Genomic DNA, 57,671 nt, shown 5'->3' with positions numbered 1-57,671 from the left:
CGAGCTGGCTGACGATGTAGCTGTGGCGGCGGGTCTGCGTCTGCACGCCGCGGCGGGCGTCGATCAGGATCACAGCCAGGTCCGAGGTGGAGGCGCCGGTGGCCATGTTGCGGGTGTACTGCTCGTGGCCCGGGCAGTCGGCGATGATGAACTTGCGCTTCTCGGTGGAGAAGTAGCGGTAGGCCACGTCGATGGTGATGCCCTGCTCGCGCTCGGCCTGCAGGCCGTCGACCAGCAAGGCCAGATCGATGTCCTCGTCGGTGGTGTTGTACTTCTTGCTGTCCTTCTGGATCGCGGCCAGCTGGTCTTCGAAGATCAGCTTGGAATCGTGCAGCAGCCGGCCGATCAGCGTGGACTTGCCGTCGTCGACGTTGCCGCAGGTGATGAAGCGCAGCAGATCCTTGTTTTCGTGCTGTTTCAGGTAGGCCAGGATATCGCTGGCAATCAGTTCGGATTGGTGAGACATGGTGGTATTCCGTCATCTTCGGCCAACGTGAGGCCGGGGGCATTCACGTCGGCACGCGGTATTCGCGACAAGCTCGTCAGGACAGGCTTAGAAATAGCCTTCCATCTTCTTCTTCTCCATCGAGCCGGCCTGGTCGTGGTCGATCAGACGGCCCTGGCGCTCGGAGGTGGTGGTGAGCAGCATTTCCTGGATGATCTCCGGCAGCGTGGCCGCTTCCGACTCGACCGCGCCGGTCAGCGGGTAACAGCCCAAGGTGCGGAAACGCACGCTGCGCATTTCCGGCACTTCGCCTTCCTTGAGCGGCAGGCGTTCGTCGTCGACCATCACCAGCATGCCGTCGCGGTTGACCACCGGGCGCGGCTTGGCGAAATAGAGCGGCACGATCTCGATGTTTTCGAGGTAGATGTACTGCCAGATGTCGAGCTCGGTCCAGTTGGACAGCGGGAACACGCGGATGCTCTCGCCCTTGTTGATCTTGCTGTTGTAGATGTTCCAGAGTTCCGGACGCTGGTTTTTCGGGTCCCAGCGATGGTTCTTGTCGCGGAAGGAATAAACACGCTCCTTGGCGCGCGACTTTTCCTCGTCGCGGCGCGCCCCGCCGAAGGCGGCGTCGAACTGGTACTTGTTCAGCGCCTGCTTGAGGGCGTCGGTCTTCATCACGTCGGTGTACTTGGCGCTGCCGTGGTCGAACGGATTGATGTTGGCCGCCCGCCCTTCTTCGTTGGTGTGCACCAGCAGTTCCATGCCGACCTTGGCCGCCATACGATCGCGGAACGCGATCATGTCGCGGAACTTCCAGGTGGTATCGACATGCAGCAGGGGGAACGGCGGCTTGCCCGGGTAGAACGCCTTGAGCGCGAGGTGCAGCATCACCGCCGAGTCCTTGCCGATGGAGTACAGCATCACCGGGTTCTCGAATTCCGCCGCCACTTCGCGAATGATATGGATCGACTCTGCTTCCAGTTGTTTGAGGTGAGTCAGTCTTGCTTCACTGATAGTCATCTTGCTCCGCCCGCTATTGGCACGTGGCCAGTTCTGTTCCTGCCAGCAGGCGGCACACCCGCCTGCCATTTGACGCCAATCTACCGGAAGCCCCCTAGCCAGGCAAAACCGAATGGATATATCAATATGCGCTATTGGAAACAAAAAACTGTTTAACCGGAAATATAGCGCCGCCCCCCCCCCCCGATGGCGGCCCGGCTCCCACGGCGAGGAAAAGTTGTCCGGAGTCGGGAGATTGCTTATATAGTCAGCGGGGGAGAAAAAGAATGACAACACACGCCGCACCGATCCTGAGCCACGACGCCGCCCAGCAACCGGCCGGCTTGCCGGTTTCCGCCCCCGGCGGCACGCTCCGCCATACCCTGTCGTTGCCGCAGAAACTGACCGTCGCCACCTTTCCCGCCGCCCGGCTGAAACATCCCGGCATCGTCCCGCCCAGCGAGCAGGAACTGCGCGACGGGCTCTGCCTTTGGCATTACGACCTACCGGCCTGGCATCCGCTGGCCAGCCTGCTGGCGCTCTCGGGGGTGCTCCCGGCCAAGGAGGCGGTGGGGCTGTGCTGCGACCTGCTGGGCGCGCTGATGTACGCCCACGCCCAGGGCGTGGCGCACGGCTGGCTGAGCCTGGACCATATCCTGCTCGACGACGAGCGCACGCCGCACCTGCTCGGGCTCGGGCTGTTGCCGGCACCGCCGGCGAATGCCCTGTCCCGCATGCGCCAGCGCGACCTCGCCGCGCTGGCCGGCATCCTGCACCAGTTGCTGACCGGCCAGCCGCCCGGCAGCACGCCGCTGCGGCAATTGAACCCGCTGATCGATGACGAACTGGACGCCATCATGGCGAGCGCGCTCGACACGACGCCGGGACAGGGTTTTGCCGACGCCGCCTCGCTGCTGGCGGCGCTGCAGGCCTGGCTCACCGCCCAGCACCGCTTCATCAAGGGCAGCGCCAGCCCGACCGCCTGGGACAGCCTGCTGGAGCGCATGCGCTATTCGGCCGACTTTCCCGCCCTGTCGCAGGCGATCCAGGCCATCAACCAGGTGAGCGAGGACCACACCGGCCGGGTGCAAGAGCTGGCGGAAATCATCCTGCAGGACTTCTCCCTCACCAACAAGCTGCTGCGGGTGGTGAACTCGGTGCATTACAGCCACTTCGGCGGCGCGGTGAGCACGGTGTCGCGCGCCATTGTCATCCTCGGTTTCGACACCATCCGCAACCTGGCGATCACGCTGCTGCTGTTCGAACACATGCACAACAAGGCGCACGCGGCCACCTTGAAGGACACCGCGCTGCGCACCTTCTTCTGCGGCCTGCTGACGCGCGAACTGGCGCAGCACGGTGCCGTCGGGGACAGCGAGGAAGCGCTGATCTGCGGCATGTTCCACCACCTGGGCGAACTCCTGTGCCGCTTCTATTTCCGCGAAGAAAGCCGGCTGATCGACCTCAAGGTCGAGAACGGGCTCACCCTCACCCAGGCCACCATCCATACCCTGGGGCTGGATTTCGCCGCGCTGGGCATGAGCGTGGCCGAGCACTGGAGCTTCCCGGCACGCATCGTGCAGAGCATGGAGCTGCTGCCGGCCGGGCCGATCCGCCCGCCAGCCAGTGCCGCGGCGCGGCTGTGCATCCTGGCCAACCTGGCCGCCGAGCTGACGCAACTGACACAAGACCCCGGCAGCACCCCGCGCCAGCCGCTGGAGACGCTACTGGAACGCTATCAACGCGTGTTGCCGCTGAACGCGGAGCAGGCGATAGAGCACGTGCGTGCCGCGCTGCGGGCGTTCGACGAGCACGTCGAGCCGATCGGGGTCAGCGCCCGTCCCGACAGCTTCCTGGCGCGGCTGCGCGGCTCAGCGCTGCTCGCCGGCTCGACGCGTCCGGGCGTTCGCCCTCCGCCGCTCGCCCAAGCCATCCCGGCAGCCCGGCCGCAAGAGCTGGAGCTCGACCTGATGCTGGATTTCGCCGCCATGCCAGAGCCCTGCGAAGACAGCAGCGCGCGCCGCTTGAGCGCCGGCATGCAGGAGCTCACCCACGCCCTGCTCGGCCCGTTCAACCTGAACGAGCTGCTGCAGACCGTGCTGGAAACGCTGTTTCGCGCCACCCCGTTTGAGCACGTGCTGCTGTGCACGCGCGACCCGCGGCTGGGACAGATGGTAGCGCGTTCCGGTTTTGGCGAGCGGATCGGCGCGATGATCCCGGCATTCCGCTTCAGCCTGCAGGAGCCCGCCAACGTGTTCTGCGTGGCGCTGGAGCACAACGCCGACATCCTGATCGAGGACGTCAACGCGCCGAATATCGCCAGCCGCATCCCCAACTGGCTGCGCCGAGCCACGCCGGCGGAGACCTTCCTGATCCTGCCGCTGGTGCTGGAGAACAAGCCGATCGGCTGTCTGTACGGCGAACGCAGGCATGCCCATAGCCTGAAGCCCGACGCGGAAACGCTGAACCTGCTGAAGGCGCTGCGCAATCAGGCGCTGCTGGCGATCCGCCAGAAACAGTCCGCCGGCGGAGCCTGATGGCGGAACGCCGCGACGCCCCCTACCCGGCCCGTCTTGCCGGGGAACCGCGCCGGGTTTCGCGGTGTGCCGGACTATAATTGACGGGAATGACAGGGAAGGATTCGAATGTTTTGCGGCGTCGCATATTGACGTTTACGTAAACGTTATCTTATGTTCACGGAATCAGTGCACAAGGAGACATCATGGCAATCACCCGCATCGGCGTTATCGGCGCCGGCACCATGGGCAACGGCATCGCCCAGACCTTCGCCCGCCACGGCTTTCAGGTCACTCTGGTCGACACCTCGGCCGCGGCGCTGGAAAAGGGGCTCGCCACCATCCAGACGAGCCTCGCCAAGCTGGAAAAGAAGGCGCTGCTGAGCCCCGCCGACGTCGAGCTGACCCTCTCCAACATCACCACCGCCGACACGCTGGCCGCCCTGACCGGCTGCCAGCTGGTGGTGGAGGCCGCCACCGAGAACCCCGCGATCAAGGAAAAAATCTTCCGCGAGCTGGCGCGCACCCTGCCCGCCGACGCCATCCTGGCGTCCAACACCTCGTCGATCTCGCTGACCCGCATCGCGGCCTGGGTGGAGTGCCCGGAGCGGGTGATCGGCATGCACTTCATGAACCCGGTGCCGCTGATGCCGCTGGTGGAGATCATCCGCGCGCTGCAGACCGACGATGCCACCCACCAGGCGGTGCACACGCTGGCGGTGGAAATCGGCAAGACCCCGGTAACGGTGAAGGACGGCCCGGGTTTCGTCTCCAACCGCGTGCTGATGCCGATGATCAACGAGGCGGCGTTCGCGCTGTACGAGAACCTGGCCAGCGCCGAGGACATCGACACCGTGATGAAGCTCGGCATGAACCACCCGATCGGCCCGCTGGCGTTGGCCGACCTGATCGGCCTGGACACCTGCCTCGCCATCATGGACATCCTTCACGACGAATTCCGCGACAGCAAGTACCGCGCCTGCCCGCTGTTGGCGCAGCTGGTGGCGGCCGGCCGGCTCGGGCGCAAGAGCGGGCACGGCTTCTACCGCTACGACTGACGACACGGGGAGCACACGCACCCGGTGCATGGTCTAAACAGAACATCATAAAGGTTGGCCGAAGCCCCTGTTCATACCCGTCGCGGGAGCCATACCGGATCGCGGGCCCGGCGCAGAGGGTTTCCATGCGCTGCCGGCCTGCGCCGGGCAGCATCGAACACCGGCTCCTGTCCGACCACGCGGAGGAGAAACCACGATGAGCACTGCCGTCCCCACCATCAAACTGCTAATCAACGGCGAATTCGTCGAGTCCAACACCAGCGACTGGCGCGACGTGGTCAACCCGGCCACGCAGCACGTGCTGGCGCGGGTACCGATGGCGACGCCGGAGGAAGTCGACGCCGCCGTAGCGGCGGCCAAGGAAGCCTTCAAGAGCTGGAAGAAGACGCCGATCGGCGCCCGCGCCCGCCTCTTCCTCAAGTATCAGCAACTGATCCGCGACAACATGAAGGAGCTGGCGGCGATCCTCACCGCCGAGCAAGGCAAGACCCTGGCCGATGCCGAGGGCGACGTGTTCCGCGGCCTGGAAGTGGTCGAACACGCCGCCAACATCGGCAACCTGCAGCTGGGCGAGCACGCCGAGAACGTCGCCAGCGGCGTCGACACCTACACCGTGCAGCAGCCTCTGGGCGTGTGCGCTGGCATCACCCCGTTCAACTTCCCGGCCATGATTCCGCTGTGGATGTTCCCGATGGCCATCGCCTGCGGCAACACCTTCGTGCTCAAGCCGTCCGAACAGGACCCGATGGTGACCATGCGCCTGGTGGAACTGGCGATCGAGGCCGGCATTCCGCCCGGCGTGCTCAACGTGGTGCACGGCGGGCCCGAGGTGGTCAACGCGCTGTGCGACCACCCCGACATCAAGGCCTTGTCCTTCGTCGGCTCCACACCGGTCGGCACCCACGTCTACCAGCGCGCGAGCCAGGCCGGCAAGCGCGTGCAGTGCATGATGGGCGCCAAGAACCACGCCATCGTGCTGCCCGACGCCAACAAGGAACAGGCGCTCAACCAGCTGGTCGGCGCCGGTTTCGGCGCCGCCGGCCAGCGTTGCATGGCGATCTCGGTGGCGGTACTGGTGGGCGAGGCGCAGGGCTGGATTCCCGAGCTGGTGGCCAAGGCCAAGGGGCTCAAGGTGGGCCCCGGCCGGGACAACCCTGACCTCGGGCCGCTGATTTCCCCCCGGGCGCGGGCGCGCGTCGCGGGACTGATCGCCAAGGGCATCGAACAGGGCGCCAAGCTGGAGCTGGACGGCCGCGGCGTGCAGGTGCCCGGCCACGAGCACGGCAACTTCGTCGGCCCGACCCTCTTCAGCGGCGTGAAGCCCGGCATGGCGATCTACGACCAGGAGATCTTCGGGCCGGTGCTGTGCCTGGTGGGGGTGGATAGCCTCGACGAGGCCATCGAACTCATCAACGCCAATCCGCACGGCAACGGCACCGCCATCTTCACCCAGAGCGGCGCCGCGGCGCGCAAGTTCCAGGAGGAGATCGACGTCGGCCAGGTCGGCATCAACGTGCCGATCCCGGTGCCGGTGCCCTTGTTCTCGTTCACCGGCTCGCGCGGTTCCAAACTGGGCGACCTGGGACCGTACGGCAAGCAGGTGATCCTGTTCTACACCCAGACCAAGACCGTCACCAGCCGCTGGTTCGACGACGCCTCCTCGAGCGGCAAGGTCAACACCACCATTGCGCTGCACTGACGCATCATCAGGCGCGGCGCGCCCATCCAACCCGGACGCGCCGCATATCGACATCCTCCCGCCGACCCGGCGGGGCTGACAAGATTGGCTGAAAACATGGACTTTGCCCTGACTGAACAACAGATCGCCTTCCAGGACGCCGCGCGCGCCTTCGCCACGCACGAACTGGCGCCGCATGCCGCGGAATGGGACGAACGCGAGGAGTTTCCGCTCGACGTCATCCGCCGCGCCGGCGAGATGGGCTTTCTCAGCCTGTACACGCCGGAAGCCTACGGCGGGCTGGGACTCAGCCGCCTCGACGCCGCCATCGTGTTCGAGGAACTGGCCGCCGGCTGCACCTCCACCGCCGCCTACCTCACCATCCACAACATGGTGAGCTGGATGATCGCCAGCTTCGCCAAGCCCGAGGTGGCCGAGCACTGGGTGCCGCAGATGGTGACGGGCGCCAAGCTCGGCAGCTACTGCCTGACCGAACCGGGCGCCGGCTCCGACGCCGCCTCGCTCAAGACCCACGCCGAGAAGAAGGGGGACGTTTACCTGCTCAACGGCTCCAAGATGTTCATCTCCGGCGCCGGCAGCACCGAGGTGCTGGTCGTGATGGCGCGCACCGGTGGCCCCGGCCCCAAAGGCGTGTCGGCCTTCGTGGTGCCGGCCGACGCACCGGGCGTGCAGTACGGCAAGAAGGAAAAGAAGATGGGCTGGAACAGCCAGCCCACGCGCGCCGTCACCTTCGACAACGTCGAGATTCCGGCCGCCAACCTGCTCGGCGAGGAAGGCCAGGGCTTCACCTTCGCCATGAAGGGGCTGGACGGCGGACGCATCAACATCGCCACCTGCGCCGTCGGCACCGCCCAGGCCGCGCTCGCTGCCGCGCAGCGCTACGTGCAGGAGCGCCAGCAGTTCGGCCACGCGCTGGCGGACTTCCAGACCGTGCAGTTCAAGCTCGCCGACATGCTGACCGAGCTGGTCGCCGCCCGCCAGATGGTGCGCCCGGCAGCGTGGAAACTCGACAGCGGCAGCCCGGACGCCACCACCTACTGCGCCATGGCCAAGCGCCTCGCCACCGATCTCGCCTTCAACGTCGCCAACCAGGCGCTGCAGCTCTTTGGCGGCTACGGCTACCTGAAGGATTTCCCGCTCGAGCGCCACGTGCGCGACCTGCGCGTGCACCAGATTCTGGAAGGCACCAACGAGGTGATGCGCATGATCGTGGCGCGCCACCTGCTGAAGGATGGCGCGCTCGATACGCTGCGCTGAGCTCTTGTGAATAAATCTGCTGCGCGCCCCGGTCCCGGGCCTGTGATGCTCGCCGTACCATTTGTACGGCTGAGCCTTTCGATTTTCTCTGGGTCGAACCAGCCTGGAGGCGCGGCGATGACCGCAGGGAATCCCCGTGGGACGATTTCTTTCACAAGAGCCAAGCAAGGATTGCCATATAACTAAGGAGAACATTTTGCCGAGCTACGCCCATCTCAACGTCGAAAAACACGGCCACACCGCGCTGGTAACCATCGCCAACCCGCCCGCCAACACCTGGAACCGGGAGAGCCTCTCCGCCCTCAAGGCGCTGGTGGCCGACCTCAACGCCGAGCGCGACATCTACGCCCTGGTCATCACCGGCGACGGCGAGAAGTTCTTCTCGGCCGGCGCCGACCTGACGCTGTTCGCCGACGGCAACAAGACCGTCGCCACCGAGATGACCATGCTGTTCGGCGAGGCCTTCGAGGCGCTCTCGGCGTTCCGTGGCGTCAGCATCGCCGCCGTCAACGGCTACGCCATGGGCGGCGGGCTGGAATGCGCCCTGGCCTGCGACATCCGCATCGCCGAGGAACAAGCTCAGATGGCGCTGCCGGAAGCCGCCGTCGGCCTGCTGCCCTGCGCCGGCGGCACCCAGCTGTTGCCCTGGCTGGTGGGCGAAGGCTGGGCCAAGCGCATGATCCTGTGCGGCGAGCGCGTGGACGCCGCCACCGCGCTGCGCATCGGGCTGGTGGAAGAAGTGGTCGGCAAGGGGCAGGCGCGCGCCGCCGCGCTGGCGCTGGCGGAGAAGGTGGCACGCCAGTCGCCGTCGTCGGTGGCGGCGTGCAAGACGCTAGTGCAGCGCGCCCGTGTCGAGCCGCCGTCGTACAACCTGATCCACGAGCGCGAGCGCTTCATCAAGCTGTTCGACACCGAGGATCAGAAGGAAGGCGTCGGCGCCTTCCTGGAAAAGCGTCCGCCGCAGTGGAAGAATGCCTGAGAGCCGGCTCACGGTCCGTCGCGAGCGCATCGCTGCGTGCCGATCTTCCGCGGAAACCCGCGAAAGATTCGCACGCGGCACACCTGAACCCCGATCGGGAACGCGCCGCAAGACCGTAAATCGGTTCTGACTAGTTGGCCGAAAGGAACACCATGAACGACGAAGTCCTGTTTGAAGAACTGGCCAGCAGCAACGGCCGGCGCATCGGCGTGGCCACGCTCAACGCCGAGAAATCGCTCAACGCGCTGACGCTGGGCATGATCCGCCTGCTCGACGCGCAATTGCAGCGCTGGGCCGCCGACGACACCATCGCCTGCGTGCTGTTGCGCGGGGCCGGCGAACGGGCGTTCTGCGCCGGCGGCGACGTGCGCGCGGTGCGCGACGCCATCCTGGCCCACCACGGCGACGGTCCGATTCCCGAGGTGGTGACGTTCTTCCGCGAGGAATACACCCTCGACCACCGCCTGCACACCTACCCCAAACCGGTCATCGTCTGGGGTCACGGCATCGTCATGGGCGGCGGGCTCGGCCTGATGGTCGGCGCCAGCCACCGTGTCGCCACGCCGGCCACGCGCATCGCCATGCCCGAAATCACCATCGGCCTGTACCCGGACGTGGCCGGCAGCTGGTTCCTGCAGCGCATGCCGGCCAAGCTCGGGCTGTTCCTCGGCCTGACCGGCGCGCCGCTCAACGCCCACGACGCGCTGATCGTCAATCTGGCCGACCACGTCGTCGCGCTGGACGGCTATCCCGAGCTGCTGGCACGTCTGACCGACACCGCCTGGTCCGATACCGCTTCGGCCAACCACGCCGCCGTCACCGCCCTGCTTAACGACATGGAATGCGCTACCCACGCCTCCTTGCCGATGTCCAACGTCGAGCGCCAGCTGGTAGCCATCCACCGTCTGATGAACCGCGGCAGCCTCGCCGCCGTGGCGCAGGCGCTGACCGACGGCCATTTCGACGACCCCTGGCTGCAGGCGGCGGCGCACAGCTTCGCCCACGGCAGCCCGAGCTCGGCCGCGGTCACCTGGGAAATCTACCGCCGCGCCAAGCACCTGTCGCTGGCCGAGGCGTTGCGCATGGAGCTGATCCTGTCGGTCAACTTCTGTAGCAAGCCGGACTTCCGCGAAGGCGTGCGCGCGCTGCTGGTGGACAAGGACCGCCAGCCGCAGTGGAGCCGCAAGACGTTGGCCGAAGTCGACCAGGCCTGGGTCGACAGCCACTTCACCACGCCGTGGGGGGATGGCGAACACCCGCTGGCGGCACTGGGCTGAGTTACCCACTTAAAGCGGAGAACCCGTTTCAGTAGGCGAGCGAGCCAACGCCGATTGGGGGCCGCCAGCGCACACGATCCGGAATGGACACGCAGCCCATGAGGATTCCGTATCGCTGAGCGGATGACTGCGTGCACATCTCTCGCTAAGCCGATCGAAGTTTGGCACGCAGGGATTTGCCCAGCGAAAATTCGCACGCAGTCTGCCTACACTCAAATGAAATGGGCACCTCAGGAGACAACCATGACTCACACCGCTTTCATCGGCCTCGGCAACATGGGCGGGCCGATGGCCCTCAATCTCCTCCGCAAGGGCTTTGCCATCAAGGTCTTCGACCTCTCCGCCGAGGCCATGCAAAGGTTGGCCGAAGCCGGCGCCACTGTCGCCACCAGCGCCGTCGATTGCGTCGCCGGCGCCGACATCGTGCTGTCGATGCTGCCCGCCAGCCACCACGTCGAGGGCCTGTACCTGGGTGAAAACGGCCTGCTCGCCCAACTGCCCAAGGGCACGCTGGTGATCGACTGCAGCACCATCGCCGCCGCCAGCGCCATCAAGGTGGCCGAGGCCGCGCTCGCCGCCGGCCTGCGCATGCTCGACGCGCCGGTATCGGGCGGCACCGCCGGCGCCGCCGCCGGCACCCTGACCTTCATCGTCGGCGGCGAGGCGGCTGACCTGGAACAGGCACGCCCGCTGTTCGAGGCCATGGGTAAGAACGTGTTCCTCGCCGGTGGCCACGGCGCCGGCCAGAGCGCCAAGATCTGCAACAACATGATGCTCGGCATCCTGATGGCCGGCACCGCCGAGGCGCTGGCGCTGGGGGTCAAGAGCGGGCTCGACCCCAAGGTGCTGTCTGAGATCATGGCCAAGAGCTCCGGCCGCAACTGGGCGCTGGAGCTGTACAACCCCTGGCCAGGGGTGATGGAAAACGTGCCGGCCAGCCGCGGCTACAGCGGCGGCTTCATGGCGGAACTGATGCTGAAGGACCTGGGCCTGGCCGAACAGGCGGCGCTGGCCTGCCACGCCGCCAACCCGCTCGGTGCCTTGGCGCGCAACCTGTACGAGGAGCACGTCGCCGACGGCCACGGCAAGCTCGACTTCTCCAGCATCCTCAAGCACTTCTACCGCGGCTGAGCAGCAGGCCGCCCGGCCGCTTTCGGCCCCCGTCTCTGCGTACATCCAGGGAGACGGTCGGGCTGCCGCTCCGGCACACGAGAGTCACGCCCTGCCCGGTCTCCTGTCAGATCGTACCTCGCAAGCGCTCAGCCGCAGCGTTTCGCCAGCTGCTGCGGGTCGCTCACGTAAGGATTGCCGCTGCCCTGCAACGCCACAATGCGCGCTTCGCGCTGGCGCTCCCATTCGTCCACCGGGTAGGTCTTGGCCCAGGCGCACATCAGTTGGCGATCCTGGCTGCTCATGCGCAGGCCGTACTGGTCGTGCATGTAGAGGGTGATGCGCGCGGCGCGTCCGCGCACCTCTTCGCGCGGCTGCACGCGCCGGTTCTTGAAGTCGACGATGGTCCGGCACTGGCCGTACATCGGGGTCGGAGTGCGCGTCCAGGCGCCGTACGACAGGTTGCCACGGTCGCCGTTGACCTCGCCTACCGCCGGCACCAGGTTGTTCAGATCGCCCTCGGCCATGCGGAACGCCGCGTCGGTGGCCACGCAGTTCTTGCGCCCGCCCTGCTGCCAGCATTGCCGCTGATGCCCCAGCACCCACGCCGGCACCACGTGCTCCCACTCGATGCGACTGGCACGCGCGGCATTCTTGCGCGGCTGATACCCACAGGAAGCGAAATCGACGTCCTTGCCGCTGTACTTGCAGCCGCAGTAGAAGTCTTCCTCCATGCCGGCAAAGACCTCCGGCAACACTTTCTTGGCGTTATTGAAGTCGCGGTGACCCACGCTGTGCTTGCCGGACACCAACGTGACTGCTTCGGCGGGGGGCGGAGTGTACGAGGAAACGTCCCGGGCGACGGGGGATGGACGGTCATGGCCGAGGCAGGCGCTCAGCAGCAGGGGCAACAGCAAAAACAGCAAGCGTTTCATGGCGGGTGGCAGGCAAAAACCGCCACCCTAGCCCGCCCGCTCAGGACAACTCAAGCGCAGGAAACAAATATAAACAATTTAAAATAATGCCAAATAGATGGTTTATTTCAAAACAAATACTTGCAAATCATGCGGTGCTTCGCACCTCGTAGCCGCGCTTGACTAATTCCTTCTCCAGCTCGGACAAAGCGATGTCGACCAGCGCCGGCTGGCCGCTGAAACCGAACTCGATGTGCATCTGCGGGATGGCGTCGTTGCCGAAGTTGGGCAGGCTGGACAGCTTCAGCGCCGGGTAGCGCGCACTGAACGCCTCCATCAGCCCGATCAGGTCACCCTCGCGGGCGTTGATGGCGATCACGCTACGCTCGACATCCGGCACATCGTTCCGGAGGTGCGGGTAGTGCGTATCGAGCACCCACTCGATCATCGGCCACGCCATGGCCGGAAAGCCCGGCACGAAATGCACGTCCTGCACCGAGAAACCGGCGATGCGGTTGACCGGGTTCGGGATCAGGCACGCGCCGAGCGGGAACGCCCCCATGTTGATGCGGTGCGGATAGGCCTCGTCGCCGAAACGCTCCTCGATAATGGCGCGCGCCTCCGGGTGCACCGCCAGCTCCACCCCCAGCGCGCGGGCAGCACAGCCACGGGTATGGTCGTCCGGGGTGGCACCGATGCCACCGAAGCTGAACACCAGGTCGCCACTGGCGAAGGCACGCTTCAGCGCCGCCTCGATCCGACGCGGATCGTCTCCGAGGTACTCGGCCGCCGCAAGCGGCATGCCGCGAGCGGCCAGGATACGGATCAGCGCCTGCAAATGCTTGTCCTGGCGCTTTCCAGACAACAATTCGTCGCCGATGATGATGGCTGCTACCTGCATGACTGGCTCCTATCAGAGTGTTCGTGAATCAATCTGCTGCGCGCCCCATCCGGCCCGGCGAGGCACGCCGCCCACCGGCACGACGGTGCTTCGGCACTGGCGGCAATGCCGTTCTCCCGCGGTCAGGATTTGAGATGCGAGACCGAGCGGAGCAACGCGGTACCCCGCTCGCGTACGGCATAATACAGCCGCCCCACCCATTCGCGCAGCGCGGCGTGCGTCTCCTGCATCGCCCGCCCGGAGGGCAGGTACCACATCACGCCGCCACCATCGTAGCGCACGAGTCCGGTCGGTGCCGGCAGCACCTTCAGACCCTGCTCTTCGAACAGCGGCACGGCCCGTGCCAGGTGCCAGCCCTGGCTGACCAGCGTGATGGAACGCACGCCGTCGGCCTTGAGTAGCTGCGCCGACAGGCGTGCGTTGTCGAACGTGGTATCCGAGCCCTGCTCGACCCAACGCGGCTGAACGCCGTAATCGCTCACCAAAGTGCGGGCCATCACCGGCGCTTCCGCCTCGCCCCCCAGCGGCGCACCGCCGCTGACCAGCACGGGACGGCCACTGTGCCGCGCCAGGTAGGCGGCATAACGCAGTCGCACCAGGGTATCGGCCGACGGCTCGTTGCGGCCGTATTCCGGCGCCGGCTTCTTGCCGCCCCCCAATACCACGATGGCTCCGGTCTCCCGCACCTGGGACAGCGCCACCAGCGGAAAACGCTCGAGCGAACGGTTCAGCCACATCGCCATCTGCGGGGTCGCCAGGGCATACGACAAGCCCAGCGCGAGCGCAACGACCACACTCCCCGCCCTCGGATGGCGCCGCCTCAGCCACAGCCCCAGCAGGACAAGCAGGATGACGTTGAGCGGGGGCAATAAAAAAGCCCCGAGGAGCTGGTGAACCAGCACGCCGGGGCCAAGAGTCGCATTCATTGTCAGCTCGGGTCAGCCGCCCAGATAGGCATTGCGCACCCGCTCGTCATCCAGCAGCTCGCGCGCCGGGCCGCTCATGGTGATGCGGCCGCTCTCCATCACGTAGCCGCGCTGGCTGATCTCCAGCGCCAGCTTGGCGTTCTGCTCCACCAGCAGCATCGTCACGCCCTGCGCCGAGATCATCTGGATGATCTCGAAGATCTTCTGCACGATGATCGGCGCCAGGCCCATCGACGGTTCGTCCAGCAGCAACAGTTTGGGCTTGGACAGGATCGCCCGCCCCATCGCCACCATCTGCTGTTCACCGCCCGACAGCGTGCCGGCCAGCTGCTTGAAGCGTTCCTTCAGACGCGGGAACAGCTCGTAGACGTGTTCCAGCTCGTTCTGGATCGCCGCCTTGTCGTCGCGGTAGAACGCGCCCATCAGCAGGTTCTCTTCCACCGTCAGCTTGGCGAAGATGCCGCGCCCTTCCGGCACCATGGCCAGGCCCTGGCGCACAAAGTTGTGCGCCGGAATCCCGGCGGTTTCCTTGCCGTCGTAGACGATGCTGCCGCCGGACTTCTTCTCCATCCCCACCAGCGTGCGCAGCGTCGAGGTCTTGCCGGCGCCGTTGGCACCGATCAGCGTCACCAGTTCGCCCTGCTCGATGTGCAGGTCGATCCCCTTCACCGCATGGATGCCGCCGTACGACACCTGCAGGTTCTTCACGTCCAAGAGACTCATGCGTGGGCCGCTCCCAGGTAGGCTTCAATCACTTTCGGGTCCTTGCGCACCACTTCCGGCACGCCTTCGGCGATCTTCTTGCCGTAGTCGAGTACGGCGATGCGGTCGCACAGGCCCATCATCAGCTTCACGTCGTGTTCGATCAGCAGCACGGTCACGCCGTCCTTGCGGATCTTTTCCATCAGCACCTTGAGGTCTTCGGTTTCGCTCGGGTTCATGCCGGCGGCCGGTTCGTCGAGCGCCAACAGCTTGGGCTCGGTGGCCAGCGCACGGGCGATCTCCAGGCGGCGCTGGTGGCCGTACGACAGGTTGCGGGCGCGTTCAAAGGCGACGTCGGTGATGCCGACGTAGGCCAACAGCTCCCACGCCTTGGCTTCGATTGCCTTCTCTTCGGCCATGGTCTTCTTGTCGCGCAGGATCGCACCCAGGGCGTTGGCCTTGGAGCGGATGTGGCGACCCACCATGACGTTCTCCAGCGCGGTCATCTCACCGAACAGGCGGATGTTCTGGAAGGTCCGGGCGATGCCGGTGCCGACCACCACGTGCGGCTTGGCGCGGAACAGGTCCTGGCCGTCGAAGGTGAAGGTACCTTCGTCGGGCTGATAGAGACCGGTCAACACGTTGAACAGCGTGGTCTTGCCGGCGCCGTTCGGGCCGATCAGGCCGTAGATCTCACCCTTGTTGATGGTCAGACCGACATTGTTCAGGGCATGCAGGCCGCCAAAGCGCTTGTTGATGCCTTCGATTTTCAGCAGAGCGTGTGCCATGGCTTAACCTTTCTTCGCGTCGTCGAACTCGGCCTTGCGGCGCTTGGACGGCCACATGCCTTCCGGACGCAGCAGCATCATGATGACCAAGGCGAGGCCGAAGATCAGCATGCGGGCGTTTTCCGGGTCGATCAGCATGCGACCGAAGGTGTGCATCTGCAGCGGGCCGATGACGTCGCGCAGCACTTCCGGCGCCACGGTCAGCACCACCGCCCCCAGGATCACGCCCGGGATGTGGCCCATGCCGCCCAGCACGATCATCGCCAGGATCATTACCGACTCCAACAGACCGAACGATTCCGGCGAGATGAAGCCCTGGAACGAGGCGAACAGGCCACCAGCCACACCACCCGACAGCGCGCCCAACGAGAACGCCAAGAGCTTGATGTTGCGGATGTTGAGCCCCATCGCGGCGGCGGCGATCGAGTCTTCGCGCATCGCCACCCAGGCACGGCCGATGCGCGAGTGCTGCAGGCGCCAGGCCATGATCACCACCAGCACGGTCAGCGCCAGGAAGAAGTAGTAGTAAAGATAAACGCTGTTGAAGCTGTGGCCGGCGATCTCCAGCGGCTTGCCGAACGACAGCCCGCCGATCTTGACCGGATCGATCAGGTTGATCCCCTGCGGGCCGTTGGTGATGTTGATCGGCGCGTTCAGGTTGTTCATGAAGATACGCACGATCTCACCGAAGCCCAGCGTCACGATCGCTAGGTAGTCGCCCTTCAGGCGCAGCACCGGGGTGCCGAGCAGGATGCCGAAGAACGCTGCCACCAGCGCCCCGAGGGGGATGGTGATGTAGAACGGCAGGTGGATGTCGAAGTGCGGCGAACCCAACAGCGCAAAGGTGTAGGCGCCGACGGCGTAGAAGGCGATGAAGCCCAGGTCCAGCAGGCCGGCGAAGCCGACCACGATGTTGAGCCCCAGCGCCAGCATCACGTACAGAAGCGCGAAGTCGATGATACGCAGCCACGAGTTGCCCAGCAGGCCGCCGACGACGAACGGCAGCACCGCGAGCACGATAGCCGACACGAGGAACAGGCCGACCTTCTTGTTGGTGTCGAGCTTGTTCATTTCTAGTGCCATGGTCATGTTTGTTTCTCCCCTTCGATCAGGCACGGTCGGCCATTTTTTCGCCCAGCAGGCCGGACGGACGGAAGATCAGCACCAGGATCAGCACCATGAAGGCGAAGATGTCCTGGTAGTGGCTGCCGAGGAAGCCGCCGGTCAGGGTGCCGATGTAGCCGGCGCCCAGGCTCTCGATGATGCCGAGCAGGATACCGCCCGCCACGGCGCCGCCGAGGTTGCCGATGCCGCCCAGGACCGCCGCGGTGAACGCCTTCAGGCCGATCAGGAAGCCCATGTAGTAGTGGGCCTGGTCGTAGTTGGTGGCGACCATCACGCCGGCGATGGCGCCGAGCGCGGAGCCCAGCATGAAGGTGGAGGAGATGATGGTGTTGACGTTGACGCCCATCAGCGAGGCCACGCCCGGGTTCTGGCTGGTGGCGCGCATGGCGCGGCCGAGCTTGGTCTTCTCGACCATGATCAACAGACCAGCCATGATCACCAGGCACAGCACGATGATCATGATCTGCAGCACGGTGATGCTGGCGCCGAAGATCTCGACGGTGTCATGACTCAGGATCGACGGGAACGGGATGTAGTTGCGGCCCCAGATCAGGATCGCCACCTGCTGCAGCACGATCGACAGGCCGATCGCGGTGATCAGCGGCGCCAGGCGCGGCGCGTTGCGCAGCGGACGGTAGGCGACGCGTTCGATGGTGTAGCCCAACAGCGCGCAGGCCGGAATGGCGATAACGAGACCAATCAGAACCAGTATCGGCCCCGGAAGGTTGACTCCGGCCCCCATCAGCGAGGTCACGACGGTGATGGTGACCATGGCCCCCATCATGACGACTTCGCCATGGGCGAAGTTGATCAGCCCCATGATCCCGTACACCATGGTGTAGCCCAGCGCGATCAGCGCGTAGATGCTACCCAGCACGAGGCCATTGAGTATCTGTTGCAAAAAAATGTCCACGGTGGGAATTCTCCTTTGATTGAAGACCCGACGACACGACGGGGGTGGCCCTCTTTTCGTTATCGTCCATCTAGCGTCCGGTTGATGACTTTTGCTGTCACTATCCGGAAACTTCGGCGGATTATGCGTGTGTCTACAATCGACTGTCAATCTTAACAAGAGCCCCAAAAACCCCTAAAGAATAGACTCCCAAACACGTCACAAGTCATTGTTTTTTATGTATTTTTTTATTAATCTCGAAACACAACCGAAACGCGCTGCACTGCACCAGAACAAAACATCGCACGCCCCGGATTGAACCGACGATTTTCCTGCAGATTTTCGATCAAATAGCGATTTTCCGTCATGAGCTCTGATGGGCTGGCAAGAAAACGCCGTGAAAACAAGCTCTTTCCGTTGCTACTCGCGTCGAGCAACGGCAATTTTTGTTGTATACAAAATACAAAAGGCAACCCGCATCGGGCTGCCTTTTTTGCACCAGAACCGGACTCAAACCAGCTGGAACGGGTACACCGCGCCAAGTCCCATGATTTGGGTCAATTCATCGAGCGCGGTGCGGCATTCCAGCAACAGTTGCGGGTCACCGAGGTCTTCCGGGGACAGGCGATCGCGATAATGCTTGTCCACCCAGGCGTTCAGCGTGCCGAACAATTGCTCGGACATCATCACGCGCGGGTTGACCGCGGCGATTTCCGACTCGGACAAGGCCACGCGCAGACGCAGGCAGGCCGGCCCGCCGCCGTTCTGCATGCTTTGCTTGAGATCGAACACGCGCACCTCGTCGATCGGGCCGCCCAAGGCCTTGAGCTTCTCCAGGTAGGCCCAGACACGTTCGATATTGCGGCACTCTTCCGGCACCACGATGATCATGCCGCCGCCCGGCTTGGACAGCAGCTGACTATTGAAGAGGTAGCTCTTCACCGCCTCCTCCACCGACACTTCGGCCTGCGGCACCTCAATGGCGATGAAGTTGCCGCCTGCCGCCGCCAGCTTGCGGTCCAGCTCGGCCAGCACCTCGGCCTGATGCAGGAAGGACTTCTCGTGGTGGAACAGCACGTTGCGGTTACCGACCGAGATCACGTCGTTGTGGAATACGCCGGCATCGATGGTGTCCGGGTCCTGCTGGGCGTAGACCACGCCCTCCTCCTTCAGGCCGTGCAGCCGGGCCACCGCCCGGCACGCTTCCAGCGTCTGGCGTGCCGGGAACCGGGCCGGTTTCGGATAGCGGCTGTCGAAAGCAGCGGCACCGAACACGAAGAACTCCACACCGGCTCCGTCGTAACGGTCGCAGAAACGGGTATGGTTGGCTGCGCCTTCGTCGCCGAAGTGCATCTGCGCCGGCAGCGCCTCGTGCACCATGAAGCGCTCGCGGTCTGCAAACATCGCCTGCAGGATGCGGCGAGTGGTCGGGTGCTCGATCGAACGATGGAACTTGTTGTTCAGGTTGGCCGGGGTAAAGTGCACGCGGCCGTCGGCGGTGTCGCCGGACGGGCTGACGGTGGCCGCGTTGGCGGTCCACATGCAGGAGGCGGACGAGGCGGCCGCCAGGATGGCCGGTGCCTCCTTGGCCGCGCGCTCGATCACTTGCGCATCGCTGCCGCCAAAGCCGAGGAGACGCAGGCTCGCCACATCCGGGCGCTCGTGCGGCGCCAGCACGCCTTGCTTGAAGCCCAGGTCGTGAAGCGCCTTCATCTTGGCCAGCCCCTGCTTGGCGGCCAGCCTCGGGTTGGACACGGCGTTCTGGTTGCCGGTGGAAGCGACGTTGCCGTAGGACAGGCCGCTGTAGTTGTGCGTCGGGCCAACCAGGCCGTCGAAGTTCACTTCAAAAGCGTTGCTCACAGTACGATCCCCGGAGAAAGTTGAGTCGGAACGGTCAGGCTGTCGCACTCCAGCGAAGCGACCGGCCAGGCACAGTAATCGGCTGCATAGTAGGCGCTGGGGCGATGATTGCCCGAGGCGCCGATGCCACCGAACGGAGCGGCGCTGGAGGCACCCGTCAGCGGCTTGTTCCAGTTCACCACGCCGGCACGGCTTTCCAGCAGATAGCGCTCGTATTCGGCGCGGTCGTCCGACAGCACGCCGCCAGCCAGGCCGAAGCGGGTGTCGTTGGCGATCTCGATGGCCTGGTCGAACGAGGTGTAGCGGATCACCTGCAGCAGCGGGCCGAAGAATTCGTCGTCCGGACGCTGTGCCGAGGTGGTGTCGATGATGCCCGGCGACAGAATGGCGCCGGTCTCGGACAGGCGGCGCATTTCCAGCAGCACCTTGCCGCCGTTCTCACGCAACGTGGCCTGCGCCTTGAGCAGCGCGTCGGCCGCGGTGTTGGAAATCACCGAGCCCATGAACGGAGCCGGTTCTTCGTTGTAAAGCCCCACCTTGAGCTTGGCGGCGACCTCGACCAAACGTTCGACGAAGGCATCGCCCCACTCCCCGGCCGGGACCAGCAGACGCCGTGCGCAGGTACAGCGCTGGCCGGCGGAGATGAAGGCAGACTGGATCACGTGGTGCACGGCGGCATCGACCTCGGCCACCTTACCCACGATCAGCGGATTGTTGCCGCCCATCTCCAGCGCCAGGATCTTCTCCGGCTGGCCGCCGAAGGTCTTGTGCAGCAGGTTGCCGGTGGCGGAACTACCGGTGAAGAACAAACCGTCGATGCCGGCATGGTTGGCCAAGGCGATGCCGGTTTCCTTGGCGCCCTGGGCCGGGTTGATCACGCCCGCCGGCAAGCCGGCTTGCTGCCACAGCTTGACGGTTTCCTCGGCGGTCCACGGCGTCAGTTCGGACGGCTTGAAGATCACGGTGTTGCCGGCCAAGAGTGCCGGCACGATATGGCCGTTGGGCAGGTGGCCCGGGAAGTTGTACGGACCGAACACCGCCACCACGCCGTGGGGCTTGTGGCGCAATACCGCCTGAGCGTCGCCCATGGGGGCGGCGCGCTCGCCGGTGCGCTCGTTGTACGATTTGACCGAGATGTCGACCTTGTTGACCATGGTGGTCACCTCGGTCAGCGCTTCCCACATCGGCTTGCCGGTTTCCTTCGCGATCACCTCGGCCAAGGCATTCTTGTTGGCGGCCAGAAGCTCGCCGAAACGACGGGCAATGGCTACCCGCTCGTCGAAAGAAGTGCGCGACCAACTCTTGAAGGCGGCGCGAGCGGCGGCGACGGCGGCGTCGACTTGAGCCGGCGAGGCGCCCTTGCCTTCCCAGATCAGCTCGGTCGTGGCCGGGTTGGTCTTTTTCAACGGCTCGCCGTCACCGGCCAGCCAGGTTCCATTGATGCACAGCGTTGTCATTTAGATAGTCTCCTTGGGCGAGAGCGTGACACAGCGCACCGGGTCACCTTCGCCCACTTGCAGGGCGTGCGCCTCTTCGGGCGTCAGCAGAATCTCGTTATCGACGACGGTGGTTTCCGCCAGAATCACGCGGAAGCCTTCAAACTGGGTGTTCGACACCAGCAGGTTCTTGCGCTCGCCCTCGACCGGAGCGGTCACGACGCGGACGCTGGCCATGACGCTCTGCTTCACGGCGCGAATTTCGCTGGTATAGGCCTGCACCGTCGGACCGGCGTCGAAGATGTCGACGTAGCCCTCGTAACGGAAGCCCTCGGACTCCAGCATGGCGACCGCCGGCCGGGTGTTCTCGTGAGTCTTCCCGATCACGGCCCGGGCTTCGGGCGACAGGAAATCGATGTACACCGGGTGCTTGGGCATCAGTTCGGCGACGAAAGCCTTCTGCCCGACCCCGGTCAGGTAATCGGCTTCGGCGAACTCCATGGAGAAGAAGTGCCGGCCGAGCGCCTCCCAGAACGGCGACTTGCCGTCGCTGTCCGAGACCCCGCGCATTTCGGCCACCACCATCTTGCCGAACAGGTCGGCGAACTGAGCCAGGAACAGGAAGCGGCTCTTCGACAGCAAGCCACCGTTGCGGTTGACCCGGTAATCCGGGTGCAGGAACAGCGTGCACAATTCCGAATAGCCGGTATGGTCGTTGGACAGGAACAGGGTGTCGTGGCGCGAATAGACGTTCAACTCTTCCGAGGCGTGCACAATGGTGCCGACACGGTAGTTGTACCAAGGCTCGTGCAGGCCGACCGCCGCCTCCAGGGCGCAGATGCCGGCGACGGTGCCGTTGCTGCCGTCTTCCAGCACAAACACGTAGCCTTGTTCGGCCAACTCGGCCTCACCGCTGAACGAGCGCACCGAGCGCAGGATGCGCTTGGCCAGACGTTCCTCGTTGATCGGCAGCGACGTCAGGCCCACGCCGGCACTGGCCGCCAACTTCATCAGCCCCGGCAGGTCATCGCGGGTAATGGGACGGATCACCATCATGATTGTTTCTCCTTGGCCTCGTGCAGCGGCACCACACGCACCGGCTGGCCGTTCGACAGCGCCAGCGCCTGGGCGACATCCTGGGTCATCAGCGCCATCCCGTTGACCAAGGCCACGCGGGCCGCCACCGCGGCAAAGCGGTCGGTGCCGCCATTGCTGAGCAACATGGTGGTGGCGGACGGCGGCAGGCTGGCCGACACTTCCACCGGATAGGTACCGCTGCATTCGACGGTCCACAGCCGGTCGACGTCGGCGGTCAGCACCGCGCCGCCATCGAAGATGTCGAGGTAGTTGTCGGCCTCAAAGCCCTCGCTAGTCAGCAGCATGAACGGCCGCTCGAAATCCGGGTGGACCTGGCCGATGGCGTTCTGCGCCTCGTCCGGCAGCAAGGGCACGTAGATCGGGTAGGCCGGCATCAGTTCGGCGATGAAGGTCTTGCTGTGCGAGACGAAGGCCTGCTCCACCTGGATGAAATCCATATTGAAGAAGCGCCGGCCGATGGCGTTCCAGAACGGCGACTGCCCCTGCTCGTCGTGGATGCCCTGCATCTCGGCCAGGATGCGCTTGCCGAAGCGCTCACGCTGCCCGGCGATGAACAACAGACGGGCACGAGACAACAATTCACTGCCCAACTCCCCGTAGGCCGGGTCGGAATAGAAACCGCACAACTGCACCATCCCGGTCAGGTCGTGGCAGATATTCAGCACATGGATGCGGTTGTTGACCTTGAGCGGACGCGAGGCGTGCACGAAGGTCTCGCTGCGATAGCTGTAGAACGGTTCATCGAAACCGGCGGAAGCGCTGATCGAGGCGGTCCCCACCACCTCGCCGTGCTCTTCCAGCACGAACATATAGAATTCGCGGCCGGTATCCGGCACCGCCTCGTGCTCGAAAGCGCTGGCCGATTGCTGGATACGCTCGAACAGCTTGTCCCGGTCATTGGGCAAACTGGTCACGCCGATGCCGCTGGCCACTGCCATGCGCTCGATTGCAGGCAGATCGGAGGTCCGGACTGGACGGACGACTAACATGGGCAAGCCCTCCCAAGCATGTCAAATCATTGTCACGACGTTTTTCAGGCGCAGCCGTCCCCTACGACCTGCTCAGCTGGGCAGGTCGCGGGTGAAAAACGTCAATTGTTAAGAAAAGGGGGCGGGTTTAGCGGACGCTAACCAGGCTGGCGATGGCGGCATCGAGGCGGGCGAGGCCCTCGTCGATGTCCTTGTCCTCAACCACCAGGGACGGCGCCAGGCGCACCACGTTCAGCCCTGCGACCAATACCATCAGGCGTTCTTTCTCGGCGGCCTTGAGGAAGTCCTTGGCACGGCCGGCGTACTCGTCGGCCAGCACGCAGCCGATCAACAGGCCCATGCCGCGCACGGTCTTGAACACGTGGTACTTGGCGTTGATGGCGTTCAGGCCGGCCACGAAACGATCATGCTTGGCGCGCACACCCTCCAGCACTTCCGGACGGCTGATGATCTCGACTACCTTGCCGGCGATGGCGGATGCCAGCGGGTTACCGCCGTAGGTAGTGCCGTGGGTGCCGACGCCGAGACTCTTGGCGATGGCAGCGGTCGTCAGGATGGCACCAACCGGGAAGCCGCCGCCCAGGCCCTTGGCCGAGGACAGGATGTCCGGGGTCACACCGTAAGACTGGTAGGCATAGAGCGTGCCGCAACGGCCGACGCCGGTCTGCACTTCGTCGAAGATCAGCAGCGCGTTGTGCTGGTTACACAGCTCGCGGGCCGCTTCCAGGTAGGCCTTGTCGGCCGGCAGCACGCCGCCCTCGCCTTGCACCGGCTCGATCACCACGGCGCAGGTCTTGTCGGAGATGGCGGCCTTGAGGGACTCGATACTGTTGAACTCGACGTGGGTGATACCAGCCGGATTGGGGCCGAAACCCTCGCTATACTTGGGCTGGCCGCCGACGTTGACGGTGAACACGGTACGACCGTGGAACGAGTTCTTGCAGGAAATGATTTCGTACTTGTCGGCACCGAAGTGATCGGTGGCGTACTTGCGGGCCAGTTTGAAGGCCGCTTCGTTGGCTTCGGCACCGGAGTTGCACAGGAACACACGCTCGGCAAAGGTCAGCTCGGTCAGACGGGTCGCCAGTTGCAGCGCCGGTTCGTTGGTGAAGACGTTGGACAGGTGCCACAGCTTGTTGCCCTGCTCGGTCAGCGCGGCCACCAGCTCCGGGTGGCAGTGACCGAGCGAGTTGACGGCGATGCCGCCAGCGAAATCGATGTACTCATTGCCCTGCTGATCCCATACACGGGAACCCAGCCCTTTCACCGGAATGAACTCGACGGGAGAGTAGTTGGGGACCATGACCTGGTCGAAGGTAGCGCGGGTAACAGCGTTGCTCATCTTGATAGTTCCTTCGTGCAGTAACGGGTACTTTTGGGTAATTGTCCGAATCATTCTAATCGAATCCGCAAACAGCCCCATATCCGGTTTGCGACATGCGATTACAAAAACCTCGGAGCCCGAAAGAGCGTGAATTCAGCGCAAATCAGGCCAGATTGCGCATTTCGGATAGCTTATTACGGTCAGGAACGCGGATTTCCCGGCCTTCCACCACGATCCCGGCTTGCTCGGCGAGTTTTTGCAGAACCCGGGAGAACGTTTCCGGGGTCAGGTTGAGGCGTGAGGCCAGCGTCTGTTTGTTGACCGGCAGGTTGACCACATTGTCGTCGCTGTCCTCCAGGCTGTTGAGCAGGTAGCCCACCACGCGCTCCACGGCCGACTCCAGCGTGTAGGTCTCGACATCCTTGAGCAGCGTACGCAGCCGCATCGACAAGCCCGCCAGCATGCGCCGTGCCAGGCGGCTGTCGTCATCCAGCGCGGTAAACAGGGTTTCGGCTGGGATGAACAGCACCAGCGAATCTTCCACCGCCTGCGCCATCACCGGGTAGGGCTGCTCGAGAAACATCACGGCTTCGCCGAAGCTTTGCGAAGGGTGAATGATTTCGATCACTTTCTCGGTTCCCTGGCGCGCGACGATGGCGATCTTGATACGGCCGTACACCAGCACGTACATGCCCTGGCACGGGTCGCCACGCTGGAACAGCATCTGCCCCTTTTCGTAGCGCTGCTCGATCGCCCTTTCGGCCAACCTGGACAGTTCATCCTCATGGCAAACGCTGAACAATGGAATGTGCTTGAGAAAGGCGTGCGTTGACGGCCCGGACATGATTTTCTCCCTCGATTCTTGACTCTGATCATTCAGCTCGGACGGCGTGCGTCCGATACTCCCTAATACCCCATCCGGAGTTGTATGAAGATGCGACCGCTATCCCCCACCCCCACCCCCACTCCCAGCCCCGGCCTGGCTCCAAAACCATCGCCGGCAGTCACGCTACCGGCCTTCTTGCAGGCACCGCACCGCGTGGCCTTCCTGCCCGGCATGGTGTTCGCCATCACGCTCTTGGCAGGCTGGTCACTGGAAATGAGCCGCCGTCTGACAGGCTTTGCCCTGCCGCTATCCATCCCCGCCACGCTGGCGCACGGTTTCCTGATGCTGTACGGCATTTTTCCGTTCTTTATGACCGGCTTCATCCTGACCGCCGGACCACGCTGGCTCAACGTCGATGCACCGTCTCGCGCCCGCTACCTGGCCATTCCGGCACTGATGGCGGCCGGCCTGGTGTTGTGGCTCGCCGCCCTGGCGCTGGGCCCGGGCCTGGCCGTGACCGGCCTGTTGAGTTATGCGCTGGGCTTTTCCGGACTGGTGCTGGTCTTCGGCCAGATCATCCTGGCCAGTCCACAACCTGACCGGCGCCACGCCATCGCGGTGGAACTGGCCTTCATCGTCGGCCTCGCCGGGCTGATGGCCGCCCTCTACTGGCTGCTCAGCGGCGACACCCTCGGCTGGGCGGTGATGCGTGACCTGGCGCTATGGGGCTTTTTGCTGCCGGTCTTCCTGACCGTCAGCCATCGCATGGTACCGTTCTTTTCCTCGAGCGTGCTTGCCGGCTATACCGTATGGCGACCGAACTGGCTGCTCTATGCCTTGCTGGCCGGCTCGTTCGGCCACGGCCTGCTGCACATCGCCGGCGTCACCACCCTGCCCGCCGACCTGCCATTCGCCCTGCTGCTGGCCTACACCTCGTGGCGCTGGCAGTTGCGTGCCAGCCTGTCGGTGCGCTTGCTGGGCATGCTGCACCTGGCCTTTGCCTGGCTGGCGATCGGTTTCACCCTGTACGTCCTGCAAGAAGGGGCCGCCCTCTTCGGCCAACCCCTGCTGGGGCTCGCGCCGCTGCACGCCATCACCACCGGCTTCTTCCTGACCATGATGATCGCCTTCGTGACACGGGTCAGTCTCGGCCATTCAGGGAGGCCGCTGGAAGCCAGTTCTGGGATATGGCGGCTTTACCTCGCCGCCCACTGGATGGCGCTGGCGCGGGTGCTCGCCGACCTCCTCCCCGCTGGGCTGACCAGCGTGCTGTATGTGGTCGCCGCCGGCGGCTGGCTGCTCACGCTGCTATGCTGGGGTAGGCTGTTCATCCCGGCCTACTTGAAGCGGCGCGAGGACGGCAAGCCCGGCTAAGTATCGATTTTCTCCGTAGCGCACCTACCGACCCGACCACCCGACCAAGAGACCCATCATGCCAGCCCAAGACCTGAGAAACATGGCCCCGCCCGGGCCGATCGAAATCATCCTCAATGCGGCCGATGAGCTTCAAGCAGGAGGCGAAGCCTCCTTCATCCTACCGCACTTTCCCGGCCCGCTGATCCCGATGCTGGACGAGTATGCCGCACTCGAGTACCGCTTCGAAACCGGCAGCGAAGGCGGTGTGCTGCTGCACCTGCGCCGTCCGGCGGAGGACTGAGCGCGATACGGCGGCGCCCTCACACCCAAGGCAACAAAAAAGCCCGCGCATGCGCGGGCTTTTCACTGGCAGCGATCAGACTCAGCTGCCGGCCTTCAGACCGAAGGAGTCGGCGGTTTCGCGCGCCGTCTTGGCTTCGTCTTCCAGCAGGGCCTTGATCGACAGGCGGATACGGCCGCGGTCGTCCATCTCGATCGCCTTGACCTTCACCACCTGGCCTTCTTTCAGGTAGTCGGACACGTTCTTGATACGCTCGTTGGCGATCTGCGAGATGTGTACCAGACCATCCTTGCCCGGCAGGATCGATACGATGGCGCCGACGTTGTTGTCGAGAATCTTCACCACGGTGCCTTCGTAGATCTTGCCCACTTCGACTTCGACGGTGATTTCCTCGATGCGCTTCTTGGCGGCATCGGCACCTTCCTGGGTCACCGAAGCGATGGTGATGGTACCGTCTTCCTCGATGTTGATCTCGGTACCGGTATCCTTGGTGATCGAGCGGATGGTCTCGCCACCCTTGCCGATCACTTCACGGATCTTGTCCGGGTTGATCTTCATCACGAACAGGCGCGGAGCGTGGGTGGACAGCTGCTGCGGACCCTCCACGGCTTCCTTCATCAGGCCGAGGATGTGCAGGCGGCCTTCCTTGGCCTGGTCGAGTGCGACCTGCATGATTTCCTTGGTGATGCCCTGGATCTTGATATCCATCTGCAGCGCGGTCACGCCTTCGGCAGTACCGGCCACCTTGAAGTCCATGTCGCCCAGGTGATCTTCGTCACCCAGGATGTCGGTCAGCACGGCGAAACGGTTGCCCTCCAGGATCAGGCCCATGGCGATACCCGCCACGTGCGCCTTCAGCGGCACGCCGGCGTTCAACAGCGCCAAGCAGCCACCGCATACCGACGCCATCGACGAGGAGCCGTTGGACTCGGTGATTTCCGACACCACGCGCATCGAGTAACCGAACTCGTCGGCGGACGGCAGCACCTGCGCCAGGGCACGCTTGGCCAGACGGCCATGGCCGATTTCGCGGCGCTTCGGCGGGCCCATGCGACCGGCTTCACCGGTCGAGTACGGCGGGAAGTTGTAGTGCAGCATGAAGCGGTCGGTGTACTCGCCGGCCAGCGCGTCGATGATCTGCTCGTCGCGCTGGGTGCCCAGCGTGGTTACCACCATGGCCTGGGTTTCACCACGAGTGAACAGCGCCGAACCATGGGTACGCGGCAGCACGCCGGTGCGGATAGCGATCGGACGCACGGTGCGGGTGTCGCGGCCGTCGATGCGCGGCTCGCCGGCCAGGATCTGGCCGCGCACGATCTCGGCTTCCAGGCTCTTGAAGATGCCCTTGATCTCGTTGGCGGTCAGGGTATCGGTTTCTTCAGTGATCAGCGCGGCCTTGACGTCGGCCCAGGCTTCAGCCAGCACCTGCGTACGCGCCTGCTTCTGGCGGATACGGAAGGCGTTAGCGATTTTCTCGCCCGACACTTCACGCACCTTGGCGATCAGCTCGTCGTTCTGGGCCGGGGCGGACCAGTCCCACATTACCGGGTTGACTTCGTCGGCCAGCTCGTTGATGGCCTTGATCGCGGCCTGCATCTGGTCATGGCCGAACACCACGGCGCCCAGCATCACGGCTTCAGGCAGTTCCTTGGCTTCGGATTCGACCATCAGCACGGCACGATGGGTACCGGCAACAACCAGGTCGAGCTGGGAGGTTTCCAATTCGGTCTTGGTCGGGTTGAGGATGTAGTCACCGCTGGCATAGCCGACGCGGGCGGCGCCGATCGGGCCGTTGAACGGCAGACCGGAGATCGCCAGCGCAGCGGAAGCGCCGATCATCGCGGGGATGTCGGAATCGATTTCCGGGTTCAGCGACATCACCGTGGCGACGATCTGCACGTCGTGGTAGAAGCCTTCCGGGAACAGCGGGCGGATCGGGCGGTCGATCAGGCGGCTGGTCAGGATTTCCTTCTCGGACTGTTTGCCCTCGCGCTTGAAAAAGCCCCCCGGAATCTTGCCGGCGGCGTAGGTACGCTCGAGATAGTCTACGGTCAGCGGGAAGAAATCCTGGCCCGGCTTGACGTTTTGCGAGCCGACCACGGACACCAGTACCACGGTGTCTTCCATGGTGACGAGAACGGCGCCGGAGGCCTGACGGGCCACTTCACCGGTTTCCAGGGTCACGGTGTGGCGGCCGTACTGGAAGGTTTTGCTAATCTTGTTGAACACAGGGCATCCCTTTTGCTATTGGTTTGAGGCAAGTGGACTCACAACGGGAACCCCTAGAAATACCGACTGGCTGCGGCAACCGGCATGTCTAGAGGCTCCTCCCGTCGTGTCATTCAGTTAGTGGGCCGGGAAACGAAAAAGTCGCAGACTGGCTGCGACTTTTTCGAACCTGAACCGATTACTTGCGCAGACCCAGGCGGGTGATCAGGGCACGGTAGCTGTCGGCATCGGTGCGCTTGAGGTAGTCAAGCAGACGGCGACGACGGCTCACCAGTTTCAGCAGGCCGCGACGGCTGTGATGATCCTTGGTGTTGGCCTTGAAGTGCGGGGTCAGATCGTTGATACGGGCGGTCAGCAGGGCAACTTGCACTTCCGACGAACCGGTATCGCCTTCCTTCTGCTGGAAGTTTTTAACGATTTCTGCTTTTTGAGCGGCGGTCATAGCCATTTTGATGTACTCCACAATTCAGGTAAGGGCAATCAAGCCCGACAAGTGCAGCGAGCCGAGACCCATCCACACTTCACACTTCGGCTGCCGAGGCAGCCACGAGCCGGAGGGGGAAAGAACACCCGGTTCCCTGGCCTCCCCCAGCCCGACAAATTCCCGCGTTTCGGTAAGGTAAACCCGGAAGCGCAGCATTGTCTCACATTTTTCCGCGATGCGCACCGCCTGCCCCTGGCGAAAACGACCGGCCTGTTCCGGCGCCAGGACGATCTCGGGCAGATGCGCCACCAGCACGTCCATCGGCAGCAACAGAGCGTCACGCTCGGCCTCCGGCACAGCCTCCAGGGCCTCCAGGGTGATCGACTGTTCCAGCGTAAAACCACCGGTGGTGGTGCGGCGCAAACCGGTGAGGAAAGCGCCGCAATCGAGCGCCTCGCCGATGTCTTCGGCCAAGGTACGCACGTAGGTGCCCTTGCTGCACAGCACGTCGACCACGGCCTCGCCGCCGTCGAACGAAACCAGCTCCAGGCCATGGATGACGACATCACGCGCCTGACGTTCGATGTCGACCCCGGCGCGGGCGTATTCGTACAGCGGCTTGCCCTGGAACTTGAGCGCCGAGTACATCGGCGGCACCTGGCTGATCGGCCCGACAAACTGCGCCAACACCCGTCGCAGCGCGGTCTCGTCGAAGGTCACCGGGCGCTCGCGCAGCACCTCGCCCTCGAGGTCGCCGGTGGTGGTCACCTTGCCGAAGCAGATCGTCGCACGATAGCCCTTGTCGGCATCGAGCAGGTAGGACGAGAACTTGGTAGCCTCGCCCAGGCATACCGGCAACAGGCCGGTCGCCAGCGGGTCAAGCACACCGGTATGCCCCGCCTTGGCCGCCGTGAACAGCCAGCGCGCCTTGAGCAGGGCCGAATTGCTGGTCACGTTGTAAGGCTTGTCCAGCAACAGCACACCACTCACGGCGCGCTTCTTGCGCCGCATCTGCGTCATGCCTCGTCGCCCTCTTCCGGCTCGGTCTTGGGCTCGGCGTACTCTTCGGATACCTGGTTGATCAGGCGCGTCATGTGCATGCCGCGCTCGATCGACTCGTCGTAGACGAAATGCAGCTGCGGCGTGGTGAAGATCTGCAGGGCGCGGCCCAGCTCGCTGCGCAGGTAGCCGGCGGCGTGCTCCAGCGCCTCCTGTGTTACCTCGCGAGTCTTGTCGTCCATCACGGTGTAGTAGATCTTGGCGTGCGAGTAATCGCGCGTCACCTCTACCGAGGTAATGGTAATCCAGCCGGCGCGCGGGTCCTTCAGACCCTTGCGCAAGAGTTCAGCCAATTCGCGCTGGATCTGCTCGGAGATACGATCCGCACGGGAAAAACCTTTTTGGCTCTGGCCATGGTGTTGATCCTGATTCACTGAAAACACAAAAGCGAGCGCCGTCCGGCCGCAGCCGGAGGGACGCTCGCCCGAACAACGCGCTTAGAGGGTACGCGCCACTTCGACGATTTCGAACGCTTCCAGCTGGTCGCCTTCCTGGATATCGTTGAAGTTCTTCAGCATCAGACCACACTCGTAGCCCTGCCTCACTTCCTTCACGTCGTCCTTGAAGCGCTTGAGCGATTCGAGTTCGCCGGTGTGAACCACCACGTTGTGGCGGATCAGACGGACCATGGAACCGCGCTTCACCACACCGTCGGTTACCATACAACCGGCAATATTGCCGACCTTGGACACCGAAATCACCTGACGGATTTCCACGGTACCGGTGATCTGTTCCTTCTTCTCCGGCGACAGCATGCCGGACATGGCCGCCTTCACCTCGTCCACGGCATCGTAAATGATGCTGTAGTAACGGATGTCGACACCTTCGCTTTCGGCCAACTTGCGGGCCGCAGCATCGGAACGGGTGTTGAAGCCGATCACGATGGCCTTGGAAGCGATCGCCAGGTTGATGTCGGATTCGGAGATGCCACCCACGCCGGAGTGCAGGATATTGACGCGCACTTCGTCGGTAGACAGCTTCTGCAGGCTCTGCGACAGCGCCTCGTAGGAACCCTGCACGTCGGCCTTGATGATGATGGAGAGGTTCTGCACCTCGCCTTCGGCCATCTGGGCAAACATGTTCTCCAGCTTGGCAGCCTGCTGCTTGGCCAGACGCACGTCGCGGAACTTGCCCTGACGGAACAGCGCGATTTCGCGCGCCTTCTTCTCGTCGATCAGCACCATGGCGTCTTCGCCTGCGGCCGGCACGTCGGACAAGCCGAGAATTTCCACCGGAATCGACGGACCGGCTTCATCGATCGCCTTGCCGTTTTCATCGATCATGGCGCGTACGCGACCAAAAGCGGTGCCGGCCAGTACCACGTCACCCTTCTTCAGGGTGCCAGACTGCACTAGCAACGTTGCCACCGGGCCACGGCCTTTGTCCAGACGGGCCTCGACGATCACGCCCTTGGCCGGGGATTCGATCGGTGCGGTCAACTCCAGCACCTCGGCTTGCAGCAGCACGCCTTCCAGCAGGTTGTCGATGCCCTGGCCAGTCTTGGCGGAAACCTCGACGAACATCGCGTCACCGCCCCAGTCTTCCGGCACCACTTCCTGCGCGACCAGTTCCTGGCGGATACGCTCGGGGTTGGCGCCCTGCTTGTCGATCTTGTTCACCGCCACCACGATCGGCACACCAGCGGCCTTGGCATGGTGGATGGCTTCGATGGTCTGCGGCATCACGCCGTCATCGGCGGCCACCACCAGGATCACGATATCGGTAGCCTTGGCACCACGGGCACGCATGGCGGTAAACGCCTCGTGACCCGGGGTGTCGAGGAAGGTCACCACGCCGCGCGGGGTTTCCACATGGTAGGCACCGATGTGCTGGGTAATGCCGCCGGCTTCGCCCGCGGCGACCTTGGCACGGCGGATGTAGTCCAGCAGCGAGGTCTTGCCGTGGTCGACGTGACCCATTACGGTCACCACCGGCGGACGCGGCAGGCGCTCCACCTCGGCGCCGCCCTCGACGTTCTCGAGGAAGGCATCCGGATCGTCCATCTGTGCCGCCTTGCCGATGTGGCCCATCTCGCCAACCACGATCAGCGCGGTTTCCTGATCCAGCACCTGGTTGATGGTCACCATCATGCCCATCTTCATCAGGGTCTTGATGACTTCGACGGCCTTGACCGCCATGCGGTGCGCCAGGTCGGCCACGGTAATGGTTTCAGGCACCAGCACTTCGTGCACGATCGGCTCGGTCGGTGCGGTGAAAGCGTGCTGACTGTTGCCGCGCGACTTGCCGCCGCGCTTGCTCTTCCAGTCGCCGCCGGCATCGCCACCCTTGACGCGCAGGCCACGGCCTTTCTTGCCGTCGTCCCAACTGCGCTCGGAGCCGCCCTTCTTGCCCTTCTTCGGTGCAGCAGAACCCGGTGCCGGCGCGGCAGGCGCTGCGGCGCCGGCCCCAGCCGGAGCAGGACGGCCACCGGCCGGAGCCGGACGCTGCCCCCCGCGGCCGGACGCACCCCGGCCGAGCCAGGACGCTGACCGGCACCCGGCTGTCCGCTGCGCGGACCGCGTGCATCCTGCGGACGGCCATCGGCGGAGCGCCCGGCAGCCGGGCGTGCTTCGGCCGGTTTGGCCTCGACCGGCTTCGGCGCCGGAGGCGGAGGCGGATTTTCCGCCGCCAGCTTGGCGGCCTGACGGCGCTCTTCGCGCTCGATCTTTTCGCGCATCAGGGCTTCCTGACGAGCGCGGAACGCCAGCTGGCGTTTTTCTTCCGCTTCGCGTGCGGCGATTTCTTCCGGAGACAGAATGGACAGCGGAGCCGGGCGCACCGGGGCTGCCTTGACTTCCGGAGCAGCCGGCTCTTGCGGCTTGGCTTCGACCTTCGGCTCTACCTTGGTCTCAACCGCCGCCGGCTTCGGCGCTTCGGGCTTCTGTTCTTCCTTGAGGTCGACCTTCGCCACCACGGGCTCGGCCTTGACTTCGGCCTTAGCCGGCTCAACCGGAGCGGCGGCGACCGGAGCAGCCTCTGGCTTGGCAACGGCGGCGACAGCCGCAACCGGTGCCTCCAGCGGACGCTGCACCACACGCTTCTTGCGGGTTTCCACTCTTACCGTCGAACCGTCCGCCGTACGAACCTCGCTGGTCTGCTTGCGGGTCACCGTGATCGGGGTCTCGTTACGGGCACCATGCGAACGCTTCAGGTAGTCCAGGAGCTGGGATTTGTCCCGTTCTGAGAGGGTGTCATCCAGCGAGCCTTTGCCGACACCGGCGGCACGCAGCTGTTCCAGCAGGCGATCCGGTGTCAAGCCAAGCTCACTGGCAAACTGTTTTACATTCGTCAATACCATGCGTCTTCCCAAATTCCGTCAATAACTTCCCGAAGCCTTACTGGGCAAACCAGTGTTCGCGCGCCTTCATGATGATTGCACGTGCGGCTTCAGCCTCCATACCGGTCATGTCAACGAGATCATCCACGGCAAGGTCGGCGAGTTCGTCGCGGGTGGTCACGCCATTTTCAGCCAACTTACGCACCAGGTCGGCATCCTCCAGGCCTTCGATGCCCTTCAGATCGTCGGATACGCTTTCCACCTTTTCCTCGGAGGCGATGGCCAGCGTCAAGAGAGCGTCACGAGCGCGGCTGCGCAGTTCGTTGACTTGCTCCTCTTCAAAGCCTTCGATCTCGAGCATTTCGGCGATTGGCACATACGCCACTTCTTCGAGGGTGGCGAACCCCTCTTGCACCAGCGTCATGGCGGTCGCTTCATCCACACCGAGGTGCTTCATGAAGGTTTCACGCAACGCGGCGTCTTCTTCCTGATGTTTTTCTTCGGCCTCGGTCACCGTCATGATGTTGAGGTACCAGCCGGTCAGCTCTGCTGCCAGGCGGACGTTCTGGCCGCTGCGGCCGATCGCCAGAGCCAGCTGGTCTTCTTCCACCACCACGTCCATGGCGTGGTTATCCTCATCGATCATGATGCGGTTGACTTCGGCCGGGGACAGCGCGTTGATCACGAACTGCGCCGGCTCCGGCGCCCACAGCACGATGTCGACGCGCTCGCCGGCCAGCTCCTGGGTCACCGACTGCACACGCGAACCGCGCATGCCGATGCAGGTACCCTGCGGATCGATGCGCGGATCGTTGGCCTTGACAGCGATCTTGGCGCGCAGGCCCGGGTCGCGGGCGGCTTCCTTGATCTCCAGGAGGCCCTCTTCGATTTCCGGCACTTCCAGCTCGAACAGCTTGATCAGGAACTCGCGGGAAGTACGCGATAGCACCAGCTGCGGGCCGCGACCGAGGCGGTCGATGCGCATCAGGTAGGCCTTGACGCGGTCGCCCACGCGCAGGTTTTCCTTCGGAATCATCTGCTCGCGCGGCAGCACGGCCTCCAGCTTGCCGCACTCGATGATGGCATTGCCGCGCTCGATGCGCTTGACGGTACCGCTGACCAGATGTTCGCGGCGCTGCAGGAACTCACTCAGGAGTTGCTCGCGCTCGGCGTCGCGAATCTTCTGCAAGATCACCTGCTTGGCGGCCTGGGCACCGATACGGCCGAATTCGACAGCCTCCATCGGTTCCTCGATGACGGCGCCGACCTCGATGGACGGATCACGTTCGCGAGCGTCTGCCAGCTCGATTTCCTTGTCGTCGAATTCGAGCATGTCGTCTTCGACCACGGTCCAGCGACGGAAAGTATGGTACTGCCCGGTATGACGATCGATCTCGACACGGATATCGACGTCATCCTGATTGAATTTCTTTTTAGTAGCAGACGCCAGCGCCAATTCCAGCGCCGTAAAAACCACGTCCTTGCTGACGCTCTTCTCGCTCGCCAGGGCATCAACCAGCAACAAAATCTCGCGACTCATGCAATCCTCCGAATTTTTTCATTCCCGTGGGGTCGACCCCGCCCAGATCAGAACTCAGGATCAAGCCTGGCCTTGTCGATAACGGCGAGCGGAATGGCCACGGTCCGGCCCTCGAACTCCAGCTGTACAGCGCCATCCACGACGCCAGCCAGACGACCGGAAAATTTCTTTTGCTGTTCAATGGGCATGCGGGTCTTGATCTTGGCCCGCTGCCCGGAGAAGCGTACGAAGTCCGACTCTTTCTTGAGCGGACGGTCCAGCCCCGGAGACGACACTTCCAGCCGCTCGTAATCTATGTTTTCGACCATGAAGAGGCGCGTCAGGTGGTTGCTCACCAGCACGCAGTCTTCCACGGTGATTCCACCGGGTTTGTCGAGAAACACCCTGAAACCGCCCCCAGGGGTCAATTCGAAGTCCACCAGCTCGTAACCCAGACCTGGCAGCGTGTTCTCCAGCAGCAAACGTACATCCATTGCTTTTTCCACAAATAAAAAATGGGCGAAACGCCCATCCCTAACCGTCGGGATTGTAATACATTTCTCCCCGAAAGGAAATCCCGGCGACAAGCCTGCGCCAGGTGGCACGAACGGTGCACGGGCGTCTTTACGATATGATCGTGCTTCCTGTACATTGACGAGCAAATAAAACGATCGTTTGTTTATGACAAGCAACGACCGCTGACCTAATAACAAAAGACGCTCGGCAAAAAGACTTGAGGCGAGGCGTCCCGAATCAAGCACGATGGAGAAACACAGCATGGATAAACTCTGGCTCAAGAATTACCAGCCCGGCGTCGAGCAAGACATCGATATCGATAGTTTCAGATCGATCGATGAGGTGTTCGAGCGTTCTGTCGCCAAGTTTCGCAGCCGCCCCGCCATGGCCAATATGGGGAAGGTGCTGAGTTACGGGGACCTCAACCAGCACGTCGCCGAGTTCGCCTCGTTCCTGCAGCATCGCCTTGGCCTCAAGAGAGGCGACCGCGTCGCCCTGATGATGCCCAACCTGCTGCAATACCCGATCGGCGTGTTCGGTACCCTGCGTGCCGGCCTGACCGTGGTCAACGTCAACCCGCTCTACACGCCGCGCGAGCTGGAACACCAGCTGAACGACTCCGGCGCCGAGACGATCGTGATCCTGGAAAACTTCGCCAGCGTGCTCGAGGAGGTCATCGCCCGCACCCGGATCAAGCACGTGATCGTGGCGTCGATCGGCGACATGCTGGACTTTCCGAAGTCTGCCATCGTCAACTTCGTCATCCGCAAGATCAAGAAGATGGTGCCGGCGTGGAACCTGCCCGGCCACATCCGCTTCCCGGCGGCGCTGGCCGAAGGTCGCCGCCAGGCTCCGGTACCGGTCGACCTCAACCACGACGACATTGCCTTTCTGCAATACACCGGAGGCACCACCGGGGTGGCCAAGGGGGCGATGCTGAGCCACGGCAACATCGTCGCCAACATGCTGCAGGCGGGAGCCTGGATCAAGCCGGTCATCCACGAGGGGCAGGAGGTCATCGTCACCGCCCTGCCGCTCTACCACATCTTCTCGCTGACCGCGAACCTGATGACGTTCACCGAGGTGGGCGCGCTGAACGTGCTGATCACCAATCCGCGTGACATCGCCGGCTTCATCAAGGAGATGAAGAACTATAAGGTGACGGCCATCACCGGGGTCAACACCCTGTTCAACGCGCTGTTGCATCACCCCGATTTCAAGACCATCGATTTTTCGACCTGGCGTCTGACGCTGGGCGGCGGCATGGCGGTGCAGAAGGCGGTGGCGGACAAATGGAAGGAAGTCACCGGGGTGGCGCTGGTGGAGGCCTACGGCCTGACCGAAACCTCGCCTGCCGCCTGCATCAACCCGCTCAACCTGAAGGAATACAACGGCAGCATCGGCCTGCCAGTGTCGTCGACCGAGATCCAGATTCGTGACGCCGAGGGACGCGAGCTGCCGGTTGGCGAAGCCGGCGAGCTGTTCATCCGCGGGCCTCAGGTGATGAAAGGCTACTGGCAGCGCCCGGACGAGACCGCCAAGGTGATCGGCGCAGATGGTTTCCTCGCCACTGGGGACATGGCGATGGTGACACCGGGCGGATTCGTCAAGCTGGTGGACCGCAAGAAGGACATGATCCTGGTGTCCGGCTTCAACGTCTACCCCAACGAGATCGAGGACGTGGTGGCGATGCACCCCGGCGTGCTGGAGGTGGCATGCATCGGCGTGCCGGACGAGAAGTCGGGCGAGGTGGTCAAGGTGTTTGTGACACGCAAGGACCCCGCGCTCACCGAGAAGGACATCATCGAGCATTGCCGCAAGAATCTGACCGGCTACAAGGTGCCGCGCCACGTCGAGTTCCGCAGCGAGCTGCCCAAGACCAACGTCGGCAAGATCCTGCGCCGCGCGCTGCGGGACCAGGAGCTGGCCAAGTCCCCGTGAAAAAGCTCGCGGCACCCGGCAAAGAAACCCGCTTCAGGCGGGTTTCTTTATGCCATTTACGGCTACACTTGCACAAAAGCCATGCCCAGCAGGAGCCGAATCATGTTGTTGTTGCCGTTTTTCAAATTGATGGCCGACAAGAGTGCCAGCGATATCTTCTTCACCGCCCACGCCCCGGCCCAGATCAAGATCGAGGGGGTGACGCTGCCGGTCAACGACAAGGCGCTGACCCCTGAACAAGTGAAGACACTGGTCTACAGCCTGATGGACGAGGAGGAGATCGCCGAGTACGAGCGCGAGTTCGAGATGAACTTCGCGCGCCAGGTCGACGATCTGGGCAATTTCCGCGTCAACATCTTCCGCCAGAAAGGGCAACCGGCGATGGTCATCCGCCGCATCGCCCCGACCATCCCGTCACTGGAGAAACTCAACCTGCCGGCGATGCTCAAGCCGCTGATCATGGAAAAGCGCGGCCTGATCATCGTGGTGGGCGCCACCGGCAGCGGCAAGAGCTCGACCGTGGCGGCGCTGTTGGAGCACCGCAACCAGAGCAAGAGCGGGCATATCCTGACGGTGGAGGACCCGATCGAATTCCTGTTCGAGCACAGGAAGTCGATCGTCAACCAGCGCGAGATCGGCATCGACACCAAGAGCTACCAGACCGCGCTGAAGAACGCCATGCGCGAGGCGCCAGAGGTGCTGATGATCGGCGAAATCCGCGACGCCGAAACGCTGATGTACGCCATCAACTACGCCCAGTCGGGCCACCTCTGCATCACCACGCTGCACGCCAACAACAGCTACCACATGCTGAACCGGGTGATCAGCTTCTTCCCGCCCGACAACCGTACCGCGCTGCTGATGGACCTGTCGGTCTCGCTCAAGGCGGTGGTGTCGCAGCGCCTGGTGCCGACGGTCGACAAGACGCTGACGCCGGCGGTGGAGCTGCTGCTCAACACCTCGCACATCGCCGAACTGATCCGCACCGGGGAAATCTCCAGCATCAAGGAGGCGATCGAGCACAGCATGAGCGAAGGCGCCCAGACCTTCGAGCAATCCTTGTTCCGGCTGTATCGCGATGGCAAGATTACGCTCGACGAGGCGCTGCGCAATGCCGACTCGCCGACCAACCTGTACTGGCTGATCAACCACGGTCACGACAAGCCCGGCGAAGAGCCCGCCGGCAAGCCGGCCGCGGCCAAACCGGCCGGCAAGGATGCCTCCGCCAGCTTTGATGGCTTCACCCTGGACGTTTAACCCGCATCGACATGACCACCACCCTCTACGGCATACCCAACTGCGACACGGTCAAGAAAGCCCGCCAGTGGCTGACCGAGCACCAGATCGACTACGTGTTCCACGATTTCAAGAAACAGGGCATCGCCGAGGCGCGCCTGCAGCACTGGATCGAGGCCGCCGGCCTTGACAAGGTGATCAACCGCCAGGGCACCACCTGGCGCAAGCTCTCCGACGCCGACAAGGCACGGGCCGACGACGTCGGCTCGGCCATCGCGCTGATCCAGGCCAACCCGTCGCTGATCAAGCGCCCGGTGCTGGAGCGCGGCGAGGCCGTCGAACTCGGCTTCAAGGAAGACCTCTACGGAAAGGCGTTCGGCCAATGACCAATACCCTGATGCTGACCGAAGAGCTGATCCGCCTCGATTCGGTCACCCCGAACGACGCCGGCTGCCAGGAGCGCATGATCGCCCGCCTGGAGGCGGTCGGTTTCACCGTGGAGCGCATGCGCTACGGCGACGTCGACAACTTCTGGGCCCGCCGTGGCACGAGCGGTCCGGTGGTGTGCTTCGCCGGCCATACCGACGTGGTGCCGACCGGCCCGCTGGACAAATGGGACAGCCACCCGTTCGAGCCGACCATCCGCAACGGCTACCTGTTCGGACGCGGCGCGGCGGACATGAAGGCCTCGCTGGCCGCCTTCATCACCTCGATCGAACGCTTCGTGGCGCAGCACCCGGGTCACCCGGGTTCGATCGCGTTGTTGATCACCTCGGACGAGGAAGGCAGCGCCATCGACGGCACCGTGCGCGTGGTGGATGCGCTGGAAGCGCGTGGCGAGCTGATCGACTACTGCATCGTCGGCGAACCGACCTCCAACCACGTGCTGGGCGACACCATCAAGAACGGCCGGCGCGGCTCGCTGTCGGGTCACCTGATCGTGCACGGCATCCAGGGCCACATCGCCTACCCGCACCTGGCGAAGAACCCGGTGCACCTGATCGCCCCGGCGCTGGCCGAACTGGCCGCCGAGGAATGGGACCAAGGCAACCACCACTTCCCGCCGACCAGCTGGCAGGTGTCGAATATTAATGCCGGCACCGGCGCCACCAACATCATCCCCGGCTCCTGCGAGGTCAAGTTCAACTTCCGCTTCTCCACCGAGCACACCGCCGAGACGCTGAAGGACCGCGTGCACCAGATTCTGGACGCCCACGGTCTGGCCTACGAGCTGCACTGGACCTTGTCCGGCAACCCGTTCCTGACCGAGGAAGGGACGCTGACGCGGGCGCTGGAACGCTCCATCAAGCAGGTGATGGGAGTGGATGCCGAGCTGTCCACCACCGGCGGTACCTCGGACGGGCGCTTCATCAAGCGCATCGCGCGCGAACTGGCCGAGTTCGGCCCGGTCAACGCCTCGATCCACAAGCTGAACGAATGCGTCGAAGTGCACGCCATCGAGCGGCTGTCGGATATCTACGAGGCCGCGCTGAAGAACCTGCTGCTGTGAGCCCCTGCCCCGGCTCCTGAGCGCGCGTCGGCAGACCGGGTGTCTGCCGATTTTTCTTGCCCGGGCGGAGCCGGGGCCTCTTCAGAAACGCAGCGGAACGTTTCCCCTTACCGACCGACTTCGACAACAACAAGGACATCCGGCTCATGAAAGAACTGGAAATCGCCAAGATATTCATTTCGCTGCTGGTGCTGGTCAACCCGCTCGGCGCGATTCCGCTGTTCATCAGCCTGACGCCGAACGCGAGCCAGCCCGAGCGGCGCAAGATCGCCAAGATTTCGTCCACCTCGGTGGCGGTGGTGATCATCACCTCGGCGCTGATCGGCGAGAGCCTGCTGAAATTTCTCGGCATCAGCATCGGCTCGTTCCAGGTCGGCGGCGGCCTGCTGGTGATGATGATCGCGCTGGCGCTGATGAACGCCAAGCCCAACCCCACCAAGACCAGCGACGAGGAGCGCGTGGAAGCCGAGTTGCGCACCAACATCGCGGTGGTGCCGATGGCGATGCCGCTGCTGACCGGGCCGGGCACCATCTCCACCGTGATCATCTACAGCACCACGGCCCACAGCTGGGTGCAGATCAGCTACCTGATCGTCAGCGGCCTGTTGATCGCGCTGTCCTGCTACGCCGCGATGGCGATGGCCACGCCGATCAGCCGCTGGCTCGGCCAGACCGGCATCAACATCGTCAACCGGGTGATGGGCATGATCCTGGCGGCGGTGTCGGTGGAGATCATCGTGGACGGGCTGTACCGGCTGTTCCCACAGCTGAGCCACTAGCCTGCCGAGCGCCACGGCAAAAAGGTTGGCCGAAGGCACGCGCAGTGCGTCTTCGGCCAACCTTTTGTCCTTGCGCGGATTTTACCGCCCCCGGATCACCCCAGCTGGCGCCGCTCGTACAATGCCTGCGCCAGCGTGCCTGAGTCGACATACTCCAACTCGCCGCCCACCGGCATGCCGCGCGCGATGCGGCTGACCGCCAGGCCCCGGTCCTTCAGCAACTCGGCGATCATGTGCGCCGTCACCTCGCCTTCGGCGGTGAAGTTGGTGGCGATGATCACCTCCTCCACCACGCCGTCGAGCGCGCGCACCATCAGCTTGTCGAGGTTGACGTCCTTGGGGCCGATGCCGTCGATCGGCGACAGCCGCCCCATCAGCACGAAGTACAGGCCGTCGTAGCAGCGCGCCTGCTCCAGCATCAGCAGGTCGGCCGGCATTTCCACGATGCACAGCTGGTGCTGGTTGCGCGCCGGCTCGGCGCACAGATTGCACAACGGCGTCTCGCTGAAGGTGTTGCAGCGCTCGCAGTGGGTCAGGTTGGCCAGCGCCCGGTCGAGCGCGCGCGCCAGCCGGTCGGCCCCGGCCTGATCGCGCTGCAGCAGGTGGAAGGCCATGCGCTGGGCCGACTTGGGGCCGACCCCGGGCAGCACCTTGAGCGCGGAAATCAACTGGTCGAGCGAGGGGGGATTTTTCATCGGGCAGGCGGAGAAAGAGAAAAAGGTTGGCCGAAGCCCATGCTTCGGCCAACCTTAGAACCAGCCCCCGATCTTGCTGCGCAGCCCTGATCGGGGCTCATGTATACGGCGTGCGAATCTATCGCTGAGCCAATCGAAGATTGGCACGCAGGGATTCGCTCAGCGATCAGAAATCCTCATGTACTGTGTGTACATTCCGGTTTCTGCGCTGCCATTCACCCCGCTGAGGGCCGCTCGCTACAGATCGAGAGCCGGTTCTTTAGGAAGACATCGGGAATCAGAACGGCAGTTTCATGCCCGGCGGCAGGTTGAGGCCGGCGGTGAAACCGGACATCTTGTCCTGGGTGGTGCTTTCCACCTTGCGCACCGCGTCGTTGACGGCGGCGGCGATCAGGTCTTCCAGCATTTCCTTGTCGTCCTTGGCGTCTTCCAGCAGGCTGTCGTCGATCGACACGCGCTTGATGTCGTGCTGGCAGGTCATCACCACCTTGACCAGGCCGGCGCCGGATTGGCCTTCGACTTCGACCTTGCCCAGCTCTTCCTGGGCCTTCTTCATGTTTTCCTGCATCTGCTGGGCCTGCTTCATCAGGCCGGCGATACCACCTTTTCCGAACATGGGCTACAACTCCTGCACAGGTTGAATCGTCTCGGTGAGCAGCACGGCGTTGAATTCGCCGACCAGCTGCCGCACCACGGGATCATTTTCGAGATTGACACGCGCCGCCGCCAGCTGTTCCTGGCGGAAACGCGCCTCGCGCATCGCTGGGGTTTCCATCCCCAGCTCCTCCACGCTGACCGACAGCTCCGGCGCCTGGCCAAAGCGTTCGGCCAACGCGGCCTTGAGTTTTTCCTGGTAATCGCGCGTGGCGAGGTGACGGAAGCTCTCCGGCACCGCCAGCTGCAAGCGCCGTCCATTCCAGGATTTGAGCACCGCGTTGTGCGCCAGCATGCGGCTGGCCCCCATGCGCGCGCCCAGCTCGGCCACCAACGCGGCCCAATCGCCGTCGAAAACATAGGGCTCGGCGGCGGCAGGCGGCGCGGCCGGCTCCGACCACGCCTCGGCCGTGCTGTCGTCGGCGCTCACCCCCGCCTGCCAGGCTTCGGCGGCGACGTCGCCGGCGTCATCGTCGTCGGGAGCATCCTCCCACGGCGCCAGCTCGACCGACGGCGGCGTGCCCGGCTCGGACTGAGTGGCGACAGCCGGGGCCGCCGGCACCGGTTCGACGCGCGCCGGCTCGGGTTCGGGGTCGGCCGGTGCGGACTCGTCCGGCGTGGCGGGTGCACTGCGCGCCGCTCCGTTGCGGCCGGACAAACGCGCCAGCAAGGCCTTGGCAGCGGAAGCCCCCTCCACCGACGGCTCACTCGGCACGGCCGGCCGGCTCGCCGGCTCGGGACGGCACGCCGCCGCCGGACGCGGTGCCGGCGTGCTGTCGCCCGGCGCATTCTGCGGATGAAACGCCAGCATGCGTAGCAGCGTCATGGTGAAACCGGCGTGCTCGTCCGGCGCCAGGGCCAGGTCCTTGCGGCCATGGATGGCGATCTGGTAGTAGAGCTGCACGTCTTCTGGCGCGATCAGTTGCGCCAGTGCCAGCACCGCCTCGGCGTCGGGGTCGTCACCGGTGATGGCGGCCGGCACCGTCTGCGCCAGCGCGATCTGCTGCAACAGCAGGGCCAGCTCGCCCAGTGCGCTGTCGAAACCGACGCCGCGCTCGGCCAACGCCTTGGCCTCCTCGATCAGACGCGGGCCGTCGGCCTCGGCCAGGGCTTCCAACAGGGTATAGAGGTAGGCACGGTCGACCGCACCCAGCATGGCGCGCACCCCGCCCTCCTCAACCTTGCCGACGCCGTAGGCGATGGCCTGGTCGAGCAGCGACAGCGCGTCGCGCATCGAGCCGGCGGCGGCACGGCCCAGCAGCGCCAGCGCCGGCGCCTCGTAGCTCACCTGCTCCACGTCGAGCACGCGTGCCAGGTGGCCCGCCACCTGCTGCGGCGTCATGTTGCGCAGCGAGAACTGCAGACAGCGGCTCAGCACCGTCACCGGCACCTTCTGCGGATCGGTGGTGGCAAGGATGAACTTGACGTGGGCCGGCGGCTCTTCCAGCGTCTTCAACATGGCGTTGAAGGCGCTCTTGGAGAGCATGTGCACCTCGTCGATGATGTACACCTTGTAGCGCCCCGAGGTAGGCGCGTACTGGGCGTTTTCCAGCACTTCGCGGATATTGTCGATGCCGGTATTGGAGGCGGCGTCGATCTCCAAGAGGTCGACGAAGCGGCCGGCGTCGATCTGGCGACAGGCGGAACACTCGCCGCACGGCTCGGCGCCGACACCGGCCTCGCAGTTGAGGCTCTTGGCGAGAATCCGGGCGATGGTGGTCTTGCCCACGCCGCGCGTGCCGGTCAGCAGGTAGGCGTGATGCAGCCGCTCACCGGCCAGGGCGTTGGTCAGGGCGCGCACCACGTGCTCCTGACCGACCAGGTCGGCAAAGCGTTTCGGGCGCCATTTGCGGGCAAGCACTTGATAAGTCATGGTGGCGGATTCTAATTCCAATTGGCAGGCAAGGCGACCCTTTTCGTCGCCGCCCGACGTCACGGCGCCGGTGTCGAAACCGGCTGCTGGCCGAGGAACTGCTGCGCCAGATAACGCTCGCGGATGGCGGCTGCCACCTCCTGCGCCGCTTTGGCGTACAGGGTGCTCTTGTTGTAGCGGGTGATGACGTAGAAGTTGTTCAGACCGAGCCAGTATTCGGTCACGCCGGGCGCGGTTTCCAGCGGCACCAGCACCGCCGGCACCTGGTCGCCCACCGGCGCCTCCGGCTGCACCCCCATCTGCTTCAGCTCGCCCACGGTATAGTGCAGGTTGAACTTGTCGGCCACCAGCTGATCGACCTGCGCCCCCGGCTGCACGCTGGCCGGCAGGATCACGTCGTCGCCGTGGCGCCAGCCGTGCAGCTGGAAGTAATGCGCCACGCTGCCGATCACGTCCGGCACGCTGCCCCAGATATCGCGATGGCCGTCGCCGTCGAAGTCCACCGCCCACTTGCGGTAGCTCGACGGCATGAACTGCGGCCAGCCCATGGCGCCGGCGTAGGAGCCTTTCAAGAGCAGCGGGTTCTTGCCCTCTTCCTTGGCCAGGCGCAGGAACTCGGTGAGTTCGCCGCGGAAGTACTCGGCGCGGCGCGGGTAATCGAAACCGATGGTCGACAGGGCATCCACCACGCGGAAACTGCCGGTGCTGCGGCCGTAGCCGGTCTCGATGCCGATGATCGCCACCACCACCTCCGGCGCCACGCCGAAGGTCGCCTCGGCCCGCTCCAGCGTAGCCGCGTTGTCTTTCCAGAACGCCACGCCGCCGTCGATCAGGCGATCGTTGAAGAAGGCCGTACGGAACTGGTACCACGGCCGCGAGGTGGCCGGGCGGTCGAGTATCTGCAGGATGTTGGGCTTGGTTTCGACGTTGGCGAACACCGCCTCCAGCTCGGGGCGGTCGAACTGGCCGCTGGCCACCTGCTCGTCGATATAGCGTTGCACGTCGGGCCGGGCGAGAAACGCCGCGTCGGCCAGCGCCAGCGAGCTGGTCAGGGCGAGCGTGGCGGCAGCCGAGCAGGTAAGGAGTTTCATCAGGGCGTTCCGGTAAGGCATCCGCCGGCACCACGCCGACCGACTGGGTTTATTGATAGGACAGCGCGCTCGACACCAGGCGCGAGGTAATGTCCACGATGGGAATGACGCGCTCGTAGGCCATGCGGGTCGGGCCCACCACGCCGAGCGTGCCCACCACCTGGCCGTTGATGCAGTAAGGCGCGGTCACGATCGAGCACTCGCCCAGCGTCACCACCCCCGACTCCTCGCCGATGAAAATATTGACCCCCTGCGCGTTGCGGCTCTGGTTGAGCAGCTCCAGCAGCTCGGTCTTGCGCTCGAAGGTCTCGAACAGCTCGCGCAACCGCGTCAGGTCGTCGGAGAGATCGCTGACGTTCAGCAGGTTGGTGCCGCCGGCGATCACCACCGAGGCCGGCGCGTCGCTCATCGCGCTCTGGCCGAAGCGGATCGCCGCCGCCATCAGCTCGGTGATATCCCCCTTCAGCTGGTGCAGCTCGCTCTCCATGCGCTGCGCGATGCTGGTCAAGCCCTGACCGGCGTAGTGCTGGTTGAGAAAGTTGGCGGCCTCGATCAGCTCGGTCGGGGAGTAGTCGCGCGACGGATTGAGCAGGTGATTCTGCACGTCGCCGTCCATGGTCACCAGGATCAGCAAGATGCGCCGCTCCGACAGACGCAAGAACTCGACCTGGCGGAAGGCCACGTCGAGGCGCTGCGGGGTGATCACCACGCCGGCGAAATGGGTGAGATCGGACAGCAGCGACGAGGCCGACTGGGCGATGCGCTGCGGGCTGTCCGGCTGCAGGCTGTGCTCCAGCTCGTGCAGCGTGCCCTCTTCCAGCGGCCGGATGGTCAGCATCCGGTCGACGAACAGGCGGTAGCCCTTGGCGGTCGGTATACGGCCGGCCGAGGTGTGCGGCGAGGCAACCAGGCCCATCTCTTCGAGATCGGCCAGCACGTTACGAATCGAGGCCGGGGACAGGTCCAGCCCCGCCACCATGGCCAGCGTGCGGGAACCGACCGGCTGCCCGTCGGCGATGTAGCGCTCGACCAGAGCTTTCAGCAGGCGTTGCGCGCGTTCGTTCAGCATGCCAATCATTTTACACGTCCCCCGTGGAGTGAGAAGTGGCTGCATTCCCCGGCATTTCAAGCGCCTCACGGCAGATCGCGCTTGGCCGGCGCGCGCATGCCCGCGTTTGAGCGCCATGGGCTTTGTGCGATAATCCGGCGGTACGTTTATCAAACCCGATTTTTGGAGACAGCATGGCGGAGCGTTCCGAAGACAAGAGCAAGGCCCTGGCCGCGGCCCTTGCCCAGATTGAGAAGCAGTTCGGCAAGGGTTCGATCATGCGCATGAGCGACAACCAGATCACCGAAAATCTGCAGGTGATCAGCACCGGCTCGCTCGGTCTCGATCTGGCGCTGGGCGTGGGCGGCCTGCCGCGCGGTCGCGTGGTGGAAATCTACGGCCCGGAATCGTCCGGCAAGACCACGCTGTGTCTGCAGGTGGTGGCCGAAGCGCAGAAACTGGGCGGCACCTGCGCCTACATCGATGCGGAAAACGCGCTCGACCCGACCTACGCCCAGAAACTCGGCGTCAACGTCGAAGACCTGCTGATCTCGCAGCCGGACACCGGCGAACAGGCGCTGGAAATCTGTGACATGCTGGTGCGTTCCAGCGGCGTCGACGTGATCGTGGTCGACTCGGTGGCGGCCCTGGTGCCGAAGGCCGAAATCGAAGGCGAAATGGGCGACAACCACGTCGGCCTGCACGCCCGCCTGATGAGCCAGGCGCTGCGCAAGCTGACCGGCAATATCAAGCGCACCAACACCCTGGTGATCTTCATCAACCAGATCCGCATGAAGATCGGCGTGATGTTCGGCAGCCCGGAAACCACCACCGGCGGCAACGCGCTGAAGTTCTACGCCTCGGTGCGCCTCGACATCCGTCGTATCGGCGGCATCAAGAAGGGCGAGGAAATCATCGGTAACGAGACCCGCGTCAAAGTGGTCAAGAACAAGGTATCGCCGCCGTTCCGCCAGGCCGGCTTCGACATCCTGTACGGCGAAGGCATCTCGCGCGAGGGCGAAATCGTCGAGCTGGGCGTGGAGCATGGCTTCGTCGAGAAATCCGGCGCCTGGTACAGCTACAACGGCCAGAAGATCGGCCAGGGCAAGGACAACACCCGTCTGTGGCTGAAGGACAACCCGGCCATCGCGCGCGAGATCGAAGGCAAGATTCGCGAAGCGGTCGGCATCAATGTCGCCATCACCGAAGGCCAGCCGGAAGAGGAAGAGCTGGCTGACGGCATGTTCTGATCCGGCGCATGACGAAAAGCCTGAAAGCGCGGGCCGTCGACCTCCTCTCCCGGCGCGAATATTCGCGCCGGGAACTGGAGCGGCGGCTCGCGCCGTTTGCCGAGAGCGCGGAACAGCTGGCCACCCTGCTCGACGAGCTGGCGGCCAACGGCTGGCAATCCGACCACCGTTTTGCCGAGCAGTTTGCCGACGTCAAGGGCCGCAAGTACGGCAGCCGCCGCATCGCCCAGGCGATGCGTGAAAAAGGGCTGGACCGGGAAGCGATCGAGACGGCGCTGGCGCAGCAGGACGACACGGCCGTGGCGCTCTCGCTGTGGCAGCGCAAGTTCGGCACGCCGCCCGCCACGCCCCAGGACAAGATGAAGCAAATGCGGTTTCTCGCCACGCGCGGCTTCCCGATGGACGTGATCCGCCGGGTGCTGCAAGGAACGGTGGACGAAGACTTTACCGACGCGGAGGATTAGGGCGATGCCAATCAAGACCATCGACAGCCGTATCGACATCCAGGCCAGCCCCGACCAGATCTGGCAGGTGCTCACCGACTGGCCCAGCTATCCGTACTGGAACCCGTTCATCGTCGGCCTGCACGGCAAGCTGCAGCGCGGTGCGCGGCTGTGCGTCACGGTGCATCCGCCGCAGGCACGGCGCATGACCTTCCGCCCCACCCTGATCGAGCTCGAACCGGGCCTCAAGCTGGTCTGGCGCGGCACCTTGCTGGCCCAGCCGCTGTTTTGCGGCGTGCACGCCTTTGAACTGGAGGTGCTGGATGCCGGCACCACCCGGCTGTACCAGCGCGAGACCTTCCAGGGCCTGTTGACCCCGCTGTTTTCCGAAACCCTGCTCAACCACACCCGAAACGGCTTCGTCGGCATGAACGAAGCCGTCAAGAAGCGGGCCGAAACCCTTGCCAGCACCGGGACGGCTTGACACAATCGAGCCATGCTCGATGTAGTGCGCCGCAACAACCCGGTTGGCGGCCCGTCTTAGACCCTGACGAAACAATATTTATGAAAACCTCTGAAATTCGCCAGAAGTTTCTGGACTTTTTTGCCTCCAAGGGCCATCAGGTCGTGCCTTCCAGCAGCCTGATCCCCGGCAACGACCCGACCCTGATGTTCACCGTGGCCGGCATGGTCCAGTTCAAGGACGTGTTCCTCGGCTTCGAGAAGCGCGACTACACCCGCGCCACCACCAGCCAGAAATGCCTGCGTGCCGGCGGCAAGCACAACGACCTGGAGAACGTCGGCTATACCGCGCGCCACCACACCTTCTTCGAGATGCTGGGCAACTTCAGCTTCGGCGACTACTTCAAGCACGATGCCATCACCTACGCCTGGGAGTTCCTGACCGGCGAGCAGTGGCTGGCCCTGCCGAAGGAAAAGCTGATGGTCACGGTGTACGCCAGCGACGACGAGGCCTTCGACATCTGGCACAAGACCGTCGGCCTGCCGGTGGAAAAGATCGTGCGCATCGGCGACAACAAGGGCGCGGCGTACGCCTCCGACAACTTCTGGACCATGGGCGACACCGGCCCGTGCGGCCCGTGCACCGAGATTTTCTATGACCACGGCGAGGAAGTCGCCGGCGGCCCTCCGGGCAGCCCGGACGAGGACGGCGACCGCTTCATGGAAATCTGGAACAACGTGTTCATGCAGTTCAACCGCGACGAAACCGGCACGCTGCACCCGCTGCCGAAGCCGTCGGTGGATACCGGCATGGGCCTGGAGCGCCTCTCCACCGTGCTGCAGCACGTGAAGTCCAACTACGAAACCGACGGCCTCGCCTGCCTGGTGCGCGCCGCCGCGCGTGAAACCGGCGTCGAGTACAGCCAGAACGTGCCGTCACTGAAGGTGATCGCCGACCACATCCGCGCCTGCAGCTTCATGATCGCCGACGGCATCCTGCCGTCCAACGAAGGTCGCGGCTACGTGCTGCGCCGCATTGCCCGCCGCGCCATCCGTCACGGCTACAAGCTGGGCCAGAAGGGCCTGTTCTTCCACAAGATCGTAGCCGACCTGGTGGAAGAAATGGGCGGGGCCTACCCGGAACTGCGCCAGCAGCAGGCCCACATCGAAGACAACCTGCGCGCCGAGGAAATCCGCTTCGCCGAGACCCTGGAGCACGGCATGGCGCTGGTCGATGCCGCGCTGCAGGGCGGCAAGATCCGCATGGACGGCGACACCATCTTCAAGCTGTACGACACCTTCGGCTTCCCAGTCGACCTGACCGCCGACATCTGCCGCGAGCGTAATATCGAGGTGGACATGGAGGGCTTCGAGCACGCGATGAACGCCCAGCGTGAACGCGCGCGTGCCGCCTCCAGCTTCAAGATGACCGGCAACCTGGAGTACGCGGGTGCCGACACCCGCTTCCACGGCTACGAAACCGCCAGCGTCGACGCCAAGGTGCTGGCGCTGTTCAAGGGCAGCACCCCGGTCGAGCAGTTGGCCGAAGGCGAAGAAGGCGTAGTGGTGCTGGACGACACCGCGTTCTACGCCGAGGGCGGCGGCCAGGTCGGCGATTGCGGCGAAATTTCGGTGAGCGGCGGCGTCGGCGCGCTGTTCGACGTGACTGACACCCAGAAGATCAAGGCCGCCACCTTCGGCCACAGCGGCCGCGTGGTGCGCGGTGCGCTGCACGTCGGCGACACGGTGCAGGCCACCATCGACCTGCACAAGCGCCTCGCCACCGCACGCAACCACTCCGCCACCCACCTGTTGCACGCGGCCTTGCGTCACGTGCTGGGCAGCCACGTGGCGCAGAAGGGTTCGCTGGTGAACGCCGAGCGCACCCGCTTCGACTTCGCCCATGGCGAGCCGGTGTCGGCCGCGCAGATCGCCGAGATCGAACGCGTGGTGAACCGCATCGTGCTGCACAACGTCGAGGTATCGGCCAACGTGATGGCCTACGACGACGCCATCCGCGCCGGCGCCATCGCGCTGTTCGGCGAGAAGTACGGCGACGAGGTGCGCGTGCTGAAGATGGGCGAATTCTCCACCGAACTGTGCGGCGGCACCCACGTCAAGCGCACCGGCGACATCGGCTTCTTCAAGATCGTGGCGGAAGGCGGCGTGGCCGCCGGCGTGCGCCGCATCGAGGCGGTGACCGGCGAAGGCGCCGTGGCCTACGCCCAGCAGCAGGAAAGCCTGGTGAAGGAAGCGGCCGGCGCGCTGAAGGCGCAGACCAGCGAGGAAGTGGTCGGCAAGATCGGCAGCCTGCAGGACAACCTGAAGGCGCTGGAGAAGGAGCTGTCGCGCCTCAAGGCCAAGCTGGCCGCCTCGGCCGGCGACACCCTGGCCGACAGCGCGGTCGAGATCGGCGGCATCAAGGTGCTGGCTGCCGAGCTGGAAGGCGCCGACAACACCGCGCTGCGCGAGACCCTGGACAAGCTCAAGGACAAGCTCAAGTCGGCCGCCATCGTGCTGGCCGCCAAGGGCGACGGCAAGGTCTCGCTGGTGGCCGGCGTCACCGCCGACCTGACCGGCAAGATCAAGGCCGGCGAACTGGTCAACTTCGTCGCCCAGCAGGTGGGCGGCAAGGGCGGCGGGCGTCCCGACATGGCCCAAGCCGGCGGCACCCAGCCCGAGAAGCTGGCCGAGGCACTGGCCGGCGTCAACGCCTGGGTGAGCGGCAAGCTGTAAGCCACCCCGAGCGCGCCCCGCGCAGCCAGGACAAAGCCGCATGGAGTTCCATGCGGCTTTTTCATGCCCAGCTACCGGTCTTCGGCCAACCTTTTACCGTCACGGCCGCCCGCTCACTTGCTGCGCCCGACCACCCCCACCCCGCCGATCACCAGCGCCGCGCCCAGCACCTGCAACCCGGTCAGGCTCTCGCCGAGGACGAGCCAGCCCATCGCCATGGTCAATACCGGCCCCAGCGTGCCGACCGAGGCCGCCTTGCCGGCGCCGAGCTGGCGGATCGCGACGTTGAGGCACCACACCGGCAGCACCGTGCTGAACACTCCCATGGCGAACCCGATCAGGTACACCGGCATGGGCAGAAGCAGCGCCGTCAGCGGCGTGGTCACGGCAAAGTGGACGAACACCGCCAGGCACGCCACCAGTGTCGCCAGCGCGGCGAAACGGGTGGCACCGATGCGGGCGATCGCCTCCCCCGAGCCGACCAGGTACAGGGCATAGCTCACGGTACTGGCAACGACCCAGGCCAGGCCGATCAGCGCCTGACTGCCCAGCCCGGCGTCGCGCAGATCCTGCACGAAAGCGAGGGCGATGCCGAGATAGGCCAGCCCGACCCCCAGCCACACCTTGGCCGGGTAGCGCTTGCCCAGCCACAGCACCGAGATGAACAACACCAGCGTCGGGTAGAGAAACAGCGTCAGACGCTCCAGCGCCGCCGAGACGTATTGCAGGCCGATGAAATCCAGCAGGCTGGAGAGGTAGTAGCCCAGCAAGCCCAGCAGCGCCAGTTGCTGCCAGTCGCGCCGCTCGAGACGGCGCGCGCCGCCAGCCACGCCGCTGCGCCACGCCATCAGCAGGAAGAACGGCAGGGCGAAGGCCATGCGCAACACCAGCAGGGCTTCGGCGCCGGCGCCGTAGCGATACCCCAGTTTGACGAACACCGCCTTGGCGGAAAACCCCAGCGCCGCCAACAGAGCCATGGCCACACCTTTGTTTTTCGCGAAGGCGACACGGCCAGCCAGCGGCAGCGGTTTCTGTGCTTCGATCATGTCAGGTTCCTTGTTTTCGGCCTATTATGGCGGGAAGTGCCGGCACACCGTTATGTTCTTGGCGCAGCCAGACTTCTCCAAACACGAAGGCTCAACGGCGGGGGTTCGCTTTCACTGAACGGGTCCGCCTGCTGCAGCCGCGGCGCGCCGGTCTATCCGCCCCCTCCCCTCTGTAGAAACCCCGCACCATGCGACTCGACTTCATCGACCTGAAACTGTTCACCGCCCTGGCCGAGAGCGGCAGCCTGACCGAGGCCGCCGAACGCTTCCCGATGGCCCTCTCCGCCGCCAGCCAGCGCCTGAAAAAGCTGGAAGACCTGTACGGGGTGCAGCTGGTGGAACGCCACTCGCGCGGCATCGCCCTCACCCATGCCGGCGACGTGCTGCTGCATCATGCCCGGCGTCTCTTGCTGGGCTCAGAGCAGCTGAATGGCGACATGGGGCGGCTCAGCCAGGGCGTGCGGCGGGAAATCCGGCTGATGGCCAACAGCGTCGCCAGCAACGAATTCCTGCCGGACCTGCTGGGCCGCTTTCTGGCGGCGCAGCCCGAGCTGGATGTTGTGCTGGCCGAGCGCCCGAGCCGCGACATCGTCACGGCGATCGAAGACGGCGAGGCCGATATCGGCATCCTGGACGGCAGCCTGGGGGTGGAACGGCTGCCCTTGCTGCCGTTTGCCCGCGACCGCCTGGTGGTGATTTGCGGCCCCGCGCACCCGCTCCACGGCACGGCTTCGGTCGCGTTCGCCACCTTGCTCGATCATGCCTTCGTCGGCCTGACCGAAACCAGCGCCATGCAAGGCTTCGTGGAAAGCATGGCACGGCGCAAGGGCAAGGCGCTACGCCTGCGGCTGCGCGTTTCCAGCTTCGCCGCCGTGGCCACTTTGGTGGGACGCAACGCCGGGCTGGCCATCCTGCCGGCCCGCTCGGCGCGGAGTCTGGCCCAGAGTCATGCGCTGCACGTGGTGGAATTGACCGACCCGTGGGCGATACGCGAACTGCAGTTGTGTGTGAAAGATATCGACAGCCTGCCGGCACAGGCGCGGCTGCTGCTGGACGCTCTGCTCAGCGCCGATCACGGCGAGCCGGTGTCAGACTAGCGAGCGCAGCCACGCATAGCTGTAGAGGCCCAACAGGGTCATCAGCAGCGAGCCCATCACGTGCGCCAGGATGGCCGCCGCTGCCCAGCCCAAACGCCCCTGCTGCAACAACTCCACCACCTCGGCCGAGAACGTCGAAAAGGTGGTCAGGCCGCCCAGGAAGCCCGTCACCAGCAACAGACGCCATTCCGGCGGCAGGGTCGCATGCTGTGCCAAGACGGCGATGATGAAGCCGATCAGGTAGCCTCCCAGCAGGTTGGCGCACAACGTGCCGAGCGGCAGCGACGGCAACAGCGCGTTCAGGCGCAGGCCCAGCATCCAGCGCAACAAGGCGCCGCTCGAAGCACCGGCACAGATGGCGAGAATCTTGGTCATGGACGAGTGTGGCGAGAGGAGTGTCATAAAGCATTGTTGTACAGGCGCTCCGCCATCACAACCACGGCGGCGCCGTGGCCCGCCGAGCCAGGCCTTCAAGGCGCCTCCGACATGCCCCACGACCGACGACGCACCAGCGGCACGCCCAGCCGTTTGTCCCGGACAGTGGGGTTGCCGGTGAGGCGGTCGTGTCGTTCGCTCGGAAAGAACCCGCTGGCGATGGGGATGGTGTCGCCTCGCCGGCGGGCGCGGAGGGGTTGGGCAGGCAGACACCTGCCGGAAATGCAAAAAGCCAGCACGATGTGCTGGCTTTCATGAAACTTTGGCTCCCCGAGCAGGGCTCGAACCTGCGACCTGCGGATTAACAGTCCGTCGCTCTACCAACTGAGCTATCAGGGAACATCTAAAGAGATAGCAATTATATTGACCGAAAATCCATCCGTCAAGCGATCTCGCATTATTTTTATCTCAAACCACCCGGACGGCAGCGACAGGCGCCGTCTGGCTTCTTCTGCACGACCCCAGGTTGGGGGGCGGATCATCCCGGTAGGCGCCGAGCCACCCTGCAAGCCTTGCCGACGGCGACGCTCCACTTAGAGCCTGCTCACGATTTGTTTTACGAGCGACGCGGTCCCGGCAAACAGCACGATAGGAGGCGGACGACACCGGCCTTGGCATTCCAAGGCCAAGTCGGCCAACGACGTCGTTGGCCGTTTGCCGGCCCCGCCGGTGTGATCGGGTGCGGCCGCCGCTACAAAAAGATCGTGAACGGGTTGTTACAGCGCCAGCAGCGAGACGACGCGATAGCGGCTCACGCCCAGCAGGGCCGGGATGACGCCGAGGAAGGAGCGGTAGTCGCCGGCCTGGTTCAGGCGCGCGTTGAAATCGGCCACGAACTCCTGCGCCCAGCTCTGCTCGCCCATGCGCGACAGCTGGTCGATGGCGTCACGCGCCTGGTCGATGGCGCTGGCGATGGCACTGTGTGCCTGGCGCAGCTGCGACAGGGCGCTTACCACGCGCTGCAGGGTCTGGCGCACGTGGGCATGGTCGTTCACCTGCCACTCGCCGGTCGAGAGCCGCTCCGGTTCGGCCTCGGTCTTGACGCGCTGCGGCTGGCCGGAGGGGAAGCGGACGCCGCCGCCGCGTACCGCGAGGCGGTCGCGGATGGCCGGCCAGGCCGCCTCGTCCACCGAGAAGCCGAGCTGGCCGTCGTCGTTGATGGCCGCGCGGATGCCTGACGGTGCCAAGGCGCGGTTGAGGCGGCGCATGATCTCGTCTTCGCTGACGTCGCCGCCGACGTTGAACGACATCGCGGCGGTGCCGCGCTCGCCGCTGAACAGCGCCAGCGTTTCCGCGGGCCCGCTGCGCAGGCTGTCGAGGTCCATGCCACGTACGGTGAAATCTTGCCGGGCGTCGGCCGCCAGATGAAAGCGCAGCTTGCCGTCGACGCTGCCGCCGCTTTGGGCATGGCGCTGCGCCAGGGTGGTGGCGAAGCGGCCGATGCGGGCCTCCAGCCCTTCCCGGTCGATGCGGCGCTGGGCGAGCTGCTGGCTGAGATCGGTCTTGAGCTGCTCCAGCTGGCCCGCCAGGCCGTCGACGAAGCCCAGGGCGCGCTGCGCGGCGGTGAGCTGCTCGTTGAGTTGGCTGCTGTAGCGCCAGCCGCTGGCGGCCGTGGTGCCGGCCACGGCGGGTTCGGCCGGGGCTGCCGGCGTGCTGCGCAGATCGGTGGCCGCCGGCGCCGGCTGCACGCCGCCGGGGCTGTTGCGACGCGTGCGGCTGCTGGCGGAGTCCAGCGAGGAAATCAGGGAATTCATGGTGAAAGCGGCCTCAGATCACGTCGAACAGGCTGAGCGCGCTGATCTTGCCATAGGCTTTCTGGCTGGCCTGCACCGCCAGCAGGTAGCTGTTCATGTTGATCGACGCCTCGGCGTAGTCGAGGTTGCCGAGATTGGCGATGCTCTGCTGGTTGGCCAGACTGACGTTGCTGTGGTTGTCGTCCATCATCTGCAGGGTATTCTGCGCTCCGCCCAGCTGGGCGATCCTGACGCCGATGGCCTTGAGCGCGGTATCGGTGCCGTCGAGGGTCTGGCGCACGGTCTGGCCCACGCTCGGGTTGCCCGGGTCGAGCGTCGGGCTTTGCAGGGTGTCGATGGTCTGGTCGAGCTGGTTGAGGAAGGCGGCCATGTCTTCCAGCGTGACGTTGGCGGGCTGGGTGACGCCGTGCCCGATCACCACCTGCTGACGGTCGGTGTTGCCGCTGAAGCTGTAGCGGCTGCCGGCGGGCTGCGTGTTGTCGACGGCGATGGTCTGGGTGGCGCTGGCGGTGCCGGAGAACAGGTAGCGGCCTTCCTGGTCCTTGGTGTTGGCAGCGTAGAACAGGCTGTCGCGCAGGTTGGCGAGCGAGCTCGACATGGCGCGCAGGTCGTCCGCGGTATTGCCGCCGTCGGCGGCCCACACCAGCAGGTCGCGCGCCTGCATCATGTCCTTGCTCATGCCGTCGAGGTAGGACTCGTTCATCGACAGCCGCGAGCGCAACGCGGCGATGTTGTCGCGGTACTGGGTCAACGCCGCCTCTTCGCGCTGCAGGCGCAACAGCCGCACGCTGGCGACCGGGTCGTCGGACGGCACCAGCAGGCGGTCGCCGGAGGACATCTGTTGCTGCAGGTCGGCGAGCCGGCTGTTGGCCGACTGCATGGCGGCGCTCATCGAGGCCTGGAACTGGTTACTGGCTACGCGCATGGTGGCTTCCTCAGAAAATCGCCAGGGTGCTGTCGAACAGCTGGTTGGCGACGGCGATGACTTTCATGTTGGCCTGGTACATCTTCTGGAACTCGACCAGGTTGATCGCTTCTTCATCGCTGTTGACGCCGCTGGTCGACTTCCAGTTCTTCTCGGCCTCGCCGCGTACCACCGAGGCGGTCTCCAGCCCGGCCTTGTTCTGCTGGCTGTCGATGGCGAGGTGGCCGGTGAGCTGGGCGTAGGCATCGCTGATGGTGACGTTGCCGAGCCCGGTCATGGCGATGCTCTGGTCCTTGATGGCGATCAGCGCCAGCAGGTTGTCGCTGTTGGCGGGCTTGGCGGGATCGCTGGAGAAGCCCAGCTGGTCGGCCTGGATGGCACTGACCTGGAGCATGCCGCTGGTGCTGGCCGCATCGAAGACGAACAGCGCCGCGCCGGCCTGGCCGTTGAGGTCGAAACCGCTGGCAAGCTGGGCGTTGGTGCGCGCCGCCAGTTCGCCGGCCAGGGTGCGTACCGCGTCGGTCATCGGCTGCAGCACCGCGCTCTGGTACTGGTTGAGCCCGCCCAGCTGGCCGCCCAGGTTGTCGTTGGGCAGCGTGAAGCGCTCCTTGGCGAACTGCAGCGTCATGGTCTGCGTGCCGTTGACGTTGCCCTGCGCGGCGAGCGTGGCGGCGGTATTGCCGATCACCAGCGGCTGCCCGCCGCGCAGCGTGACGCTGAGGCTGCCGTCCGGCTGCTGGCTGACGCGCACGTCGGCCAGCGCGGCCAGCGCGTCGATCTGGCGGTCGCGCTCGTCGAGCAGGCCGGAGGCGTTGGTGCCGACGGCGTCGGCCTCCGCCACCTTGCCGTTGAGTGCGGCGATCGACTGGGTGATGGTATTGATCTGCGCCA

The 57,671-nt window shown here is 64.7% G+C and carries 52 protein-coding genes and 1 tRNA gene (2 of these 53 only partly in view); 19 read left to right on the top strand and 34 right to left on the bottom strand.

What is annotated here, in order from left to right:
• Both cysN and cysD read right to left on the bottom strand, forming a co-directional pair.
• Nucleotides 1–466, bottom strand: the 5' portion of a protein-coding gene (gene cysN / locus ABKF58_RS11815) for a sulfate adenylyltransferase subunit CysN (RefSeq protein WP_008954519.1). Its footprint begins 971 nt before the window's first position; the window shows 466 of its 1,437 coding nt (coding positions 1–466); the start codon lies at nt 464–466; its stop codon lies off the left edge, out of view.
• Nucleotides 467–553: 87 nt separating this feature from the next.
• Nucleotides 554–1,468, bottom strand: a complete 915-nt coding sequence (cysD, locus tag ABKF58_RS11810) for a sulfate adenylyltransferase subunit CysD (protein ID WP_008954518.1) — start codon at nt 1,466–1,468, stop codon at nt 554–556.
• A 266-nt stretch (nt 1,469–1,734) separates the two neighbouring features.
• Between cysD and ABKF58_RS11805 the strand changes: the two genes are divergently transcribed.
• From ABKF58_RS11805 to mmsB, 7 genes are all read left to right on the top strand, one after another.
• Complete coding sequence (locus ABKF58_RS11805) at nt 1,735–3,984, top strand: HDOD domain-containing protein (RefSeq protein WP_482580834.1); 2,250 nt, start codon at nt 1,735–1,737, stop codon at nt 3,982–3,984.
• A gap of 185 nt (nt 3,985–4,169) precedes the next feature.
• Nucleotides 4,170–5,021 carry a 3-hydroxybutyryl-CoA dehydrogenase gene (locus ABKF58_RS11800; protein ID WP_482580832.1) on the top strand — a complete coding sequence of 284 codons (852 nt, stop codon included), beginning with the start codon at nt 4,170–4,172 and terminating at the stop codon, nt 5,019–5,021.
• A gap of 196 nt (nt 5,022–5,217) precedes the next feature.
• On the top strand, nt 5,218–6,720 hold the full coding sequence (locus ABKF58_RS11795) for a CoA-acylating methylmalonate-semialdehyde dehydrogenase (protein WP_482580830.1): 1,503 nt from the start codon (nt 5,218–5,220) through the stop codon (nt 6,718–6,720).
• Nucleotides 6,721–6,816: 96 nt separating this feature from the next.
• A complete protein-coding gene (locus tag ABKF58_RS11790; RefSeq protein ID WP_482580828.1) occupies nt 6,817–7,977 on the top strand; it encodes an acyl-CoA dehydrogenase family protein in 1,161 nt (386 codons plus the stop codon).
• Between the two features lie 196 nt (nt 7,978–8,173).
• Nucleotides 8,174–8,956 (top strand): enoyl-CoA hydratase, encoded by a 783-nt coding sequence (locus ABKF58_RS11785; protein WP_008954513.1) that lies wholly within the window; start codon nt 8,174–8,176, stop codon nt 8,954–8,956.
• Between the two features lie 152 nt (nt 8,957–9,108).
• Entirely contained in the window at nt 9,109–10,233 is a 1,125-nt protein-coding gene (locus ABKF58_RS11780; RefSeq protein WP_482580825.1) for an enoyl-CoA hydratase/isomerase family protein, read from the top strand.
• 243 nt (nt 10,234–10,476) lie between these two features.
• A complete protein-coding gene (gene mmsB / locus ABKF58_RS11775; protein WP_482580823.1) occupies nt 10,477–11,364 on the top strand; it encodes a 3-hydroxyisobutyrate dehydrogenase in 888 nt (295 codons plus the stop codon).
• Between the two features lie 128 nt (nt 11,365–11,492).
• Here mmsB and ABKF58_RS11770 read toward each other — a convergent pair whose 3' ends face one another.
• The 13 genes from ABKF58_RS11770 to ABKF58_RS11710 form a co-directional block, all read right to left on the bottom strand.
• Nucleotides 11,493–12,278 (bottom strand): endonuclease, encoded by a 786-nt coding sequence (locus ABKF58_RS11770; protein ID WP_482580821.1) that lies wholly within the window; start codon nt 12,276–12,278, stop codon nt 11,493–11,495.
• Between the two features lie 127 nt (nt 12,279–12,405).
• On the bottom strand, nt 12,406–13,158 hold the full coding sequence (locus ABKF58_RS11765) for a competence/damage-inducible protein A (RefSeq protein ID WP_482580819.1): 753 nt from the start codon (nt 13,156–13,158) through the stop codon (nt 12,406–12,408).
• 122 nt (nt 13,159–13,280) lie between these two features.
• A complete protein-coding gene (locus tag ABKF58_RS11760; protein ID WP_482580817.1) occupies nt 13,281–14,084 on the bottom strand; it encodes a YdcF family protein in 804 nt (267 codons plus the stop codon).
• A gap of 12 nt (nt 14,085–14,096) precedes the next feature.
• The gene (locus tag ABKF58_RS11755) at nt 14,097–14,807 is read right to left on the bottom strand and encodes an ABC transporter ATP-binding protein (protein WP_482580815.1); all 711 of its coding nucleotides are present in this window, start codon (nt 14,805–14,807) and stop codon (nt 14,097–14,099) included.
• A complete protein-coding gene (locus tag ABKF58_RS11750) occupies nt 14,804–15,574 on the bottom strand; it encodes an ABC transporter ATP-binding protein (protein ID WP_008954506.1) in 771 nt (256 codons plus the stop codon). Before ABKF58_RS11750 ends, ABKF58_RS11755 begins: the two co-directional genes overlap by 4 nt.
• A gap of 3 nt (nt 15,575–15,577) precedes the next feature.
• A complete protein-coding gene (locus ABKF58_RS11745) occupies nt 15,578–16,663 on the bottom strand; it encodes an ABC transporter permease subunit (RefSeq protein ID WP_008954505.1) in 1,086 nt (361 codons plus the stop codon).
• A 19-nt stretch (nt 16,664–16,682) separates the two neighbouring features.
• On the bottom strand, nt 16,683–17,612 hold the full coding sequence (locus ABKF58_RS11740; protein ID WP_008954504.1) for a branched-chain amino acid ABC transporter permease: 930 nt from the start codon (nt 17,610–17,612) through the stop codon (nt 16,683–16,685).
• A 489-nt stretch (nt 17,613–18,101) separates the two neighbouring features.
• Nucleotides 18,102–19,451, bottom strand: coding sequence for an N-succinylarginine dihydrolase (gene astB, locus ABKF58_RS11735; protein ID WP_482580812.1), 1,350 nt, complete (start codon nt 19,449–19,451; stop codon nt 18,102–18,104).
• The gene (astD, locus tag ABKF58_RS11730; RefSeq protein WP_482580810.1) at nt 19,448–20,908 is read right to left on the bottom strand and encodes a succinylglutamate-semialdehyde dehydrogenase; all 1,461 of its coding nucleotides are present in this window, start codon (nt 20,906–20,908) and stop codon (nt 19,448–19,450) included. The genes astB and astD overlap by 4 nt, the downstream gene beginning before the upstream one ends.
• Complete coding sequence (gene astA, locus ABKF58_RS11725) at nt 20,909–21,943, bottom strand: arginine N-succinyltransferase (RefSeq protein ID WP_008954501.1); 1,035 nt, start codon at nt 21,941–21,943, stop codon at nt 20,909–20,911. It lies immediately after the preceding gene.
• Entirely contained in the window at nt 21,940–22,974 is a 1,035-nt protein-coding gene (gene aruF, locus ABKF58_RS11720; protein ID WP_482580809.1) for an arginine/ornithine succinyltransferase subunit alpha, read from the bottom strand. Before aruF ends, astA begins: the two co-directional genes overlap by 4 nt.
• A gap of 127 nt (nt 22,975–23,101) precedes the next feature.
• Complete coding sequence (locus ABKF58_RS11715; protein WP_014087846.1) at nt 23,102–24,316, bottom strand: aspartate aminotransferase family protein; 1,215 nt, start codon at nt 24,314–24,316, stop codon at nt 23,102–23,104.
• Nucleotides 24,317–24,461: 145 nt separating this feature from the next.
• On the bottom strand, nt 24,462–25,142 hold the full coding sequence (locus ABKF58_RS11710; RefSeq protein WP_482580807.1) for a Crp/Fnr family transcriptional regulator: 681 nt from the start codon (nt 25,140–25,142) through the stop codon (nt 24,462–24,464).
• 90 nt (nt 25,143–25,232) lie between these two features.
• Here ABKF58_RS11710 and ABKF58_RS11705 point away from each other — a divergent pair, with 90 nt between their 5' ends.
• A complete protein-coding gene (locus ABKF58_RS11705) occupies nt 25,233–26,498 on the top strand; it encodes an NnrS family protein (RefSeq protein WP_482580805.1) in 1,266 nt (421 codons plus the stop codon).
• A 58-nt stretch (nt 26,499–26,556) separates the two neighbouring features.
• On the top strand, nt 26,557–26,781 hold the full coding sequence (locus tag ABKF58_RS11700; RefSeq protein ID WP_008954496.1) for a DUF2249 domain-containing protein: 225 nt from the start codon (nt 26,557–26,559) through the stop codon (nt 26,779–26,781).
• Nucleotides 26,782–26,862: 81 nt separating this feature from the next.
• On the opposite strand, the gene pnp is transcribed toward ABKF58_RS11700, so the two are convergent.
• From pnp to rimP, 8 genes are all read right to left on the bottom strand, one after another.
• Nucleotides 26,863–29,010, bottom strand: a complete 2,148-nt coding sequence (pnp, locus tag ABKF58_RS11695; protein ID WP_482580803.1) for a polyribonucleotide nucleotidyltransferase — start codon at nt 29,008–29,010, stop codon at nt 26,863–26,865.
• A gap of 178 nt (nt 29,011–29,188) precedes the next feature.
• On the bottom strand, nt 29,189–29,458 hold the full coding sequence (rpsO, locus tag ABKF58_RS11690; protein WP_008954494.1) for a 30S ribosomal protein S15: 270 nt from the start codon (nt 29,456–29,458) through the stop codon (nt 29,189–29,191).
• Between the two features lie 18 nt (nt 29,459–29,476).
• A complete protein-coding gene (truB, locus tag ABKF58_RS11685; RefSeq protein WP_482580801.1) occupies nt 29,477–30,454 on the bottom strand; it encodes a tRNA pseudouridine(55) synthase TruB in 978 nt (325 codons plus the stop codon).
• The gene (rbfA, locus tag ABKF58_RS11680; protein ID WP_482580799.1) at nt 30,451–30,867 is read right to left on the bottom strand and encodes a 30S ribosome-binding factor RbfA; all 417 of its coding nucleotides are present in this window, start codon (nt 30,865–30,867) and stop codon (nt 30,451–30,453) included. Before rbfA ends, truB begins: the two co-directional genes overlap by 4 nt.
• A 63-nt stretch (nt 30,868–30,930) precedes the next feature.
• Nucleotides 30,931–32,670 carry a translation initiation factor IF-2 gene (gene infB, locus ABKF58_RS11675; RefSeq protein ID WP_482580798.1) on the bottom strand — a complete coding sequence of 580 codons (1,740 nt, stop codon included), beginning with the start codon at nt 32,668–32,670 and terminating at the stop codon, nt 30,931–30,933.
• Nucleotides 32,595–33,749 carry a hypothetical protein gene (locus tag ABKF58_RS11670; protein WP_482580796.1) on the bottom strand — a complete coding sequence of 385 codons (1,155 nt, stop codon included), beginning with the start codon at nt 33,747–33,749 and terminating at the stop codon, nt 32,595–32,597. Before ABKF58_RS11670 ends, infB begins: the two co-directional genes overlap by 76 nt.
• 79 nt (nt 33,750–33,828) lie before the next feature.
• Nucleotides 33,829–35,310 carry a transcription termination factor NusA gene (gene nusA / locus ABKF58_RS11665; RefSeq protein ID WP_008954490.1) on the bottom strand — a complete coding sequence of 494 codons (1,482 nt, stop codon included), beginning with the start codon at nt 35,308–35,310 and terminating at the stop codon, nt 33,829–33,831.
• A gap of 47 nt (nt 35,311–35,357) precedes the next feature.
• Nucleotides 35,358–35,783, bottom strand: coding sequence for a ribosome maturation factor RimP (gene rimP, locus ABKF58_RS11660; protein WP_008954489.1), 426 nt, complete (start codon nt 35,781–35,783; stop codon nt 35,358–35,360).
• Nucleotides 35,784–36,066: 283 nt separating this feature from the next.
• On the opposite strand from rimP, the gene ABKF58_RS11655 reads away from it, so the two are divergent.
• The 5 genes from ABKF58_RS11655 to ABKF58_RS11635 all read left to right on the top strand — a co-directional run bounded on the left by ABKF58_RS11655 (nt 36,067) and on the right by ABKF58_RS11635 (nt 41,271).
• Nucleotides 36,067–37,746, top strand: a complete 1,680-nt coding sequence (locus ABKF58_RS11655) for a long-chain-fatty-acid--CoA ligase (RefSeq protein WP_482580794.1) — start codon at nt 36,067–36,069, stop codon at nt 37,744–37,746.
• A 102-nt stretch (nt 37,747–37,848) separates the two neighbouring features.
• Nucleotides 37,849–39,003 carry a PilT/PilU family type 4a pilus ATPase gene (locus ABKF58_RS11650; RefSeq protein WP_085275357.1) on the top strand — a complete coding sequence of 385 codons (1,155 nt, stop codon included), beginning with the start codon at nt 37,849–37,851 and terminating at the stop codon, nt 39,001–39,003.
• Between the two features lie 11 nt (nt 39,004–39,014).
• Nucleotides 39,015–39,368, top strand: coding sequence for an ArsC family reductase (locus ABKF58_RS11645; protein ID WP_482580793.1), 354 nt, complete (start codon nt 39,015–39,017; stop codon nt 39,366–39,368).
• Complete coding sequence (gene dapE, locus ABKF58_RS11640; protein WP_482580791.1) at nt 39,365–40,492, top strand: succinyl-diaminopimelate desuccinylase; 1,128 nt, start codon at nt 39,365–39,367, stop codon at nt 40,490–40,492. The genes ABKF58_RS11645 and dapE overlap by 4 nt, the downstream gene beginning before the upstream one ends.
• A gap of 146 nt (nt 40,493–40,638) precedes the next feature.
• Entirely contained in the window at nt 40,639–41,271 is a 633-nt protein-coding gene (locus ABKF58_RS11635; RefSeq protein ID WP_482580788.1) for a MarC family protein, read from the top strand.
• A gap of 95 nt (nt 41,272–41,366) precedes the next feature.
• On the opposite strand, the gene recR is transcribed toward ABKF58_RS11635, so the two are convergent.
• From recR to hrcA, 5 genes are all read right to left on the bottom strand, one after another.
• Nucleotides 41,367–41,966: a recombination mediator RecR gene (gene recR, locus ABKF58_RS11630; protein ID WP_008954483.1), complete on the bottom strand. Its 600-nt coding sequence runs from the start codon at nt 41,964–41,966 to the stop codon at nt 41,367–41,369.
• Nucleotides 41,967–42,243: 277 nt separating this feature from the next.
• On the bottom strand, nt 42,244–42,582 hold the full coding sequence (locus ABKF58_RS11625) for a YbaB/EbfC family nucleoid-associated protein (protein ID WP_008954482.1): 339 nt from the start codon (nt 42,580–42,582) through the stop codon (nt 42,244–42,246).
• Nucleotides 42,583–42,585: 3 nt separating this feature from the next.
• Nucleotides 42,586–44,493: a DNA polymerase III subunit gamma/tau gene (dnaX, locus tag ABKF58_RS11620; RefSeq protein WP_482580786.1), complete on the bottom strand. Its 1,908-nt coding sequence runs from the start codon at nt 44,491–44,493 to the stop codon at nt 42,586–42,588.
• A 59-nt stretch (nt 44,494–44,552) separates the two neighbouring features.
• Nucleotides 44,553–45,584, bottom strand: a complete 1,032-nt coding sequence (gene mltB / locus ABKF58_RS11615; RefSeq protein WP_482580784.1) for a lytic murein transglycosylase B — start codon at nt 45,582–45,584, stop codon at nt 44,553–44,555.
• 49 nt (nt 45,585–45,633) lie between these two features.
• Nucleotides 45,634–46,653, bottom strand: coding sequence for a heat-inducible transcriptional repressor HrcA (gene hrcA / locus ABKF58_RS11610; RefSeq protein WP_482580782.1), 1,020 nt, complete (start codon nt 46,651–46,653; stop codon nt 45,634–45,636).
• 173 nt (nt 46,654–46,826) lie between these two features.
• On the opposite strand from hrcA, the gene recA reads away from it, so the two are divergent.
• The 4 genes from recA (at nt 46,827) to alaS (ending at nt 51,523) form a co-directional block, all read left to right on the top strand.
• The gene (recA, locus tag ABKF58_RS11605; RefSeq protein WP_014087862.1) at nt 46,827–47,882 is read left to right on the top strand and encodes a recombinase RecA; all 1,056 of its coding nucleotides are present in this window, start codon (nt 46,827–46,829) and stop codon (nt 47,880–47,882) included.
• Nucleotides 47,883–47,890: 8 nt separating this feature from the next.
• The gene (gene recX, locus ABKF58_RS11600) at nt 47,891–48,346 is read left to right on the top strand and encodes a recombination regulator RecX (protein ID WP_482580779.1); all 456 of its coding nucleotides are present in this window, start codon (nt 47,891–47,893) and stop codon (nt 48,344–48,346) included.
• A 4-nt stretch (nt 48,347–48,350) separates the two neighbouring features.
• Complete coding sequence (locus ABKF58_RS11595) at nt 48,351–48,809, top strand: SRPBCC domain-containing protein (RefSeq protein ID WP_014087864.1); 459 nt, start codon at nt 48,351–48,353, stop codon at nt 48,807–48,809.
• Between the two features lie 80 nt (nt 48,810–48,889).
• Nucleotides 48,890–51,523: an alanine--tRNA ligase gene (gene alaS, locus ABKF58_RS11590; RefSeq protein ID WP_482580777.1), complete on the top strand. Its 2,634-nt coding sequence runs from the start codon at nt 48,890–48,892 to the stop codon at nt 51,521–51,523.
• A gap of 113 nt (nt 51,524–51,636) precedes the next feature.
• Here alaS and ABKF58_RS11585 read toward each other — a convergent pair whose 3' ends face one another.
• Nucleotides 51,637–52,569: a DMT family transporter gene (locus ABKF58_RS11585; protein ID WP_482580776.1), complete on the bottom strand. Its 933-nt coding sequence runs from the start codon at nt 52,567–52,569 to the stop codon at nt 51,637–51,639.
• A gap of 188 nt (nt 52,570–52,757) precedes the next feature.
• Between ABKF58_RS11585 and ABKF58_RS11580 the strand changes: the two genes are divergently transcribed.
• Nucleotides 52,758–53,666 carry a LysR substrate-binding domain-containing protein gene (locus ABKF58_RS11580; RefSeq protein ID WP_482580775.1) on the top strand — a complete coding sequence of 303 codons (909 nt, stop codon included), beginning with the start codon at nt 52,758–52,760 and terminating at the stop codon, nt 53,664–53,666.
• Here the strand turns inward: ABKF58_RS11580 and crcB are convergent.
• The 5 genes from crcB to flgK form a co-directional block, all read right to left on the bottom strand.
• On the bottom strand, nt 53,658–54,041 hold the full coding sequence (crcB, locus tag ABKF58_RS11575; RefSeq protein ID WP_482580773.1) for a fluoride efflux transporter CrcB: 384 nt from the start codon (nt 54,039–54,041) through the stop codon (nt 53,658–53,660). The two genes, ABKF58_RS11580 and crcB, sit on opposite strands and share 9 nt — an antisense overlap.
• 323 nt (nt 54,042–54,364) lie before the next feature.
• Nucleotides 54,365–54,440: transfer RNA gene (locus ABKF58_RS11570), tRNA-Asn, on the bottom strand.
• Between the two features lie 377 nt (nt 54,441–54,817).
• Nucleotides 54,818–55,855, bottom strand: coding sequence for a hypothetical protein (locus ABKF58_RS11565; RefSeq protein ID WP_482580771.1), 1,038 nt, complete (start codon nt 55,853–55,855; stop codon nt 54,818–54,820).
• 13 nt (nt 55,856–55,868) lie between these two features.
• On the bottom strand, nt 55,869–56,780 hold the full coding sequence (gene flgL, locus ABKF58_RS11560; RefSeq protein ID WP_482580770.1) for a flagellar hook-associated protein FlgL: 912 nt from the start codon (nt 56,778–56,780) through the stop codon (nt 55,869–55,871).
• A gap of 10 nt (nt 56,781–56,790) precedes the next feature.
• Nucleotides 56,791–57,671 carry the 3' portion of a flagellar hook-associated protein FlgK gene (gene flgK, locus ABKF58_RS11555; RefSeq protein ID WP_482580768.1) on the bottom strand. Its footprint extends 493 nt past the window's final position, so only the last 881 of its 1,374 coding nucleotides appear in the window; its start codon lies off the right edge, out of view; it ends in the stop codon at nt 56,791–56,793.

This window comes from Pseudogulbenkiania sp. AW2-16 (assembly GCF_056824575.1).
Note: the sequence above shows the minus strand (reverse complement) of the source record. Positions and strands in the feature narration are given on the sequence as shown.

Bases quoted from the DNA above. Each gene is read 5' to 3' on its own strand.
- cysD (WP_008954518.1), bottom strand. From the start codon at position 1,468: ATGACTATCAGTGAAGCAAGACTGACTCACCTCAAACAACTGGAAGCA.
- ABKF58_RS11805 (WP_482580834.1), top strand. From the start codon at position 1,735: ATGACAACACACGCCGCACCGATCCTGAGCCACGACGCCGCCCAGCAA.
- ABKF58_RS11800 (WP_482580832.1), top strand. From the start codon at position 4,170: ATGGCAATCACCCGCATCGGCGTTATCGGCGCCGGCACCATGGGCAAC.
- ABKF58_RS11795 (WP_482580830.1), top strand. From the start codon at position 5,218: ATGAGCACTGCCGTCCCCACCATCAAACTGCTAATCAACGGCGAATTC.
- ABKF58_RS11790 (WP_482580828.1), top strand. From the start codon at position 6,817: ATGGACTTTGCCCTGACTGAACAACAGATCGCCTTCCAGGACGCCGCG.
- ABKF58_RS11780 (WP_482580825.1), top strand. From the start codon at position 9,109: ATGAACGACGAAGTCCTGTTTGAAGAACTGGCCAGCAGCAACGGCCGG.
- mmsB (WP_482580823.1), top strand. From the start codon at position 10,477: ATGACTCACACCGCTTTCATCGGCCTCGGCAACATGGGCGGGCCGATG.
- ABKF58_RS11770 (WP_482580821.1), bottom strand. From the start codon at position 12,278: ATGAAACGCTTGCTGTTTTTGCTGTTGCCCCTGCTGCTGAGCGCCTGC.
- ABKF58_RS11765 (WP_482580819.1), bottom strand. From the start codon at position 13,158: ATGCAGGTAGCAGCCATCATCATCGGCGACGAATTGTTGTCTGGAAAG.
- ABKF58_RS11760 (WP_482580817.1), bottom strand. From the start codon at position 14,084: ATGAATGCGACTCTTGGCCCCGGCGTGCTGGTTCACCAGCTCCTCGGG.
- ABKF58_RS11755 (WP_482580815.1), bottom strand. From the start codon at position 14,807: ATGAGTCTCTTGGACGTGAAGAACCTGCAGGTGTCGTACGGCGGCATC.
- ABKF58_RS11750 (WP_008954506.1), bottom strand. From the start codon at position 15,574: ATGGCACACGCTCTGCTGAAAATCGAAGGCATCAACAAGCGCTTTGGC.
- ABKF58_RS11745 (WP_008954505.1), bottom strand. From the start codon at position 16,663: ATGACCATGGCACTAGAAATGAACAAGCTCGACACCAACAAGAAGGTC.
- astD (WP_482580810.1), bottom strand. From the start codon at position 20,908: ATGACAACGCTGTGCATCAATGGAACCTGGCTGGCCGGTGACGGCGAG.
- astA (WP_008954501.1), bottom strand. From the start codon at position 21,943: ATGATGGTGATCCGTCCCATTACCCGCGATGACCTGCCGGGGCTGATG.
- aruF (WP_482580809.1), bottom strand. From the start codon at position 22,974: ATGTTAGTCGTCCGTCCAGTCCGGACCTCCGATCTGCCTGCAATCGAG.
- ABKF58_RS11715 (WP_014087846.1), bottom strand. From the start codon at position 24,316: ATGAGCAACGCTGTTACCCGCGCTACCTTCGACCAGGTCATGGTCCCC.
- ABKF58_RS11710 (WP_482580807.1), bottom strand. From the start codon at position 25,142: ATGTCCGGGCCGTCAACGCACGCCTTTCTCAAGCACATTCCATTGTTC.
- ABKF58_RS11705 (WP_482580805.1), top strand. From the start codon at position 25,233: ATGCGACCGCTATCCCCCACCCCCACCCCCACTCCCAGCCCCGGCCTG.
- ABKF58_RS11700 (WP_008954496.1), top strand. From the start codon at position 26,557: ATGCCAGCCCAAGACCTGAGAAACATGGCCCCGCCCGGGCCGATCGAA.
- rpsO (WP_008954494.1), bottom strand. From the start codon at position 29,458: ATGGCTATGACCGCCGCTCAAAAAGCAGAAATCGTTAAAAACTTCCAG.
- truB (WP_482580801.1), bottom strand. From the start codon at position 30,454: ATGACGCAGATGCGGCGCAAGAAGCGCGCCGTGAGTGGTGTGCTGTTG.
- nusA (WP_008954490.1), bottom strand. From the start codon at position 35,310: ATGAGTCGCGAGATTTTGTTGCTGGTTGATGCCCTGGCGAGCGAGAAG.
- rimP (WP_008954489.1), bottom strand. From the start codon at position 35,783: ATGGATGTACGTTTGCTGCTGGAGAACACGCTGCCAGGTCTGGGTTAC.
- ABKF58_RS11655 (WP_482580794.1), top strand. From the start codon at position 36,067: ATGGATAAACTCTGGCTCAAGAATTACCAGCCCGGCGTCGAGCAAGAC.
- ABKF58_RS11650 (WP_085275357.1), top strand. From the start codon at position 37,849: ATGTTGTTGTTGCCGTTTTTCAAATTGATGGCCGACAAGAGTGCCAGC.
- ABKF58_RS11645 (WP_482580793.1), top strand. From the start codon at position 39,015: ATGACCACCACCCTCTACGGCATACCCAACTGCGACACGGTCAAGAAA.
- dapE (WP_482580791.1), top strand. From the start codon at position 39,365: ATGACCAATACCCTGATGCTGACCGAAGAGCTGATCCGCCTCGATTCG.
- ABKF58_RS11635 (WP_482580788.1), top strand. From the start codon at position 40,639: ATGAAAGAACTGGAAATCGCCAAGATATTCATTTCGCTGCTGGTGCTG.
- recR (WP_008954483.1), bottom strand. From the start codon at position 41,966: ATGAAAAATCCCCCCTCGCTCGACCAGTTGATTTCCGCGCTCAAGGTG.
- ABKF58_RS11625 (WP_008954482.1), bottom strand. From the start codon at position 42,582: ATGTTCGGAAAAGGTGGTATCGCCGGCCTGATGAAGCAGGCCCAGCAG.
- dnaX (WP_482580786.1), bottom strand. From the start codon at position 44,493: ATGACTTATCAAGTGCTTGCCCGCAAATGGCGCCCGAAACGCTTTGCC.
- mltB (WP_482580784.1), bottom strand. From the start codon at position 45,584: ATGAAACTCCTTACCTGCTCGGCTGCCGCCACGCTCGCCCTGACCAGC.
- hrcA (WP_482580782.1), bottom strand. From the start codon at position 46,653: ATGCTGAACGAACGCGCGCAACGCCTGCTGAAAGCTCTGGTCGAGCGC.
- recA (WP_014087862.1), top strand. From the start codon at position 46,827: ATGGCGGAGCGTTCCGAAGACAAGAGCAAGGCCCTGGCCGCGGCCCTT.
- recX (WP_482580779.1), top strand. From the start codon at position 47,891: ATGACGAAAAGCCTGAAAGCGCGGGCCGTCGACCTCCTCTCCCGGCGC.
- ABKF58_RS11595 (WP_014087864.1), top strand. From the start codon at position 48,351: ATGCCAATCAAGACCATCGACAGCCGTATCGACATCCAGGCCAGCCCC.
- alaS (WP_482580777.1), top strand. From the start codon at position 48,890: ATGAAAACCTCTGAAATTCGCCAGAAGTTTCTGGACTTTTTTGCCTCC.
- ABKF58_RS11585 (WP_482580776.1), bottom strand. From the start codon at position 52,569: ATGATCGAAGCACAGAAACCGCTGCCGCTGGCTGGCCGTGTCGCCTTC.
- ABKF58_RS11580 (WP_482580775.1), top strand. From the start codon at position 52,758: ATGCGACTCGACTTCATCGACCTGAAACTGTTCACCGCCCTGGCCGAG.
- crcB (WP_482580773.1), bottom strand. From the start codon at position 54,041: ATGACCAAGATTCTCGCCATCTGTGCCGGTGCTTCGAGCGGCGCCTTG.
- ABKF58_RS11565 (WP_482580771.1), bottom strand. From the start codon at position 55,855: ATGAATTCCCTGATTTCCTCGCTGGACTCCGCCAGCAGCCGCACGCGT.
- flgL (WP_482580770.1), bottom strand. From the start codon at position 56,780: ATGCGCGTAGCCAGTAACCAGTTCCAGGCCTCGATGAGCGCCGCCATG.